This window comes from Pseudomonas sp. MAG002Y (genome assembly GCF_019400845.1).
GTDB lineage: Bacteria > Pseudomonadota > Gammaproteobacteria > Pseudomonadales > Pseudomonadaceae > Chryseomonas > Chryseomonas luteola.
This window is the reverse complement of the sequence record NZ_WOEJ01000005.1, coordinates 1-57,671: the sequence shown is the minus strand read 5'-3', so window position 1 is coordinate 57,671 and position 57,671 is coordinate 1. Positions and strand designations below refer to the sequence as shown.

The following is a 57,671-nucleotide window of genomic DNA, read 5'->3' as shown; positions in this document are numbered from 1 at the left end:
GGAACCAATCGGGCTGACCAAACAATGGCGTCAGCTCGCGGCCTTCCAGTGAATGAATCGTTCCCAAACATATCAGCGGCACAGCAAGGGTCAGCCCCGCCACGTCGAACAACAGACATTCAAACGGCTCTTCAGCCCATTCCGGCCTTCCGTCGTCGCTTACCTTGAAAGGCTGCACCTGCTGCTCGACAGCCTGAACAGTTCTTAACGGAATAACGGTATCGACAAATTTTTCCGGCTCTGCCACTACAGGCTTAACAACCGGCACCACAGGCAGGCTGTTCTGGGCAGGCGTTTCCCTGACCTGGGCATCGCGTGCCTTCTCCTCACGTACAGCCGCCTCGAACTCGTCCAAAGACACGCTTTGAACCGTAGGCGCAACAAGATCAGGCGCAGCCACGGACACCACTTCAACCAACGAGACGACAACCGCCTCATGCTGGAGGGCGGCAGGCGTCTCTACCGGCAGCTCGAGTGTCGCCTCCATCAGCAGCGCATCCAGATAGGACTGCAAAGCCAGCTGTGGACGAATTTCAGTGCTAGTAGAACGGTTCATGTCACGTATCACACTTCAAGATTGAAGAAACTATCGGCTGGATACCGCAAAAACTTGAGTACTGCATCACTATGTCTTCACGCGACGTTCAGTGAGGCAGGCTGCATATCAAGCAGATGCTTAAGCAACGCCCTATATGCAATGACACCACGACTATTCGCATCGTTCTGCGAGGGGGTTATCCCTGCACGGCTGGCATCCCGCAGCTTGGTATCAATGGGAACGAACGCTTGCCAAAGGTGCTCGACGTAATTGTCTCGGAGGTATTTGAGCGTCCCCAGCGAAGCCTGGGTACGCCGGTCGAACAGCGTCGGTACGATCGTGTAAGGAAGCGCCTGTTTTCTGGAGCGGTTGATCATGGCCAATGTATTGACCATGCGCTCCAATCCTTTGATCGCCAGAAATTCCGTTTGCACAGGAATGACCAACTGCTGGCTTGCCGCCAATGCATTGACCATCAGAATGCCCAACAAGGGCGGACTGTCGATCAGGGCATAATCAAAATCATTCCACAACTGCGCGAGGCTTTTGGAAATCACCAACCCCATGCCATTCTGCCCCGGCGATTGCCGCTCCAAGGTCGCCAGCGCCGTACTGGCCGGCAGCATTGAGATGCGCTCATGGCTGGTCGGTAGCAGAAGTTGCTTGGGTAGCCCGTCCGGAACCTGCCCCTGATGCAGGAACAGTTCGAAGGCGCTGCGTTCCAGTCGATCCGGGTCCTGTCCAAAATAACTCGTCAAGGAGCCATGGGGGTCAAGATCGACCATCAGGACACGCTTGCCCGAGTCAGCCAGAAGCCCTGCCAGCGAAACAGACGTTGTTGTCTTGCCTACTCCGCCCTTTTGATTGGCTATTGCCCAAACTCTCACGTTCTACCCTCCCCAGGCAGCGTACTGCATTGCCAAGGCCAAGCCGCTGGATATACCAGCGGCGAAGATTTGACAGCGATTGGTTCTATCGCTTACTTGGAGGGAGCAGTTGCACTTTGCGTGCCATTTCTACCAGAAGCGGAGCGCTCCTGAAAACCACTCACGCCACGGTGAATGTCGACATTCCGTGAAATGAGCAACACCACCCGACGGTTCCGCGCCCTGCCCTCAGGGGTGGAGTTATCTGCTATTGGTTGATAGCTGCCATACCCGACCACCGCGAGCCGTTCGGGTGTAACGCCATCACCAATCAGCAGCCGAGCAATACTGGCGGATCGCGCCGCTGAAAGCTCCCAGTTGGTGGGGTATTGAGGCGTACTGATGGGAATATTGTCAGTAAACCCTTCTACCTGAATCGGGTTCTTGTAAGGCGCCAGAATTTTGGCAACCTTCGCCATCAAGCCAAAGGCTGGATCGCCTGGAATGGCATCCCCGCTAGGAAAAAGCAGATTGGAATTCAGCTCGATTTCCAACCAGGTCTCGGTTGCCCTTAGAGTCATCTGATCTGAATTGATGAGATCGCCAAAGGCGTTCTGCATACTGGTTGCTATCTGCTCAAGCGGATCGACTGCTTGAGTAGTCGCCGGCGCGTTATCTGATGCAGGCGTATTCTGCTCGATAGTAGGCTGAACGCTGCGAGGCACCTGATCCCCAATGGGAATAGGTTTCATGGAGCGATCCGGCTCTGTAAAGATACCGGTCAGCGTCTCGGATAGAATCTTGTACTTACCCTCATTGATGGATGAGATGGAATACATCACAACAAAGAAGGCAAACAGCAAGGTGATGAAATCCGCGTAGGACACCAGCCAGCGTTCGTGATTTTCATGCTCCTCGTGTCGACGGCGACGCATCGGTTACTCCATGAAGCCTTGCAGCTTGAGTTCAATAGAACGAGGGTTTTCACCTTCGCCAATAGACAGCAAACCTTCCAGAAGCATCTCCCGATAGCGAGTTTGACGCAGCACCATGCCTTTGAGCTTGTTGGCAATCGGAAGTAAAAGCAGATTGGCGAATGCAACCCCATAAATTGTGGCTACGAATGCAACAGCAATCCCGTTACCCAGCTGGGAAGGGTTTGCCAAGTTCTGCATGACATGGATAAGCCCCATCACCGCACCGATAATCCCAATGGTAGGCGCATACCCACCCATGGCCTCGAACAGCTTGGCCGCCTGGATATCACGATCTTCCTGGCCATACATATCGACTTCCAAAATGCTGCGAATGGCTTCAGGCTCGGCACCATCGACCAGCAGCTGCAGGCCTTTGCGAGCGAATGGATCACGTTCGGCATCCACGAGCGGTTCAAGCCCCAGCAGACCTTCCTTACGGGCAGACATGCTCCAGCCAATGATGCGATTGATACCGGCTGGCATGTCGACTCTTGGCGGCAAGAAAACCCAACTGAGCATTGTCAGGGAGCGCTTGAGAACACGGATAGGCGTCTGCAGCATGGCCGCGCCGCATGTGCCGCCCAGTACGATCAGGGCAGCAGGCCCGTTGAGTAGAGCGGCGATGGTACCGCCCTCAAGAAAATTACCTCCAATGATGGCAATAAAGGCCAACAGGATGCCAATCAGGCTCAAGACATCCACACATCATCTCCCTAAGGCATGGCAGCAAGCCAAAACCTGTCAAATTCAAATCCGGCGCCGCTCCTGCCTAGCAAGAGCGGTACCATTACATGCACGCGTCAGTAATGTGTCGACCGATGTCGTCAAGACTGTAGACGGCATCTGCCAGATTTGCCTTGACCACGGCCATGGGCATGCCATAAATCACGCAGCTGGCCTCGTCCTGCGCCCAGATCTGGCTACCACCCTGCTTGAGCAGGCGAGCACCTTCACGGCCATCAGAGCCCATGCCGGTCAGCACCACTGCCAGTACCTTGTCCGGGAAAACCTTGGCCGCTGAGCCAAAGGTGATATCGACGCAGGGCTTGTAATTCAGTCGCTCATCGCCCGGCAATATCTTCACGCCGCCACGCCCGTCCAGCATCATCTGCTTGCCGCCAGGCGCCAGTAGCGCCAGCCCAGGACGAAGCTGATCGCCATCCTCAGCTTCCTTGACAGAAATCTTGCACAATTTGTCCAGACGCTCTGCAAACGCCTTGGTAAAGGCGGCAGGCATGTGCTGAATCAGCACGATTGGCGCTGGAAAGTTGGCAGGTAATTGGGTCAGTACCCGTTGCAACGCCACAGGACCACCGGTCGATGTACCGATAGCCACCAGCTTGTAATTCTTGCGCCGTGGCGCAGCACTGGTCACCGACGCTGAAGCCGAGGAGCCTGCCAGATGTGCCGAAGCAGTCCGCGCCGCCGGGCGAGGGGTTGTCGAGGTGGGTGCAGGCGCATGGGCCGACACACTTCCAGACGATAACCGGCGGTTGCTGCGCGCAATGGTATGGATCTTCTCGCACAACAAGCGCTTTACGCTCTCGGGATGGCGGGAAATATCCTCGAAATTCTTGGGTAGATAATCCACCGCACCCGCATCCAGTGCATCGAGCGTAACCCGAGCGCCTTCATGCGTCAGCGACGAAAACATCAGAACAGGCGTCGGGCACTTCTGCATGATGTGCCGAACGGCCGTAATGCCATCCATGAAGGGCATCTCATAATCCATGGTGACGACGTCGGGTTTCAACGCCATCACCTGATCAATCCCTTCACGCCCATTGGTCGCCGTACCGACGACCGTAATATTGGGATCACCCGCCAGGATTTCAGTCAAACGGCGGCGGAAGAAACCCGAATCATCCACCACCAACACTCTTACAGCCATATGACACTCCTAACGGCGGGGCTTCGACTCAAATACCGCGGCGCGCGTAGCGCTTGAGCATGCTCGGTACGTCAAGGATCAATGCGATCCGGCCATCACCTGTAATGGTGGCTCCCGACATACCCGGCGTTCCTTGCAACATCTTGCCTAATGGCTTGATGACTACTTCTTCCTGACCTACGAGTTGATCCACAACAAAACCGATGCGTTGCGTACCGACCGACAGGATAACAACGTGACCTTCCTGCTGTTGCTCATCGTAAGCCGCATCCTTGACCAGCCAGCGCTTGAGGTAGAACAGCGGCAGTGCTTTGTCGCGAACCACGACCACTTCCTGACCGTCGACCACATTGGTGCGCGAGAGGTCCAGGTGGAAGATCTCGTTCACGTTGACCAGTGGGAACGCAAAGGCCTGATCGCCCAGCATTACCATCAGGGTTGGCATGATCGCCAGGGTCAGCGGGACCTTGATCACAATCTTGGAGCCCTGCCCCTTGTTGGAGAAGACGTTTACCGTGCCGTTAAGCTGGGTAATCTTGGTCTTCACCACGTCCATGCCCACACCGCGACCGGAAATATCGGAGATTTCGGTCTTGGTTGAAAAGCCTGGTGCAAAGATCAGGTTGTAGCATTCAAGATCGGTCAGACGTTCCGCCGCATCCTTGTCGAGCAGGCCTTTTTCAACAGCCTTGGCGCGCAGAGCGTTGGGATCCATCCCTTTGCCATCGTCAGAAATGGCCAACAGGATATGATCGCCCTCCTGCTCCGCAGACAGAACGACACGGCCCGCACGGGCTTTGCCATTCTTCTCGCGCTCGGCAGGCTCCTCGATTCCATGGTCGACCGCGTTGCGCACCAAGTGCACCAGCGGGTCAGCCAAGGCCTCTACCAAGTTCTTGTCGAGATCGGTTTCTTCACCCACAAGCTCAAGGTTGATTTCTTTCTTCAGGTTGCGCGCCAAGTCACGAACCAGACGCGGGAAGCGTCCGAATACCTTCTTGATTGGCTGCATGCGCGTCTTCATGACCGAGGTCTGAAGATCCGCTGTCACAACGTCCAAGTTTGATACAGCCTTGGCCATGGCCTCATCGCCGCTGTTCAGCCCAAGACGAACCAGACGATTACGCACCAGCACCAGCTCACCGACCATGTTCATGATCTCGTCGAGACGGGCGGTGTCCACACGCACGGTTGTTTCAGCTTCGCTGGCCGGCTTCTCGCCTGCCGGGGCCGCCGCCGCACGCGGTTCAGCTTTGGGTGCTGCGCTGGCTGTCGGTGCAGGGGCCGCTGCAGGCTGGGGCTTCGCCACAGGAGCAGATGCTGCCTTGGCAACCGGAGCAGGTGCAGGCGCTACAGGAGCAGCCGCAACACCACCATCGAAACGGCCCTTTCCATGCAGTTCATCCAGCAGGGACTCGAACTCGTCATCCGTGATTTCATCACCTGACTTGGCTACCGGAGCAGCAGCCTTGGCAGGTTCGGACGGCGCTGCAACAGCAGCATCAAACTTACCTTTGCCGTGCAGCTGATCCAGCAGAGATTCAAACTCGTCATCCGTGATTTCATCACCTGACTTGGCTACCGGAGCAGCAGCCTTGGCAGGCTCGGACGGCGCTGCAACAGCAGCATCGAACTTGCCTTTGCCGTGCAGCTGATCCAGCAGAGATTCAAACTCGTCATCGGTGATTTCGTCGCCAGATGCAGGTACGGCTGAGCCAACGGCTGCCACAGGTGCAGGCTCATTCCCGATTGCATCGAGGAGTCGGTCAAACTCATCGTCGCTTACGTCACTGGCAGCAGGTGCCTGGACAGCAACCACAGGGACCTGAACCGGCTCCACAGCAGTGGGAGCAGGTTCGGCGCCTTCAGGCTCCGCCAGACGTGCCAAGGCAGCCAGCAGCTCAGGAGTAGCCGGTGTCGGCTCAGTACGCTCACGTACCTGGCCGAACATTTCGTTTACCGTATCCAGAGCTTGAAGGACAACGTCCATCAGCTCGGCATCAACGCGGCGCTCACCCTTACGCAGGATGTCGAACACGTTTTCGGCAATGTGGCAGCACTCAACAAGGGCGTGCAGCTGGAGGAAGCCTGCCCCTCCCTTTACCGTGTGGAATCCACGGAAGATGGCGTTGAGAAGATTCATATCATCCGGGCGGCTTTCGAGTTCCACCAATTGCTCGGACAACAATTCGAGAATCTCGCCGGCCTCTACCAGGAAATCTTGGAGGATTTCTTCATCGGCGTCGAAGCTCATTCATGCACTCTCCAAAAAGGCCAGGTTTAGAAACCAAGGCTGGACAGAAGGTCATCTACGTCATCCTGGCTGGATACGACGTCTTCTCTTTTATCGGCATGAATCTGCGGACCTTCACCCTTCGAAGACTTTTCTTTTTGAATTTCTTCGATGGCCTTGACGTGGTCGTGGCTAATTCCTGCATAACGATCCACCTGACCGGCCATACGGACCAGCTTGACGAGATCGCGCTCGACTTGTGTAACAAGGTTCGTCACACGCTTGATGACTTGACCGGTAAGATCCTGATAGTCCTGCGCCAACAGGATATCGTTCAGCAACGAAGACAGCTTGTGGGCGTCCTCATCGCTGCGCCCCAGAAACGCACCGACTCGCTTGGCCAGCTCGCGGAACTCCTCGGCACTGAGCTCGCGCCGCATAAAGCGGCCCCACTCGGCGTGGAGGTCATGAGCGTCCTTACCAAATGATTCGATAAGCGGTGTGCTGGCATCGACCAAGTCCATGGTACGGTTGGCAGCACGCTCCGTCATTTCCACAACGTAGCTTAGGCGATCGGTGGCGTCTGCAATGTTTGTTACTTCATTGGCATAGGACGCCTGGGGATCGATCTGGAAGTTGACGATCGCGTTGTGCAACTCACGCGTCAGCTTGCCGATTTCCTGATACAGACCACGATCTCGCACCTGATTGAGCTCATTGATGAGCTGCACTGCCTGGCTGAAATTGCCATCTTCAAGGCTGGCAACCAGCTCTTGGGCATGCTTTTTCAGGGTCGATTCCAGGTCTTCGAATGATTTACTGCCAAGGTCCATAACATCCTCGAGATGGTTATCAGCCGTTGACCCGCTCAAAGATCTTGTCGATCTTTTCTTTGAGCACCTGGGCAGTAAACGGCTTCACAACGTAACCATTCACACCCGCTTGAGCTGCCTCGACAATTTGTTCGCGCTTGGCTTCGGCCGTTACCATCAGAACAGGCAGGTTCTTCAGGCGTGCATCGGCACGGACTTCCCGTAGCAGGTCGATACCGGTCATACCCGGCATGTTCCAGTCCGTTACCAGGAAGTCGAAGTTGCCGCTTTGCAGCATCGGCAACGCCGTCAAGCCGTCGTCGGCCTCGGTAGTATTGGTGAACCCTAGATCTCGCAGCAGATTCTTGATGATGCGTCTCATGGTGGAAAAATCGTCCACGATGAGAATTTTCATATCTTTGTCCAAGTCGACCTCCATCCTTACCCCAGACATGCCTTTTCAAAGGCATGCCATACATGCTTAGTGTTTTGCCTTAGCGCGAACGCCATTCAGCCAGACGAGCCCGCAGACGTGCTGCGCACTGACTGTGCAGTTGACAGACTCGGGATTCACTTACCCCAAGCACCTCTCCGATTTCCTTTAGGTTCAACTCCTCGTCGTAATACAGCGACAAGACGAGACGCTCACGCTCTGGAAGATTGGCGATGGCTTCCGCCAGGGCCTGCTTGAAACGATCATCTTCCAGTCCTCGACCTGGCTCGAAATCATGGGCTCCGCTCTCTTCGAGACCGTGCTCACCCTCTTCCATCAAGTCATCGAAGCTGAACAGGCGACTTCCCAATGTGTCATTGAGAATGCCGTAATATTCTTCAAGGCTTACACCAAGTTCGGCAGCAACTTCAGGATCTTTAGCGTCACGACCCGTTCTTGCTTCAACAGCACGAATCGCATCGGCCACCATACGGCTGTTACGATGCACCGAACGAGGTGCCCAATCACCTTTGCGAACCTCGTCCAGCATGGCTCCGCGGATACGGATACCGGCATAGGTTTCAAAGCTTGCACCTTTGCCGGCATCGTACTTCTTGGAGGCCTCGAGCAGGCCGATCATGCCGGCCTGCATGAGATCTTCCACCTGTACATTGGCAGGCAGACGCGCCAACAGGTGATAGGCAATGCGCTTGACCAGCGGCGCATACTGATTGATCAGTTGCTCCTGCTGTGAATGGGTCTGAGATTTACTGTACATACGGAGACCGCTGGACGCTGTCATACATTTGGCCCTACAGTGGGTTGCACCAATCGTTCGACGAAAAACTCCAAGTGACCGCGTGGGTTGGCTGGCAAGGGCCAAGCATCCACCTTCTGGGCAATGGCCCGGAAAGCCAGAGCGGCTTTGGAGCGCGGGTATGCTTCGTATACGGACCGCTGCTTCTGGACGGCTTTCCGTACACATTCATCAAAAGGAACCGCACCCACATACTGCAGAGCCACATCCAAGAAACGGTCAGTTACCTTGGTCAGCTTAGCAAAGAGATTGCGACCTTCCTGGGGCGTCAATGCCATATTCGCCAGTACGCGAAACCGCGTGATTCCATGATCGCGGTTGAACATCTTGATAAGCGCATAAGCGTCCGTGATCGAAGTAGGCTCATCACAGACCACCAGAAGCACTTCCTGGGCAGCCCGTACAAAGCTCACGACCGAATCACCGATGCCAGCAGCCGTATCGACAACAAGCACATCGATATCGTTGCTGATGTCACTGAATGCCTGGATCAGACCGGCATGTTGAAGAGACGACAACTGCACCATGGCTTGCGCACCGGAAGCCGCCGGAACGACCCGGATACCGCCAGGGCCTTGCAAAATCACGTCGCGAAGATCACATTTGCCTTCGATCACATCGGCGAGCGTCTGCTTCGGAGTCAAACCGAGCAAAACGTCGACGTTTGCCAAGCCCAAGTCGGCATCGAGCAACATGACACGTCGGCCCAGTTCAGCCAACGCTAGCGAAAGGTTTACCGAAACGTTGGTTTTCCCAACGCCTCCCTTGCCGCCTGTCACTGCAATTACCTGTACGGGATGCATACCCATTGCTGTACACCTATGAAAAACCAGCCAGCCCGTAGAGGGCACTTATGGTGTAGCCAGATCGTTATGCTAACGAGCCAGCTGGCACTAAACCTGAAGCGTGTACTGCTTTCTGACACTACGACGCCTGTAAACCTTCTATTGCAAAAACCTTACCCAACTTGCAAAAAACTGTAACTTAACCGACGCGCTTGGCCGGCTTTTGATAGAGCTCGGCAAACATATCCGCCATGGTTTCCTCTGCAGGCTCCTCGGTCAGCTGACGATTGACTGCACGGCTAACCAGCTGATGCTTGCGCGCAATATGCAGGTCGTCAGGGATGCGAGGACCGTCGGAGAGATAGGCTACCGGGATATGATGGCTAATGGCTATACCGAGCGCTTCACCCAACGTCGCGGACTCATCCAGTTTGGTCAGAACACAACCAGCCAGACCGCACCCCTTGTAGTTGTGATAAGCCGCTTTTAGCACCTGGCTCTGGCTGGTTACTGCCATGACCAGATAGCTACGAATCTTCAGTTTCTCATTAGCCAGCGCTTCCAGTTGCAGACGCAGGGCGGGGTCATTGGCCGGGATACCTGCCGTATCGATCAGGACCATGCGCTTGCGAGCCAGTGGCTCAAGCGCCTGAGCCAGCGACTGACGTGGATCTACAACGGTAACCGGCACATCGAGAATATGACCCAACGTCTTGATTTGCTCTTGGGCGCCGATGCGATGGCTATCCATGGTGACCAGCGCAAGACTTTGCGCGCCATACTTCAGAACATAGCTCGCTGCCATTTTGGACAGCGTAGTGGTCTTACCCGATCCGGCGGGACCGACGAACGCGACGATACCGCCCTCTTCCAGCAGATCAACCTGGGGCGTGTCGATTGCCTGGGTCAGGTGGGCCAGCAGCATACGCCAGGCCTGACGGGGCTCGTTCACACTTGCCACACGCGCCATCAGGTCACGGCACAGATCAGCCGGAAGTCCCATGCGTTGCAGGCGGCGCCAGAAGTTTGCTTCGTCAGGACGCTTGTCCTGCATCTGGCCCCAGGCGATAGAGCCCAGCTGCACTTCAATCAATTCACGTAGCCCGGTGATCTCGGAGCGCATGGCATCCAGCGCACGGCGCTCTTCGGCAGAAGGCGCGGCGGCAACGGCAGGTGCTGGCTGGGCAACTTTGGGCTCGGAGATAACAGGTTCCTGGCGAGCGCTGATCTGCTCACTGCCAAAGAGTTGACTAGCGTTGGCTTGCGGCGCAGCGATACCCTGGTTAGGCGAGCGAATGGCCAGTTCAGCGTGGGCTTCGGCGATACGCACTTGGGTTTTACGCAGCTCGGCTTCCAGCGCAGCATTCGGCGCAGTGGGAGTCGGCGCTTGATAATCCAGGGCAGCGGTCAGCTCAATGCCACCGGCAACACGGCGATTGCTCAGGATCGCGGCATCTGCACCCAGTTCGTCACGAACCATTTTCATGGCTTGACGCATATCAGCAGCAAAAAAGCGTTTAACTTGCATGGTTCAAACCTCAGCCGTTCTGGCCAACCGTTGCGATAATGGTGACTTGTTTGTTATCCGGAATTTCCTGATAAGCCAGCACAGACATAGTGGGAACTGCCATTCGAGCGAAGCGGGACATCATCCCGCGAATCGCACCGGCTACCAGTAACACGACTGGCTTACCCATCATTTCTTGACGCTGTGCTGCATCTACCAGAGAGCGTTGCAATTTCTCGGCCATTCCTGGTTCCAGGAACATGCCATCTTCAACACCCTGTCCAGCCTTCTGCATACCATTAAGCAACATCTGTTCCAATCTCGGTTCTAGCGTAATAACAGGCAGCTCGGGCTCCAGTCCAATGATGTTCTGGACGATTGCACGGGACAGCGCCACACGAACCGACGAAACCATGACGGCGGGATCTTGACTACGCGGCGCCACATTCGCAATAGCCTCAGCAATCGTACGAACATCACGTACCGAGACCTGCTCCTGCAGCAATTGCTGCAATACCTTAAGAAGCGTAGACAAGGAAATCATGCCTGGCACCAGTTCTTCGGCCAACTTGGGCGAACTCTTGGCCAGAAGCTGCAGTAATTGCTGCACTTCTTCATGCCCCAACAGCTCGTGGGCATGCTTTTGGAGAACCTGGTTGAGGTGGGTCGCAACGACCGTGCTGGCATCGACCACGGTATAGCCCAGGGACTGCGCCTGATCACGCTGACTGACGTCAATCCAAACCGCATCAAGGCCAAACGCCGGATCTTTGGCAATCACACCATTTAACGTGCCGAATACCTGACCCGGGTTTATAGCCAGTTCGCGGTCCGGATAGATTTCGGCTTCCGCAACATTCACGCCCATCAACGTCAAACGATAAGCATTGGGCATAAGTTCCAGGTTGTCGCGAATATGTACAGCGGGCATAAGGAAGCCAAGATCCTGGGACAGCTTCTTGCGAACACCCTTGATACGCGTTAGCAGCTCACCGCCCTGGTTGCGATCTACCAAAGGAATCAGGCGATAACCTACTTCCAGGCCAACCATGTCGACAGGCGTTACGTCATCCCAGCCCAGCTCCTTGGTTTCAGCGGGGCGCTGTACGGGGGCCAACTCCTGCTGACGCTGAGCTTCCTGCTCGGCCACTTGCTTGACCTTGCGCTGGCGATCCCAGATGAAATAGGCACCGGCAGCAGCCATGAAGCCCAAACCCAAGAACGGCACGTGCGGCATGCCGGGTACCAGCCCCATAGCAATGATGATGGCCGCAGAGACAGCAAGCGCCTTTGGCGAGGCGAACATTTGACGGTTGACCTGCTGCCCCATGTCTTCGGAAGAAGACACACGGGTTACCATGATGGCAGCCGCAACGGACAGCAACAGCGAAGGCACCTGGGCAACCAGGCCGTCACCAATAGTCAGCAGTGCATAGATACGGCCTGCATCGGCAATGCTCAAGTTATGCTGCATCATCCCGATCGCGATACCACCGAGCAGGTTAATGAACAGTACTAGTAGACCGGCAACCGCGTCACCGCGAACGAATTTGCTGGCACCATCCATCGAACCGTAGAAGTCAGCTTCCTGACCTACCTCGGCGCGACGCTTCTTTGCTTCAGCCTGATCGATAACACCAGCGTTCAGGTCGGCGTCGATGGCCATCTGCTTACCAGGCATGGCATCCAGGGTGAAGCGCGCAGATACCTCGGAGATACGACCAGCACCCTTGGTCACTACCACGAAGTTGATGATCATCAGGATGGCGAACACGACCGCACCGACAACGTAGTTACCACCCACCACTACGTCACCAAAGGCCTGAATCACCTTACCGGCAGCGGCATGGCCATCATGACCATGCAAAAGAACGACACGTGTAGACGCCACGTTCAACGCCAGGCGCAGCAACGTGGCCACGAGCAGGATCGTCGGGAACACGGCAAAGTCCAAAGGCCGTAGCGCATAAACGCTTACCAGCAACACCACGATCGACAGCGCGATATTGAAGGTAAACAGCACGTCCAGCAGAAACGGCGGGATCGGCAATGTCATCATGCCGAGCATGGCCAGAACCAATATCGGTACAGCCAGGTTACCGCGGCTCAGGCTGCGAACATTGGTCAACATTTGCCCGTGATTAACTTTCACAGTCGTTCCTCTTGAATGCCTTGCATATCAATCTTTTGACGTCAGAGCGTCTTGATACAGGCTATTCAGCAAGCAACGGGCCAAGTTCCTCTTTTGTTTGAATTTGTTGCGTTTGCGCCTGTTATATCGGCCTGCCAGGCTGTTTTCTTGAGGCTGGCCTTTAGCCATCGTTGATACGAGCACTGTAATAAGGAAACCTGAACACGCATATGAGGTCCCTTCACAAGACGCGCATAAAGTGGATAACAGGAGAACCCGATGAAAAAATGGATTGCCGTAACGCTGATGTCAGCAGGACTCGCTGGTATGGCCCAGGCGGATGACGCCGTGACTGTTCCATTAAATATCGCAACAGAGAAAGGTCCGGGCGAAAGTGTAGGCAGCGTCACCATCGTAAAGACTGACTACGGCTTGGTATTTACACCTGAGCTAAAAGGTCTGGAGCCAGGGACACATGGATTCCATATTCATGCCAAACCCAGCTGTGATGCTGCAGAAGTCGATGGCAAGAACACACCGGCAGGCGCCGCAGGCGGTCACTGGGACCCTGAGAATACCGGCAAGCATGACGCTCCCTGGGGCGACGGCCATAAAGGTGATCTGCCCGCCCTTTATGTCACAAGCGACGGAACAGCCTCACAGCCCGTGCTGGCGCCGCGCCTCAAGGACTTGAATGAAATCAAAGGTCACGCCCTCATGGTTCACGTAGGCGGCGATAACCACTCGGATCATCCCAAGCCGCTAGGCGGTGGTGGAGCCCGGATGGCGTGCGGGGTTATCAAGTAATAAAAAGGCCCCGTTCAGCGGGGCCTTTCTTATCTACTCGTCACGCTGTAAATCTGGCGGGATAGGCGGCTCATGCGGTTGCTCTGGACGCCGGCCCTGACCAGCTTTGTACTGCTTGAGCTGATAAACGTAGGCCAGCACTTGCGCCACAGCGATGTAAAGCCCTGCCGGAATCTCTCTATCGATATCAGTGGAATAGTACACCGCTCGCGCCAGGGCGGGTGATTCAAGCGTCGTAACGGCATGCTCCTGAGCAAGCTCACGAATCTTCAACGCCACAAAGTCGCTACCTTTGGCTACTAGGATTGGCGCGCCTCCGGTTGCAGCGTCATACTTTAGCGCCACAGCATAATGTGTTGGGTTGGTGATAATGACGTCGGCCTCTGGCACAGCGGTCATCATGCGACGTTGCGCCATTTCGCGCTGCATCTGGCGCATCCGCCCTTTTACTTCGGGCTTGCCTTCGCTGTCCTTGTATTCATCCTTGATCTGCTGCTTGGTCATCATCAGCTTTTTCTTGTTGCTATACCATTGGAACGGTACGTCAATAGCTGCGATAAGTAATAGCCCTAAAGACACCATCAACGCTGCATGTCCCGCCACTTTTATACTATGGATAATGGCACTGCCTAAAGGCTCCTTTGCAATGGACAGCAACGCATCGCGCTCAGACAAGAGAACCATGATAGCGATGGTTAGCAGCAGAACGAACTTGGCCAGCGCCTTGCCCAACTCCATCAGCGCATGGGTCGAAAACATGCGCTTGAGTCCTGAAAGAGGGTTCATTCGACTGAACTTGGGCTGAAGGGATTTGCTGGAAAACAAGAAGCCTCCCAGTGCAATCGGGCCAATAACGGCAGCCAGCACAAGGACGAGAAAAACCGGCATCATGCCCAGCATGGCGGCCTTGCCGGATGTTAGCAGCATGATCCCCATGTTCCGCTCATCCAGAACGGCCTCACGGTTCAGTGAAAAACTGCCGCGCATCAGGTCGAGTAAAGCGTCCCCAAGTACTGAACCAAACGCCAGAAGCGCTATCAGCCCACCCATCACAACCGTCAGCGTGCCAAGCTCACGGGATCGGGGTAACTGCCCCTCTTCGCGCGCTTCCCGCTTACGTTTGTCGGTAGGTTCCTCTGTACGGTCTTCACTGCTGGATTCGTCCGACATGGCGACCTCCTGCCTATCGCGCTCGCACCAGCTCTCGGAGCCATTGCAGCGCTTCAGTGACTAATGATTCGTAGTGCGAAAAGATATCCGCTGTGCCAATCCAGATAATGACCAGACCCAGCGTTACGGTTAAGGGCATACCGATTGAAAAAATGTTGAGCTGAGGCGCTGCGCGAGTCATTACGCCAAAAGCAAGGTTCACGACCAGCAGTGCCGTAATAGCAGGCAAGACCAGTAATACGCCGGCACCAAGCACCCAACTCAATTTACCGGCCAGCTCCCAAAAATGATCAACAGACAGCAACTGACCAACCGGTAGCGTGGTAAAGCTTTCTGCCAGGATTTCCATGACGATCAGGTGTCCGTTCATGGACAGGAACAGCAGCGTCACCAGTACGTTGAAGAACTGCCCCAGCACCGGCACCGAAATGCCATTGGCCGGATCGACCATTGATGCAAAGCTAAGTCCTGCCTGGGTGGAGAGTAGCTGCCCAGCAATCACGAAGACGTGAAAGAACAGCTGGAGGCTAAAACCCATCAGAGCGCCAATCAGGATCTGCTCTGCAATCAGCGGCAAGGCCTGTACGCTCACGGCATCGACCTGCGGCATGGGGGGCAGCGTAGGCACCAGCAGAGCGGTAAAGGCCAACGCCATATAGAGCTTTACGCGCGCGGGAACCATATTGGTCCCGATGATAGGCATCGTCATAAAGACAGCAGCAATACGGAACAGAGGCAGCAGGAACGTACCGACCCAGCCACCAATCTGCGCATCACTCAGCTCAAGCATGACTTAACCAATCAACATCGGAACATTGGTGATCATGTTGCGCATGAACTCCATCAGCTCACGGGTGAGCCAAGGCCCTAGGACAATCAGCGTCAACAACGTGACAATCAGTCGAGGCAGAAAACTCAAGGTCTGCTCGTTGATCTGTGTAGCAGCCTGGAACATTGAAACCACCAGGCCCACCAGCAAGCTCGGCACGATCAGAATGCCTACAAGCAATGCCGTCAACCAGAGCGCTTGCCGAAACAGATCTACGGCTACTTCAGGCGTCATGGGGTATCTCCTCTTAGACAGTACCGAAGCTGCCAGCCAGCGTACCCATGATCAACGACCAACCGTCAACCAGCACGAACAGCATCAGCTTGAACGGTAACGAGATGATCATCGGTGAAAGCATCATCATGCCCATCCCCATCAGCACGCTGGCCACCACCAAGTCAATTACCAGGAATGGAATAAAGATCATGAAGCCGATCTGGAAGGCTGTTTTCAATTCGGATGTCACAAAGGCTGGAACCACGATCGTCAGCGGCGCCTGATCAGGTGTGGCGATGTCCGTACGCTTGGATAGCCGCATGAACATGTCCAGATCGGATTGCCGGGTCTGCGCCAACATGAAGTCCTTGATTGGCCCCTCTGCCCGCGCAATTGCATCCTGGGCCGTCAGCTGCTCGTTCATATAGGGCTGCAAGGCATCGTTATTAATGCGGTCAAAGACCGGCGCCATGATGAACAATGTCAGGAACAGTGCCAGTCCGATCAACACCTGGTTTGACGGCGTTGTCTGCAAGCCCAGGGCTTGGCGGAGAATGGCGAATACAATGATGATCCGTGTAAAACTGGTCATCAGCATGACAAACGCTGGAATGAAACTCAGCGCCGTCATGATCAGCAGGATCTGCAGGCTTACGGAGTACTCCTGCTGGCCGTTGGCGTTTGTACTCATGGTAATAGCGGAAATGGACAACGGATTATTAGCCCCATTTTCCTGCCCAAACGCCAAAGGTGCCGCCAGTGCTACCAGCACAAGCAGGCAATTACGAAGCAAACGAAGATTGGATTTCAACAACGTCGTAAACACACCGCTTGTACCAGTCAGCACCAGTTCATTCTCCGCACCACTCGCGCGAAAGACTTCAATGAGTCGAATCTCATGACTTATCCTTTGGGTCGCGGCTGATCAGCTCGAAAAGCCGTTGAGCAAACTCTGGCGAAGCCGGTTGCTCATCGGCCAGGCGAACCGGTTCCTTCATCACATGCAAAGGAGTAATACGCCCAGCCGTAAGTCCTACAAGTATCTGCTCCTGCCCTACCTGCACCAGCACCAGTCTCTCTCGCGGTCCCAGATGCTGGGTGGCTACCAATTTGATAGCATTATTGCCACGCGGCCCCACCTGCTGTACCCGACGGATAAGCCAGGCCAGCCCGAAAATCAGGCCAATGATCAGCAGCAGACCCAACACGAGTTGTGTCAGCTGCGATCCCATATTGGTCGACGGTGCAGCTGTTTCAGCCGCTTGAGAGACAAGCGGCAACGTAGCCAGTAGAGCAATGAGCATTCGCATAAGGTCAGCGTAGTTTCTTGATACGTTCACTGGGGCTGATGACATCGGTCAGCCGGATACCGAACTTCTCGTTAACCACCACCACCTCGCCGTGAGCAATCAAGGTACCGTTGACCAGTACATCGAGCGGCTCTCCCGCCAGGCGATCCAGCTCGATAACCGAGCCCTGATTCAGTTGTAGCAGGTTCCGGATGGAAATGTCGGTATGGCCGACTTCCATCGAAATCATGACAGGAATGTCCAGAATCACATCCAGGTTCGGACCTTCCATACCGGTAATCTGCTGATTGTTACCCTGGATTCCGGCAAACTCTTCTACAGGCGCGCGTGAGGCGGGACTAGCGCCCTGAGCCATCATCGCATCGATTTCATCCTGATTGGATTCGCCTGCCTCTGCCATCGCCGCGGCCCACTCATCAGCCAGAGCCTGTTCTTCGCTGTTGGTGTTTTGATCTGCCATCTTAACCTCAATCTAAAACGGTGAGCCTATGGCTCGAAAGAAATAAAAGCATTCAGTCAAAATCGCATCAGCGAGAGCTCTTGACCGGTTCAATAATTTGCAAGGCCAGGTTTCCTTTACGAGCCCCCATTTTTACCTTGAACGTTGGCATACCATTGGCGCGCATCAGCATTTCCTCCGGCATCTCAACTGGAATTACATCGCCAGGCTGCATATGCAGGATGTCACGTAGCCTGAGCTGACGACGCACCACCGTCGCTTCCAGCGGTACACGGATATCCAGAAGATCTTCGCGCATAGCCTTGACCCAGCGCTCGTCCTGATCATCCACATCCGACTGGAAGCCGGCGTCCAGCATTTCACGGATAGGCTCGATCATCGAATATGGCATGGCGATATGCAGCTCACCGCCGCCGCCGTCCAACTCGATGCTGAAAGAGCTGACCACTACCACCTCGTTCGGACTGACAATGTTTGCCATGGCCGGGTTGACTTCGGAGTTGATGTACTCGAACTGACACGCGAGCATTGCGCCCCAGGCCTCTTTAAGGTCAACGAAGCACTGGTCAAGCACCATGCGTACAACACGCAGCTCGGTCGGCGTAAACTCACGACCTTCAATCTTGGCGTGACGGCCATCGCCACCAAAGAAGTTGTCTACCAGCTTGAACACCAACTTGGCATCCAGAATAAACAGTGCCGTACCACGCAAAGGCTTGATCTTCACCATGTTCAAGCTGGTCGGTACATACAGCGAGCGAACATACTCACCGAACTTCAAGACCTGCACACCCCCTACGGACACGTCAGCCGAGCGACGAAGCAGGTTAAACATGCTGACCCGGGTATAGCGGGCAAAGCGCTCGTTGATCATCTCCAATGTCGGCATCCGCCCACGGACGATACGATCCTGGCTAGTCAGGTCATACCCTCTGACCGAGCCTGTAGGCGCTATAGGATCCGTTTCGACAAGACCATCATCGACGCCGTGAAGAAGCGCGTCGATTTCATCCTGAGACAGTAAATCTTGTACAGACATGGCAATCCCTATTGCAGGACGAAGTTAGTAAACAAAACCTGCTCGACCGTAGGTTGACCCACCTGCTTCTGAGCAAGCTCCTGAATCTTGGAAGTTGCCTGTTGACGCAGCAATTCCTTGCCGACCGGCGTCAATAAGGCGTCATAACTCTGGGCAGAAAGCAACATGACCAGTTGATTGCGTACCTGGGGCAAATGAGCCTTGAGTTCATCCATCTTTGCCTGATCGCGTCCCATCAGCGCCACACCCACCTGCATATAACGCTGCCTGCCGTTCACATTGAAGTTGACCACAAAAGACGGCGTTAATTTTTCGTAGATGGCAGGCAGCCGGACAGGAGTGGTGGGCTCCGCCTTTGCGGCCTCGGCATCATGAACCTTCTTGTTCATGATGAACCATGTTGCACCTACCGAAGCCCCTATCGTCAACAACAATGCGACCACGATAATGATGATGAGCTTGAGCTTGCCTTTGCCAGCGGGTTTGGCCGCGTCATCAGCCGCTTGTTCTTTCTTGGCCATGCTTACATCCGTAATTGAGTGAACCGCCTACAACCCTAAAACGCAGAGGGAATAACAGCAGTCTTGTTGATACATTCATCTTTAGCCAATCGCTTGAGGCGTGGCCATTAGATTCGCCCTTGGTAAGACGGACCTCGTCACGTGCGGGAAGCGTCCCGGTCAGGCGTAAAAGTCCACTACTCCGTCGTTTCTCTTTATCGTCTGCGCGACCGTCTCACTTGAGACACCCGCTACTTCATCAATCGCACGGTCTTCGCTACCTAAGCCAGTATTCGAAGACCGTCGTCCTCCAGTTCCTGTGTCCTGCTGCGCGGCCTGCCAGTTACGATGCGCTGACTGATCCGAGACGTTTACATCAAGCGTCATCCCCTGCTGCACGAACATGTCTCGCAAGCGATGAGACTGGCTGTCTAGCGCATCACGAACGTCCGCATGCGGACTGGCAAAGGTGACCTGAGCCTGGTCGTTAGTCATATCGATACGAACCTCAAGACGCCCTAGCCCCGCTGGTTCGAGACGAATGTCAGCACTTTTGAGGTTCTGACTCGACATCCACATGACTCGATCAATCACACCTTCATGCCAGTCGGACTGATTCATTGCCAGCGGCTGACCCGGCACCGTAGGAGCAACGGGACGAGCTGTCTGTACAGGCGTTCCCATTGTCTGGGACAAGCTATTCAGCTTGTCTGCAAAGGTCTCGTTTCGATCCTCAGGCAAGGTCTTGTCATCGATATCCTTCAACCCCTGTAATACCTCAAGGGAAGCTTCACCCTCGGCAGGCTGGCTTTCAGCTGTCGCCGCCAGGATAGTACTCATGACCTCGGCCTGCTTGGGAGCACCCTGACCTGTGGTTGTATTGGTCTGAACAGTATTGGCAGCCGTATCGGTAGTCTGAAGCAGCTTACTGCCGGCCTGGGCCAGTAGCTGGCCAGCAGTCTCATCAGAAGAAGCTGCCTGACCATTCAAAGGATCGGTCTCGGAAGCCAGCTGCCCCACCCCCTGTGGAAACGCTGACTCCATGCCCGATGTCAATGTATCGTCCGTCAGGGACGTCAAAGAGCCGACAGCGTTTGGAACTGGCAAAGGCGCTACTTCCGCAGGCAGGGTTCCGGTCATGCCAAGCAGTAACAACGGGTCCAGCTGCGCCTCAGGAACGGAGGCATGCTCATCGGCCACCGGCAAGGTCTTGCCGCTATCGGCAGTCCCAGCAACCTCTTTCTGCTTTACGCCTGAAGAAACAGACTCGTCAGTCTTGCTGTCGCTAGCCTTGCTATCGTGACGCGATGCAGAAGCCTCGCGCTTCACGGACTTTGCATCCGCATCGCGAGTACGCACCTCATTACGAGCAGGTTGCTGCTCTTTGGCGTAAACATCCGAAAAACGTGGGGTATCGCTGCGAGTTGAATCAGCAGGCTTGGACGGCGCTTTGAGCGCGGTCTTGGCCGAGCTGATGTCAGGCGTCGACGACAAGATGAAGTCAGAGGCGACAGCCATAAAATTGCTCCAGTTAAGGTATCTGGAGCTAGAGAAGCAAACGCTGGGCCAGCTTTAAGAAAAACGGTTGAAAATCACGCGTGCCGTTGCCGTTCCGACTTGAACAGAATGCGCACAATGGCAAACTCGCGCTGAACGCTTTCGATCTTTTCATTTATAACGGACAAGGGAGCGTTTCGACGGGCAGCTTCCTCCAAGTCCCGGCAAAGATTTGTCAGAACGACGGCGCCCATGTTACTGGAACTTCCCTTGAAGCTGTGAGCCACATGCCGAAGCTGTACCAGCTCCTGTTCGGCATAGGCCTCCTTGAGCGCACGGATACGCTCTTCCGAGTCGGAAATATAGGTGTCGAGCAGATTACCGTACTCGTCCTCCATAATTTCCTGCAGGGCAAGCAGAGTATCGGTATCTAAGTGTGGCAATGACATGGTAGGACTCACTCATCAGGCCAAAGATGCCAGACGAAATGGCAAAGTAACATGAGGATGAAACGTAAGAGCTCTACTACACAACGCTGACATATCAAGCCCTCCGTTAGGAGTTAGGTTAAACAAACCTTCTGTCAGTGCGATTTTGGCAAAGCTGGCACTTTAATGGCACCCCTGGAACATAATAATTTGTTCTAAAGCGCTCATTACTACCGTTTATATCAGTGGACTTACGCTGGAAGGCGCTCTGGTAATTGCTCTTTTACCAGACTTTGGAAGGTAAACATAAGCCTGACGTCAAAATTCCAGCGAATGAGCAACAGAGGATCTATGTTGCTGGAAAATTGGCTGCCAATCGTCAGGACCTCTTTTAGAAGGTTTGGCAGGAAATAAAGAGGGCCAGCAAAACGGCTGGACCTTTTTCCTTACATCCGAACCCGTTGCAAAAGCCGTTGGGAAAACTCATCCATCTGCTTCTGCTCTCGCTTGTCCTCAACCAGCCGCTGTTCCTGGCGATATTTCTCTACCAGTTTTTTCAAACCTTCCAAGCGTGCGTAGCGTTGCTGCCAGGATTGACGTGCCTTTTCGACAACATCGCGGTGCCAGTTAGTGCTCCGCTCCTGTTGCGCAATAGCATCCTCCAACTGACTGAGGAAACGCTGATAACCGATCATCCACTGGCCTGACACACCCTGACTTCCCGCATTCAGCCATTGTTTGTGGTAATCGTCCCGGTAGCGCTGCAGGTCAGCAAGTTTTTGCTCTGCCTGCATCAATTGTGTCTGACACTTACCTAATTGCCGAGCAGCGTCCCGCTCCTCCTGCTCACTCATATCTATCACTGGGGTCAACCGCTCAGCACGACCTTTCATGATTCATCAGCTCTCCAGCAATACGCCTAGATTTTGCCCGCTCTGCTCGAGCGACTCGCTTTCATTCAGTCCTTGGCGCAAGTACTGCTGCATCGCAGGGTAGCGCTTGATTGCCTGGTCAGTTTCAGGATCGCCGCCTGGTACATAGGCGCCTACACTGATCAAATCGCGGCTTTGCTGGAAGCGAGACCACAACTGTTTCATACGCTGGGCATTACGCAAATGCTCAGGACTTACGACCTGCGGCATCACTCGGCTGATCGACGCTTCAATGTCAATGGCAGGGTAATGGCCTTCTTCCGCCAGACGGCGGGACAAAACAAAGTGACCATCCAGCACTCCTCGCGCCGCATCAGCGATCGGGTCCTGCTGATCATCACCCTCTGACAGTACAGTGTAGAACGCCGTGATAGAACCACCGCCCTTTTCAGCATTACCCGCGCGCTCCACCAAGCTGGGCAGCTTGGCAAACACGGATGGCGGATAACCCTTTGTCGCTGGCGGCTCACCAATAGCCAGTGCGATTTCACGCTGAGCCTGCGCGTACCGGGTCAGAGAGTCCATCAGCAACAGAACGTTTTTACCCTTGTCACGAAAATACTCTGCAATACGTGTGCAATACATGGCTGCACGCAGACGCAGCAGAGGCGCATCATCCGCTGGCGAGGCAACAACGACGGAACGCTTGATGCCCTCCTCGCCCAGGATGTGCTCGATAAATTCCTTAACCTCACGACCCCGCTCACCGATCAGCCCGACAACGATGATGTCCGCCTTGGTAAAGCGGGTCATCATGCCGAGCAGCACGCTCTTACCAACACCAGTACCGGCAAACAGTCCAAGGCGCTGACCGCGTCCTACCGTCAACAAACCATTGATACTGCGTACACCAACATCAAGCGGCTCATGAATAGGCTCGCGCTTGAGCGGGTTGATGGTCGGACCGTCGATCGGCACCCAATCCTCGGCGCGCATCCGCCCTTTGCCATCGAGGGCATTACCCAACCCATCGAGCACACGCCCTAACATCGACATTCCCATAGGCAGGCGTCCGGTATCAGGCAGAGGCACGACACGCGCCCCAGGAGCAATACCTGCCAGACTGCCAATCGGCATCAAAAAGGTTCTATCACCTGAAAACCCCATGACCTCGGCTTCTACCTGAGCATGTTGGTAGGTACCGCCATTGATGACCCGGCAGCGACTTCCGACTGCAGCACGCAAGCCTTCTGCCTCAAGCGTCAAACCCACCATGCGCAGCAGACGCCCTTCGATTACGGGCTCACCCGGGAGGCTTACCGCGTCAATATAACCACCCAGTCGACGTTGGAAACTCAGGCGATCAAGATGCATTAGCAGCATCCTCCAAAGGAATATGCAGGTCAGGGTCGGCAGGCTGTGTAGCCTGATGGCGTTGCTGTTCCATAATCTGCGTCAGTGCCTGAGCCAGTCGCGTTTCGATACTTGCATCGATTACGCTGTTCTCGCTTTCGATACGGCAACCACCCGGCAGCAGATTTTCATCTTCCAGCAACTTCCAACGCTCATCGTGCCGATCACGCAGGGCCTTCACCAAATCGAAGTCCTGCGGGTTGAGATGAATGCGGATATTCTCAGCCCCCATGGGCAGAAGCTTCAGCGCCTCACGCAGGATACGTTGCAGCTGCGTAGAATCGTCTTTTAACTCACGCTGGATCACTTGTTTGGTGACATGCTCAACCAGACGAACCAACGCCTGCTCCAGCTCGCGATCTTGCTGAGCGATTGGCTCGAGTAGCTGCTCCATAACGATTTCCAGACTTCGCAGCTTGGCTGTCAATGCTACTTCAGCCTCTTGCCGAGCTCTTACCTGCCCGGAGTGAAAACCATCGCGCTCACCGGCGGTGAAGCCTTCGTTATAAGCCTCTTGCCGAATAGCCTCCAGCTCTTCCAGCGTCAACGGCTTGACTTCCTCTACCGGAACGTCTTCAACGGTGACGGTTTCCTCTTCCGCTACTTCCGGCTCTGGATCAGGCTCAACGGCCACGTCTTCAACATGGTTGCTATCCAGATCAGGCAAAAGCCATCGCTCGAAGATACTGACTTCCTTCGCGCGAATCAGATCGCTAGCGCCCTCTTTGTTCATGACTCACCTGACAGAAAAGCTACGGTATACCAGGTAGGTAGCAAAGCTTGGGCCAACTCAGAATAAAAAAAGCCCGACCACTGCAAATATACAGTGACCGGGCTCGAAACCCACTTGGTGATTTACACCATTTCTTCTCCGCCCTTGGCACCCAGGACGATCTCGCCAGCCTCAGCCATACGGCGGGCCACTGCGATAACCTCTTTCTGCGCCCCCTCTACCTCGGAGATACGAACCGGGCCGCGGGACTCCAAATCATCACGCAGCAACTCGCCTGCACGCTTGGACATGTTACGGAAGAACTTGTCCTTGATCCCGTCATCTGCGCCCTTGAGCGCCAGGACCAAGATATCGGACGAGACTTCACGCAGCAGCGCCTGAATACCACGATCATCCACATCGACCAGGTTGCCGAAGACAAACATAAGGTCTTCGATCTGAGCAGACAGCGCATCGTCCACTTCGCGGATAGCGTCCATGAGCGGAGCCTCAACCGCGCTATCCAGGTAGTTCATGATGTCGGCTGCACGCTTCACGCCACCCAGCGTCGTACGGGCGGAGCTTGCACTACCCGAGAACTGCTTCTCCAGAATCATATTCAATTCTTTCAGTGCTGCTGGCTGGACCGTATTCAGCGAAGACACCCGCAGGATAATGTCCAATCGAATCTTCTGATCAAAATGCGCCAGAACTTCGGCAGCCTGATCCGCATCCAGGTAAGCCACTACAATCGCCTGGATTTGTGGGTGCTCGTAACGGATGACATCCGCGACCGCACGAGGCTCCATCCACTTGAGGCTATCCAGGCCACTCGTATTACCACCCAGCAGGATCCGGTCGATCAGACCGTTAGCCTTGTCTTCGCCCAGGGCCTGGGTCAGCATCTTGCGGATATAACCGTCAGTGCCTACACCCAGGCTGGTCTGCTCACCTACCACTTCGATAAAGTTGCCCAGTACATGCTCGGCCTGGTCACGACTGATGTTACGCACTTGAGCCATCGCAGTACCGACGCGCTGTACTTCTTTCGGGCCCAGGTGACGCAGGATCTGGGCAGCGTCTGCCTCACCCAGGGAGAGCAGCAGAACAGCGGCTTTATCGACATTGCTCATGCTGTTGAATTCACTCGTCGGCATTGATCCAGTCCCTCACAACTTGGGCAACTAGGCCCGGGTCTTCAGTCACCAATTGCTTGATGGCATTGAGTTGTACTTCGTAGTTTTCGCTAGGTCCAGGCAACATCAGCGCTGCAGGACTTGCCAGACTTACCTTGTCATCGGCCAGATCACCACCACTCAGGCCGCCCGCTCCACTACCCGCCAGATCTCCAGCACCACCCATACCATCAGCCAGTGCCAAGTCCTTACTCTTGTTGGTGCCTGCCAGGTTGTTCAGAACAGGGCGCAGGACACCAAACACCAGGACCAGGATAAACAGCACACCCAGACCTTGCTTAACGACATCCCAGAACCAGGGCTGCGAGTAGAAGGGGATACTTTCCACATCATCAGCAGCGATCGGAGCAAAGGGAGCGTTGATCACGCTAACACTATCACCACGACTTGCATCGAAACCTACCGCGTCTTGCACCAGGCGAGTAAAGCGAGCCAGGTCATCCGCACTCCAGGGCGTATGACTTACCTGCCCTGTCGCTGCATCCAATTTCACTTGATCATCCAACACTACCGCTACAGAGAGACGACGTACTCGACCTTGCTGCTGGCGGGTGTAGCTGATACTGCGATCCAACTCATAATTACGTGTGCTTTGGTCACGCTTGTCTGTCGGATAAGGCACTGTCGCCGGCAGACCTGTCTTCGGATCAGTAATGAACTGATCATTAGGGTCACGAATCAGCTGACCCGGCGCCGTGAAGTTGGCACCCGCTGCCGCTGTTGCGTTCTCAGGTGCAGTGGCTGGTCCAGGCGGCTGGTTCGACAAGGCTCCCGGCACACCCTGCGGCCCACCGCCGGCAGTTTGACGCTGTTCGGTATTGATCTGCTCGCTGCGCAGCGCAGGCTGATCAGGGTTAAACTGCTCGGACGTTGACTCAACCGCATTGAAATCTACATCTGCCGATACTTCTGCCTTGAAGCGACCGTTTCCTACGATTGGCTGCATCATGTTTTGCACACGTTGAGTCAATGTGCTTTCGATGCGGTTCGTATAATCTAGCTGCTTACCTGCAACACTGAACTCAGACTGGTTCAGCTGATCCGACAGGAGCTGTCCCTTCTGATCGACTACCGTTACCTGAGACTTCGTCAACTCTGGAACACTGGTAGCAACCAGATTAACGATCGCCATTACTTGCCCAGTTTCCAAGGTACGGCCTGGATACAACTCGACCAGAACCGAAGCCGTCGGCTTACGCTCATCCCGTACGAATACAGAACTCTTCGGAATCGCCAAATGAACACGTGCACTTTTAATGCCATTTAGACTGGCAATCGTACGAGACAGTTCACCCTCAAGGCCGCGACGGTAATTTGCCGCTTCCATGAATTGGCTGGTTCCCAGAGGCTGCTCCTTGTCCAACAGCTCGAAACCAACGATACCGTCAGTAGGCGCTACGCCAGCGCTGGCCATTTTCAAGCGAGCACGGCCCAGATCGTCCGCCTTTACCAACAAGGCACCGGTATTAGGATCAACCTTGTAGTTGATATCGGCTGAAGTCAGCGCTTCAACTACCTGATTGGCATCCAGGCCTGACATACTGCCATACAAGGGGCGGTAATCAGGCTGCTGTGACCACAGCACTACTGCAAACCCTAAGGCAACGCTGGCAGCCAAGCCAACCATAAGGCCTACTTGACGCAAGATCGGCATTTCAGAAAGGTTGTCTAGAAAGCCCAGGCCCGGAAAAGGCTTCTTGGATGCGCCAGAGGCGTCTACCTTAGCGGGAACCTGATTATTGAGGGCGGTGTCGGCCATTCAATCTATCCTCAGATAGGCATCTGCATAATGTCTTGGTAGGCCTGGACCATCTTGTTACGGACTTGGGTCATGGCCTGGAAGGAAACGCTAGCTTTCTGCGAGGCAATCATGACTTCCGTCAGATCAACGCCGCCTTGACCAAGCTCGAACGCTGTGGCCATCTCATTGGAAACCTTTTGCGTCTCGTTGACTTTACGGACAGCCTGTCCAAGTAAATCCGGAAAGCTGGGAACATTTGCAGCACCCTCAACACCGACAGGGCTCGCAACGGGCTTTCGCGCCATTGCCTCTGTCTGCATGGAGCGCATCTCCAGCATTAAACGATTGAACTCAACACCTTGAACCATTTCACCCTCCAACCAGCGCGGATTTTTGACGCCGCGCTTTTAGCTATACCTTGATGTAGCAATGGCGATGCCAAGTTTTGTCTGTCAGCTGAAATTGGCTAACTGAACCGGCTTGGCGCCAGGTTTCAATCACTATCAAGGTCAGAGCAATTAACAGGCCAGAAAGGGGTTTGGGCGAAAGCAGCCTAGCGTTGAACTAAGTAAGGCTAGGCGCTTAAGCGAAGAAAATGGTTTAGATACCTTGGGGAAACGCAATCAGTAAAATTTGGCTCAATAACTACCGTGTGCCAAAAGAATAACTCTGGCTAGTTGGCTACCAGCACCGCTTTTGTCAATTGATTGTCAGGACGTCAGAATTCTTTTCCAGGATTGCAGGGCCGATGCCATTAACTTCTATCAACTCGTCAATCGCCTGAAACGGGCCATGCGCATTCCGATAATCAACAATCGCTTTTGCTTTGGCAGCTCCAACACCTTTAAGTCTTTTGTCCAGCGTAGCGGCATCTGCCGTGTTGATATTGACCTTACTGGAAGAAACAGGTCCAGAGGATCTGGACACCTCTGTAGGGGTCCGCGCGATAGGTACAGGTTTGGGTAACTGATAATGCAGCGGATCACCGTACGTCTCAGCATAGGCAACAGAAGTGAGCGTAAAATGAGTAAAACAGACGGCAATACGAAATAATAGAAGTGCGCGCATAAATAGACATCCTTTTCCAAGCGCATAATTGACGTTCAACTACAGGAGAGTTTGAGCCTGTATCCTTGGCCTCACTCGAAATTAAATGCATATGCTACCAACCACTCACGCCTTATCAGAAAGGCCAACTACTGGCAGCATCACATTATTAACGTTACGCACTTACCTGATTGGGTGCATTCTTTGCGTGAGCAGCGGTTGCAGCTATTAATGCATCAAGGGAGTCATTAACCCCTGTCTTCCAATCGCTCGGGTCAACACCAAACCGTTTCTTGAGTAGCGTGCTGTCCAGTACCGAATAGGAGGGACGACGCGCTGGTGTAGGAAAGTCAGCAGTCGTAATCCCGTTTACCTTGGGAAGCTTATTGATAATTCCCTTCTCAAGCGCAACATCAAGAATATACCGCGCGAACCCACACCAGGTAACAGCATCGCTGCCCCCATAGTGATAGAGACCAAATAACTGGGAGTCATCAATAGTAGCGATACGATGAGCCACCAACAGTAAAGCATCGGCAATATGCCCTGCGTAAGTGGGCGTCCCTTGCTGGTCGTCCACCACCTGTAGCTTGTCTCGCTCCGAGGCCAGGCGGAGCATGGTTTTCATGAAGTTATTTCCATGCTCGCTAAACACCCAAGCCGTTCTCATGATGACATGATTCGGGCAGGCATCCTGAATACGGTACTCACCTTCCAACTTGGTCGCCCCGTATACACCTGACGGCCCCACGGGGTCATCAGGTGTATGTGGAACAGAAGCATCACCCGAAAATACATAGTCGGTAGAAATATGTAATATTGAACAGCCGTGCTCATGGCAAAGCTTGGCTAACGTAGCAGGACCCTTGATATTAGCGCGTGCCGCTACATCAGGCTCCATTTCCGCCTTGTCCACTGAGGTATAAGCTGCAGCGTTTATCAGCACAGATGGCTTGAAACGCTGCAGGTGCTCGGCCACAGAGCGCTCATCTGCAATGTCCAACGTGGCACGACCATGCGCTTCCCACGCCAAGTCACTGCGCTTCAAGCGATCAATCAGGCATTGTCCTACCTGACCATTTCCCCCTGCGACCATGACTCTCATTTATAAAGCTCCACCAAGCGTAGGCCTTGAGCATCCTTGGCTGACAACTGAGGATCAGAGATCTTCCAGTCAATACCCAGATCAGGATCATTCCAGATCAAGCATCCCTCGGCGGAAGGATCATAATAGTCAGTACATTTGTATTCAAAATCCGCTGTCTCAGAAAGTACAACGAAACCATGAGCAAGCCCTGGCGGGATCCAAAGCTGCCGCTTGTTGTCCTCAGAAAGGATTTCCGCAACCCAGCGACCAAACGTAGGCGAGTCTTGACGGATATCAACAGCCACATCCAACACTTCGCCCTTTACGCAACGAACGAGCTTGCCTTGCGGACGGCTGCGCTGAAAATGCAGGCCACGTAATACACCTCTCGTTGAGCGTGAATGATTGTCCTGCACAAAAGGCAGTGTTATACCTGCCAGCTCTGCATAGCGATCGGCTTGAAACGTTTCTAGAAAGAATCCCCGCGAGTCGCCAAAGACTCGCGGTTGAATGATCTTTACGTCTGCAATGATCGTATCGATCACTTCCATCATCGATCTCCTGCAATCAAGCGGGCCAGATATTGACCATAGCCTGTCTTGCTCAAGGCCTCGGCCTGCAGTGCTACCTGCTCGCGAGTAACCCACCCCTTCTGAAAGGCAATCTCCTCAAGGCAGGCAACCTTGAGACCCTGACGCTTTTCAATGGTCTGGACAAAATGCCCAGCCTCTAGCAACGCATCATGAGTCCCGGTATCAAGCCAAGCGAAGCCGCGGCCAAGAACGGAAACATTCAGATCGCCGCGACGCAAATACTCATTATTGACATCGGTAATTTCAAGCTCACCGCGCGGTGACGGCTTGATATTGGCTGCAATCTCAAGTACGTCGTTATCGTAGAAGTAAAGACCAGTCACTGCATAGTTGGACTTAGGCTTTTTAGGCTTCTCTTCGATGCTGATGGCTTTGCCATTTTCATCGAATTCAACGACACCGAAACGCTCTGGATCAGCAGTGTAATAACCAAATACCGTTGCGCCCTGTTCACGTGTCGAGGCACTTACCAATGTCTGAGTAAAGCTTTGACCATAGAAGATGTTATCGCCGAGGACCAAACAAACATTATCGTCACCCACAAAATCAGCACCGATAATGAACGCCTGAGCCAATCCATCAGGGCTTGGCTGCTCGGCGTAACTCAGCTTGATGCCAAACTGGCTGCCATCGCCAAGCATACGCTGAAAACCTGGCAAGTCCGTTGGTGTGGAAATAATTAGTATTTCCTGAATACCTGCCAGCATCAGTACAGACAATGGGTAGTAAATCATCGGCTTGTCATAAACAGGCAGAGACTGCTTAGAAACACCTAGTGTGATGGGATGCAAACGGGTACCCGAACCGCCCGCCAATAATATCCCTTTATACTTTTTCATTACGCGTCCCTCTCAATCGATAGGCTTAAGGATCTAAATACAAATTAACCCTGGCTGAAAATTAAACAGCTTCACCCAATCGCTCGAGACGGTAAGCACCAGAAAGAACGCGCTGCCACCAGGAACGGTTGTTGAGGTACCACTGGACTGTCTTGCGAAGCCCTGTTTCAAAGCTTTCCTGCGGAACCCAACCAAGCTCCGACTCAATCTTGCTGGCATCAATTGCATAGCGCAGGTCATGGCCTGGGCGATCTTTCACGAAGGTAATCAAGTCGCGGTAGGCTGTGATACCAGCTGGCTTCTCAGGCGCCAACTCTTCGAGCAAATCACAAATAGCTTCTACCACTTCCAGGTTACGCTTTTCGTTATGTCCGCCAATATTATAGGTCTCACCTACAACACCTTTGGTTACAACGGTGTAGAGCGCACGGGCATGGTCTTCAACGAATAGCCAATCGCGGATCTGCGAGCCGTCACCATATACGGGTAACTGCTTGCCATGCATGGCGTTCAGAATAACGTGGGGAATCAACTTCTCCGGGAAGTGGAACGGTCCATAGTTATTCGAGCAATTAGTGATCAGCACCGGCAATCCATAGGTGCGTCCCCATGCGCGTACCAGATGATCACTGCCCGCCTTGCTGGCTGAATAGGGAGAGCTTGGCGCATAAGGTGTCGTTTCGGTAAACAAGTCATCCGTACCGTGCAGGTCACCAAATACCTCATCGGTAGAGATATGATGGAAACGGAATGCTTGCTTGGCTCCGCCCTCAAGACCAGACCAATAGGCACGAGCTACCTCAAGCAATGTGCCCGTACCAAGTACATTGGTACGAATGAACTCAGCTGGCCCCTCAATGGAGCGATCAACGTGAGATTCAGCAGCCAAATGCATTACTGCATCTGGTTTAAAAGAGGTAAATACTTTTTCTAGAGCAGTCTTATCGCAGATGTCGACCTGATGAAATTCGTACCGATCGGACGTTGAGACTTCGCTCAAAGACTCCACATTGCCTGCATAAGTCAGCTTATCAATGTTAGCAACGTGACAATCGGTTTCATTGATTAGAAAGCGGACCACTGCAGACCCAATGAATCCCGCACCACCTGTTACCAGAACTTTCATCCTGAACCTGCCTGATAGTTAAACTTCCCGCACGATAGATCCCATAGAGAACTAGCTGCAGAAAAACACATGGAAAACTTACCGACCCGAGCTTTTCGCAGCCTGCAAGCGGCATCATTACACAGCAACAACGTACTGCATGACTCGTCACTGCTTTGTGTTGCGACGAAGACTCGAGTTAAACAGCTTTCCCTTTGAAAAGTTCAACCGTACACAGGGCCGTCGAGATTTTGTGTGGAGAAGATCAAATTACAGCGATCAAGATCTCTTGGGGCAATTTTATGAAAAGCTTTCAGCGTCTCTGGATCAGGCATCACGACGACGCTGCAGGTGAAGCCAATCGACAATTTCCCCTTCTGGAGCGTAACCATCCACCGTCTCCCGTAGAAGCTGTCGCAGCCGGGAATAGTCTTCGCTATGAATGCAGGCCATCAATTCCATAAGCACTTTGCTGTAACGATCCCACGGCAGATATTTTTCATTGGCACGCATAATCATGGCATGCTCGGTTGGGCTTACGTTATCGCCGATCAAAAGCTCCTCATAGAGTTTTTCACCAGGCCTTAAACCAGTAAAAATGATCTCTATATCACCATAGGGATTGCTTTCCGAACGTACTGTCATTCCAGAGAGGTTGATCATTTTTTCTGCCAGTTCAACAATTTTGACCGGCTCCCCCATATCCAGAACGAATACATCGCCTCCTTCCCCCATTGAGCCGGCCTGTATAACAAGCTGTGCCGCCTCAGGTATCGTCATGAAGAAACGAGTTATGTTGGGATGAGTCACCGTAACAGGACCGCCCTGTTTGATCTGACTTCTAAACAGCGGAATGACCGAGCCAGAGGATCCCAGTACGTTTCCAAACCTCACCATTGTAAAGCGAGTTTTGTTAACATGATGAACTGCGTTTTTATCACCGATAAAGACAGGCGCCTGCTCACGACTCAATGCTTGCAAGATCATTTCCGATAGACGTTTCGTGCTACCCATAATATTAGTAGGACGAACGGCCTTGTCAGTAGAAATGAGGACAAAGTTCTGCACCCCTGCCTGAATACTGGCCTGCGCGGCATACAAGGTACCGATGACATTATTAAGGAAGCCCTCGGCAATATTATGCTCCACCATAGGCACATGCTTATAGGCTGCAGCATGATAGATTGTATTGACATCCCACGTACGTAACACATGCAGCATATGCTCGGCATTACGCACTGTCCCCAATATAGGGATTAAAACAATCGGCAATGATTCTCGCTGTATACGCTGCTCCAACTCGGAATGAATCGTATAAAGGTTGAACTCTGACTGCTCAAACAGAAGAAGTGTTTGCGGTAATGTTTTAATAATTTGTCGGCAAAGTTCGGAGCCGATCGACCCGCCTGCACCTGTTACCAGAACAACTTGCCCTCTAATGCATCGATCGAATAATTCTTGTCTGGGCGCTACGGAATCACGTCCGAGTAGATCAGCAATATCTACTTCCTGAATATCCTCGACCTTTACCCTTCCATTAGCTAGATCAGCAACACTGGGTACGCTACGAACATGTAATGGAAAAGCTTTTAATAACTCCAAAATCTCTTTCCGTCGCCCTCGGCTAGCGGATGGGATAGCCAGTAGGATTTCCTCGGCACCAGTATCATCGATCATTTGTTGAATATGTTTAGGCGAGTAAACCTGGATACCTGCAATAACCCGATTGGCAATCGTTTTATCGTCGTCAACAAAGGCCACCGGGCGCATCACGCGCCCCATACGCAGCGCAGCTACTAATTGATTTCCAGCAGAACCTGCGCCATAGATGGCTACGCGAACGAGGCTGTCCTGCTGTTTAATAAACGGCACGGCAGCATACCAATCTCCCAAGAAGTACTGACGGAGAGCTAGGCGTAGTCCGCCCACGAATAAAAGACTCAATATCCAATAGTTGAAGATCATGGAACGCGGCACTATCTCGGGAAGATCGCGATACCAATAAATCACCAGTGAAAGAATCAAGACTGAAAGCGTAACAGCCTTGGTAATCGCTAATAGTGCGTCATTACCCAAATACCGCATGACCGCTCGGTACATACCAAAGCGAATAAATAAAGGAATAGAGATAATAGGCGTCACAACAAAGAGCCAAGCGTGCCCGCCAAAAGGCTCTATCATTCCGGCCGACCCAAGCCGAATATAAAAAGCTAACCAAAGCGCAAGCCAGATAAGCAGCAGATCTACGCTGACCTGTATCAGACGCTTCGTACGGCGATTCAGCTTAACCAGTCGCTCACGCATGCCTACCTCTATCTTAACTACAATCGCAAACGATCAGCTACGACCGCGCTTCTTTTTCGCCGGCTCTAAAGCGTATAGCCAAAACCAGCAAGGGGACGTAAGCAATAACAAGCCCCCAAAAACCTGTTATGTATTCAAAGGTTACCAATAGCGCACATGGTAATAACCATAAGACGTTGATGATTATGACACTCAACGTTACCACTTTATGACTGGCAAAGTGACGTGAAGCCCATTGATAAGCATGACTTCTATGAGCTTCATAGACCTTATCTCCCCGAAACAGACGTCGAAGCAAGGTCCAAGTAGCATCAACGATAAAGACACCAAGCAAAATCAACCAAGCCCATAGCAGCTCGGACTTAAACCATCCAGCTTGAATTGACATCAGTCCAAGTGTGATGCCTAGGAACCCGCTGCCTGCATCCCCCATAAATATACGAGCAGGAGGCATATTCCAGAATAAGAACCCTAGCACCGCACAACAAAGCAATCCGGGTAACCAGGCTGCATCCATGTGGCCTGTCAAGATATATAAAAGCACACCACCCAAGGTGACACATATCGCCTCAGCACCAGCAATGCCATCAATACCGTCCATAAAGTTGTACAAGTTAAGCAACCAGACTAGGTAAAACACTGCAATAGCTTGAGTCATGATACCCGCTGCTAAATACAGTGATCCCAGCTCCAGGGGAGACAGACCGTTAAGCCAGAAAGCACCCCAGCATCCAGCAGCAAAATGTCCTAAAAGCCTCCATCGAGCAGGAATGTGCCTGTGGTCATCAATAAAACCAAGTAACGCAACCAGAAAGCCACTACCCAAAAAACCAATAAGTTCATCGGTAGAAATTAGACCTTGCTTTGCAAGTAAGGGGAGCGCGAACAGAAATATCAGAACGATAGCGACCCCTCCCCCACGTGGAGTAGGCGTAGTATGAGAACTTCGTGCATTGGGTATATCTATTACTTGACGAGCTAATGCATAGCGGCGCAATGCGGCCGTTCCCAACAAGGCAACTATGATAGCAGCCGGAAAAATCCACAAAACCATCTTAGCTCTTTGATTCCAGATAAGCTTTTGCAACTTTAATTAAAGCATCACGGGTCCTATATCGTGGCACCCAGTTTAATATTTCAGACGTTTTAGAAATATCAACCTGCAACGAACCACATAACCGGACAACCAGATCCCTACGACCAATACAGCGCGCAACGCCACTTAACCAACTTGAAGGAATAGGAATGAGCCTTGGAGAGCGAGACATGCCCTGAGCCAAAATACGAAGCAGTTCCGCTGTAGAGATATCCTCGCCATCGCTAACAAGGAAAACCTTACCCGCTGCGGCAGGATGCTTTATACACAGAAAAATCAGGTCAGTTAAATTATCGAGCGATACAAGGCTGCGCTGATTGTGTATAGCACCAAGAGGTAAAGGCACCCCAGAGGCGGTCCACTTCAGCATGCTTCTGAAATTTGCCTTGACACCAGGCCCATAAATCAATGGAGGACGAATGATGACAACTTCCAGACCGGTACGCCCCCCTAATTGCAGGAGCCCTTTCTCCGCCTGTAGTTTAGTACGCGCATAAGCATCAGAAGGACTGGGAATATCGTTCGCCTTGAATGGCACTCCTGGATGCGTAAAGTCGCCGTTTACCTTGATACTACTTAAGAAAATGAAGCGCCTGACACCGGCACTATGTGCTTGTCGAGCCAAATTTAGCGTACCTGCCACATTGATACGATAAAACTCATCATCAGACTTACCTGCTGACTCTCGCATAATATGGACACGTGCGGCAGCATGAATAACAGTATCGATTCCTTCGAAGGCATCAGCCCAACAGGTATCGCCATCAATGACGCGGACTAGCTCATTCGGATATGAATCCCTTCGAGATTGGCGTACAACAGTGCGAACGAAAACACCTTGCTCCCTTAGCCGTTGGGCAATTGCACGCCCAACAAATCCATTCGCCCCTGTAACGAGTACCCCAGAACGCTCTATTATCGTCGCACTATCTTGCACTGCCCGCTTCTCTTGACTGTTTTCCCCTACAGTCATCTTACACGAGTCACAAAAATATCAGTCAGTATGTTTACCAGCGCTCATGGCCTACCACCTACAATACTTGTATAACAGGCACAAAAAAGCCCAACCTTAGGCTGGGCTTTTTTAGAGTACGTATTTAGGCGCTTTTAATGTTGGATGTAATGGATGATTCAACTTTAATCAAGGCATCACTCATATACATAGATGAAAACGTATCACGCTGAACAGAAGGTTTAACAAACAGCGCCACCACCCAGCTAGCCATAAGACTCAATACGGCAAGCATCGCGTGGTCAATTTGTATAAAGGCAAAACAGGCAGCGATACCGAACCAAATAAACAGGTAATGACGCATGATGACATCCTCACTAGCGTGGACTTCGAGGCCATGAGCGACCAGATGTGAGGATTCTTGCTTAAAGCGAGAGATATGTCCAATAAAAAAATAAAAAAAGACTTGATTTTTTTAAAAGTGTCAATTTTATGCTTCAGCACAAGCAAAAGTCAAAATACAGGCAGACATCTTTTCCAAACAAACTCTGACATTGCTGTATCAATTACGAGTTTTTCAAAAACGAGCATAAAAGCCGCTCGCTAATACATCAGCAATAAACCATGCCTTAAACCTAGAAACCGAATAATGCCAAGCTTTACCTAAAGCTCATTAACCCTGTCTCTAAGCTCTTTACCCGGCTTAAAATGCGGAACGTATTTTCCATCCAACGTTACAGATTCCCCTGTTTTAGGGTTTCGCCCTGTACGAGGTGAACGATAATGCAAAGAGAAGCTGCCGAAGCCTCGTATTTCAATACGATCTCCGGTTGAGAGCGCTTGGGCCATTTGCTCAAGCATTGTCTTGATAGCCAGCTCAACATCGCGAGCTGACAGCTGCCCTTGCTCCGAAACGATACGTTCGATCAACTCCGACTTGGTCATGGAATTTTCCTTCTTTTTCAAGCGGCTAGATCATTTTTTAACTCTTTTAGCATGACCGCTTGGCTTTGAAAAGCATATACCCAGCAAAAGGCTGTAAATTTATTTGACGCTAAACATATAACCCCTTAGATCTGAGAAGCTTTTTTTAGGCAATAAAAAAGGGTGGCCTAAGCCACCCCTTTCTTAGAAAACCTAAGGTGATTAACCCTGGTTTTCCATCTGCGCCTTGATCAGGTCACCGATAGTAGTCGGGCCTGCGCTCGGCTCCTGCTTGTTACGCAGGGACGTCATCGCTTCCTTCTCATCGTCAACATCCTTAGACTTGACGGAAAGGCTGATCACGCGGCTCTTACGATCGATGCTGATGATCTTGGCTTCAACTTCGTCGCCTTCCTTCAGAACGTTACGCGCATCTTCAACGCGATCACGGCTGATTTCAGAAGCCTTCAGAACGCCTTCGATCTCATGGCCTAGAGTGATGATGGCGCCCTTGGCGTCAACTTCCTTCACAGTACCACGAACGATGGTGCCCTTCTCGTTCAAAGCAGCGTAGCTGGAGAACGGATCGTCTTCCAACTGCTTGATGCCCAGAGAAATGCGCTCACGCTCAGGATCAACGGACAGGATAACGGTATCCAGCTCATCACCCTTCTTGAAGCGGCGTACGGCTTCTTCGCCCGGCTCGTTCCAAGAAATATCGGACAGGTGAACCAGACCGTCTATGCCACCATCCAGACCAATGAAGATACCGAAGTCAGTGATGGACTTGATAGTACCGGAGATACGATCGCCCTTGTTGAACTGACCGGAGAACTCTTCCCATGGGTTCGGACGGCACTGCTTGATACCCAAAGAGATACGACGACGTTCTTCGTCGATATCCAGAACCATAACTTCCACTTCGTCGCCAACCTGTACGACTTTGGACGGGTGGATGTTTTTGTTGGTCCAATCCATTTCGGATACGTGTACCAGACCTTCAACGCCTTCTTCCAGCTCAGCGAAGCAGCCGTAATCAGTCAGGTTAGTAACACGAGCCTGAACACGTGTACCTTCTGGGTAACGCGCCTTGATAGCAACCCATGGGTCTTCGCCCAGCTGCTTCAGGCCCAGGGATACGCGGTTACGCTCGCGATCAAACTTCAGAACCTTAACGTCGATCTCGTCACCAACATTAACGATTTCGGAAGGATGCTTGATACGCTTCCATGCCATGTCAGTGATGTGGAGCAGGCCATCTACGCCGCCCAGATCAACGAACGCACCGTAGTCGGTGAGGTTCTTGACGATACCGCGAACCTGCTGACCTTCCTGCAAGGACTCCAACAGCGCTTCACGCTCGGCACTGTTCTCAGCCTCAAGAACGCTACGGCGAGAAACAACAACGTTGTTGCGCTTCTGGTCAAGCTTGATGACCTTGAACTCTAGCTCTTTGCCTTCCAGGTGGGCAGTGTCACGCACAGGACGGACATCAACCAGGGAGCCTGGTAGGAAAGCACGGATGCCGCTAACGTCAACAGTGAAACCACCTTTGACCTTACCGTTGATAACACCCTTGACCACTTCGTCAGCGTTGAACGCAGCTTCCAGGACCAGCCAGGACTCAGCGCGCTTGGCTTTCTCGCGAGACACTTTGGTTTCGCCGAAACCGTCTTCCACGGCATCGAGAGCCACATGGACTTCATCGCCCACGTTGATGGTCAGCTCGCCTTGTTCGTTGTAGAACTGCTCGAGCGGAACAAGACCCTCAGATTTCAGGCCAGTGTCGACAACTACCCAGTCACCATCGATGGAAACCACAGTACCTGTGATGATGGCACCCGGTTGCATGTCGAGGGATTTCAGACTTTCTTCAAAGAGTTCTGCGAAGCTTTCGCTCATGTTTATACCTGTAATGTTGGGTACACGATGCACCCGATCTACCGCATCACCAGCCAATGCGGGGTTCGTTATCAATATCCAGCAGACAGGTTGAGACTGGTTCCTGCCTGCCTTCACCAAATATCCCAGGATAGGATAATCTGGCTGTCATCCTGCCAGGTCACGCTCGGCGGCCAATGCAAGGATGTGGTCGAGCACTTGTTCAATCGAGAGATTCGTCGAATCCAGGACAATGGCATCATCTGCCGGCTTGAGTGGAGCGACGGTGCGCTGAGTATCACGCTCGTCGCGCTCACGAATCTCTTCGAGGAGACCCGGCAAAGTAACACTTTCGCCCTTTTTCTTCAACTGAAGATAGCGCCGTCTGGCGCGTTCTTCGGCGCTAGCGGTCAGAAATATCTTTAATTCCGCATCTGGGAAAACCACGGTTCCCATATCCCGACCATCCGCAACAAGGCCAGGCGCCTCGCGAAAGGCTTTCTGTCGCTGCAACAACGCTTCACGTACAGCCGGCAGGATCGCCACCTGTGAAGCGCCTGCCCCAATATCTTCGGTTCGAATGAAGTCGGTAACATCCTCCCCCTCTAAGACAATGCGCTGACCATGCTCATGCCCAGCCTGGAATTGCACGTCCAGATACGCTGCCAACGCCTTGAGTGACTCCTCATTCGTCAGATCAACGCCATGGTTGCGCGCTGCGAAGGCCAGCAGGCGATAAAGCGCTCCGGAGTCCAGTAGATTCCAGCCCAGACGGCGGGAAAGAAGTGCCGCGATAGTGCCCTTCCCAGAGCCTCCAGGCCCATCGACTGTAATAACCGGAGCGGTACTCATCATACGGAAGCCTCTTCTTTCACACGAATCCCAGCTTTAGCTGCCAGTTCAAGAAAGCCGGGAAAGGAAGTTGCAACATTTGCACAATCACGGATTCGTATCGGTGCGCTCGCTCGCAGCGAGGCCACACTAAACGCCATTGCGATGCGATGATCACCATGACTTTCCACTTCTCCGCCACCCATGGAGCCGCCCTCGATCACGATTCCATCAGGCGTAGGAGTAGCACTTACACCCAGTACTTTCAAACCATCGGCCATGACCTGAATACGGTCAGACTCCTTGACACGCAACTCTTCCGCACCTCGCAGAACGGTACGCCCCTGAGCACAACTGGCGGCAACAAACAGAACCGGGAACTCATCAATTGCCAGCGGCACCAACGCTTCCGGTATTTCGATTCCCTTCAACGTAGCTGAACGGACGCGCAGATCAGCTACAGGTTCTCCCCCTACCTCACGCTGATTCTCAAGCGTAATATCGCCACCCATCAGGCGCAGGATATCGATGACCCCGGTACGAGTAGGATTGATACCCACGTGTTCAAGAACCAACTCGGAGTTTTCCGCAATGCTTCCGGCCACCAGGAAAAAAGCTGCCGAGGAAATATCTGCAGGTACTTCGATACGATTGGCAGTGAGCGTGGAGCCCGAGCGCACTCTTGCCACATTACCTTCTACCGTCACCGGATAACCAAACCCCTGCAACATTCGCTCGGTGTGATCACGCGTCGGAGCAGGCTCAGTAACCGATGTCTCCCCTTCGGCATACAGGCCTGCCAGCAATAGGCAGGACTTAACCTGGGCGCTGGCCATGGGCATGTCGTAATGGATACCTTTGAGCTTCTGTCCGCCGCGAATGGTCATCGGTGGCCGTCCCTGCTCTGCTGTTTCGATAACAGCCCCCATCTCCCGCAACGGATCGGCAACCCGGTTCATGGGTCGCTTGGAGAGCGAGGCATCACCGGTCAGGGTGGTATCAAATGCCTGAGCGGAAAGGATCCCGGACAACAGTCGCATTGAGGTGCCTGAATTTCCTAGGTATAGCGGACCTGCAGGCGCCTTGAGGCCATGCAATCCCACACCATGAATAGTTACACGACCATTGGTGGGCCCCTCGATGACGACCCCCATATCACGGAACGCCTGCAGCGTAGCGAGGGCATCCTCACCCTCAAGGAACCCTTCCACCTCTGTCGTTCCATCCGCCAGGGAGCCCAGCATGATTGATCGATGCGAAATGGACTTATCTCCGGGCACTCGAACGCGTCCGGACAACGAGCCGCCAGGATTGGCGATATAGGTAAGATCTTTAGTTTGCATAGCGTCCACATAGGCCCGGCGGGCCAGTATTTTGCCGAAATGCTCGCGGGCAACCCGGGCGCGGGTAAAGACACCCAGCAGCTGATGCCCATCCTGTGTAATGACAGCCTGACGCAATGCATCCAGGTCGTCACGAAATGTATCCAGTGTCCGCAGTACGGCTTCCCGGTTGGCTAGAAAAATATCGTGCCACATGACCGGATCACTGCCAGCGATACGGGTGAAGTCTCGAAAGCCACCAGCGGCATAACGAAATATCTCAAGGTTCTCACTACGCTGGGCGAGCGAATCAACCAGGGTAAAAGCCAGCAGATGCGGCAAGTGACTGGTTGCAGCCAACACCTCATCATGGTGGTCAACCGTCATGTATTCAACGTCAGCACCCAGTGCCCGCCAAAGTAGATCAATATTTGCAAGCGCCTCAGCATCCGCCTCATCAAGGGGTGTAAGAATGACTTTGTGCCGCTTGAATAGCTGACCATTAGCCGCCGTAACACCACTCTTTTCAGAACCAGCGATTGGATGCCCTGGGACGAAGCGGAACGCTTTGCCGGCAAAGGCCTTTCTGGCTGCCCGGGCAACGCTGCCTTTTGCACTCCCAACATCGGTCAGCACAGCCTGGCCGATGTCGAGAGCCGCAAGCTCTGCAAGGACTCGTTCCATGGCAAGAATGGGAACCGCCAACTGGATAACGTCTGCATTCTGACAAGCAACGGCCAGCTCTGCCTCAGCGCTATCAACAACCTCTAACTCAACCGCTAGACGCCGTGTTTCTCTATCCCGATCTACGCCGACCACTTCATGAAACAGGCCGCTCTCCTTCATGCCCTTGGCAAACGAGCCGCCAATCAGTCCAAGTCCTACTACGACGAGACGACCAAACATGGGGACCTTTTGCGATTCAACCACGAGCCAGCACCTTGGCAAGCGCCTCAAGGAAACGACTGTTTTCCTCTTTCGTACCAATAGAAACACGAAGGAATGTTGGCATGCCGTATCCAGCGACCGGACGGACAATCACACCCTCTTGCAGCAATGCCTGATAAACAGGCGCGGCCGGCTGCCCGAGATCAACGGCGATAAAGTTTCCCTTAGAAGGAATCCAGGAAAGTCCCAACTGCTGAAAACTCTGCTCAAACTGAGCCATTCCCTCGTCATTGACCTGACGACTTTTGGCCAAGTAATCAGCGTCATCCATAGCCGCGCATGCTGCAACCAAGGCAAGGCTGTTGACATTGAAAGGCTGTCGTACGCGATTTAGTACATCCGCAATCTCCGCTGAGGAAATGGCATACCCCACCCGTAACGAGGCCAAGCCATAAGCCTTGGAGAATGTACGTGAAACCAGGAGATTGGAGTGGCCCGCCAGATAGCTCAAACCATCCGGCAACTCGTCTCCCTCGGCATACTCAATATAGGCTTCATCAAGCACCACCAACACATTCTCGGGTACCGCCTTCAGAAAGGCCGCCAAAGCGCGTGGACCAAACCAGGTACCTGTTGGGTTATTGGGATTAGCCAAAAAGACGATTCGCGTATGCTCGTCGATAGCCTTGAGCATCGCATCCAGATCATGCCCCCAATTCACGGCGGGAACTGCACGACCTTCGGCACCAATTGCCTGCGTCACCAGGGGATATACGGCAAATGCATGCTCGCTAAATACTGCATTAAGACCAGGAGCCAGGTAAGCGCGTGCAACCAGCTCGAGAATATCGTTAGAACCGTTGCCCAAGGTTATCTGATCGATATTGACGCCGCATCGACTGGCAATTTTCTGCTTGAGCTCAAACCCATTGCCATCCGGGTAACGTGTCAGCTCAGCCAGCTCGGCTCTTATCGCCTCAGTTGCCTTGGGACTCGGGCCTAATGGATTTTCATTGCTCGCCAACTTGACGATACGCTGAGGATCCAGTCCCAATTCGCGCGCCAACTCATCGACTGGCTTGCCTGGAACATAAGGTGAAAGTTTCTGCACGCCTGGCAGGGCTTGCGCTAGAAAATCGCAGCTCATTGTAACCTCATAATGGCCGGACTCCCGGCACCCATTAAACGAATGGGCGCCATGGTAGACCATGCAGCCGCGGGAACCCAGCCCAAGGCGCTGGATTACTCAACAACAACCGATCTACATGAGTAATGCTCATCACCTTGATGCAAGGTAATCAGCCACTTCAAAAGGCCAGAAAAAAGGGCGCCGTAATTGCTCACGTCGCCCTTTTCAATTACCCCAAGGTAGCCAGGAGCTTTTCCCACTCCTTGTTTTCTTTCTTGGATACCCCCCCGAGCAGCTCTATGGCCTGACGCAAGCGGAAGCGTGTGAGGTCGGGACCAAGAATTTCCATAGCATCAAGGACCGAGACGGAGCTGGCCTGTCCAGTGATAGCTGCAAACATCAATGGCATCACGTCTCGCAGTTTGAGCTCAAGTCCCTCGGCTACACCTTGAATACATGCCGTAATATTATCCTTGGTCCACTGCCGTAGCGATTCCAACTTCCAGAGAGTCAGCTGCATTACCTGGCGCACCTGATCTGGAGAAAGCTTCTTGTGAGCAAACAACCCCGCATCCAGCGGCAAAGCGCCGGCAAAAAAGAAACTGGCCAGCGGTGCAATCTGACTGAAGGTTTCAACACGCCCCTGTACGTGAGGCGCGATCTTCATCAGGTAGTCAGGGTTGAGCGCCCATTTCTGAACCTCGGCAGCAAATGCCTCCACGCTCAGCTCACGGATCCACTGTCCGTTTAACCAAGACAGTTTTTCAATGTCGAAAATGGGGCCGCCAAGCGAGATACGATTGATATCGAAGTGCTCGATCATCTCAGCCAACGTGAACTTTTCACGCTCGTCCGGCATTGACCAACCCATCCGGCCCAAGTAGTTCAGCATGGCCTGGGGCAAATATCCCATACGCTCATAGAACGTTACGGACGTCGGGTTCTTGCGCTTGGAAAGCTTGCTCTTGTCTGGATTACGCAGCAGCGGCATATAGCACAGTGCGGGTTGCTCCCAGCCAAAGTATTCGTACAGCTTGATGAGCTTGGGTGCGGAAGGCAGCCACTCTTCGCCACGCAAAACGTGAGTAATGCCCATCAGGTGGTCATCGACCACGTTAGCCAGGAAGTATGTCGGCAAGCCGTCTGCCTTCATTAGAACCTGCATGTCCATGCGGTCCCACGGAATTTCGACATTGCCGCGCAGCATATCCGGCACGACGCAGATGCCTTCTGTTGGTACCTTCATTCGTATGACATGGGATTCACCCTCAGCAATACGACGCTGCGCCTCGGCAGGATCGATATGCATGCAGCGTCCGTCATAACGGGGCGTTTCCTTGCGGGCCGTCTGCTCGGCACGCACCTGATCCAGACGCTCGGCCGAGCAGAAGCATGGGAACGCATGTCCCTTGGAGACAAGCTCGTCGGAGTACTTCTTATAAATCTCACCCCGCTCACTCTGGCGATAAGGCCCATGTGGACCTCCTACGTCAGGACCCTCGTCCCATTCGATACCCAGCCAACGTAGCGCATCATAGATCTGCTGTTCAGACTCACGCGTAGAGCGAAGCTGATCGGTATCCTCGATACGCAGGATGAACTGACCGCCATGCTGACGAGCAAAGCAGAGATTGAACAAGGCGATGTAAGCGGTACCGACATGGGGATCGCCAGTAGGCGACGGTGCGATACGCGTGCGAACAGTGGTCATGGGAGGTCTCGACACAGAACAATACAAAAGGAGATGGTAGCAGCGGGCAAGCCTTGGCTTCCAGCGCCGAAAACACAAAGGCCCGGCTTTAGGACCGGGCCTTTGTGTCTGACACTCACTCAAGCCGCCATGAGGCGCTCACGCAGTTGCTGGATTTCATCACGCAGTTTGGCTGCGGCTTCAAATTCCAGATCACGCGCCAGCTTGAGCATACGCTCTTCAAGCTGAGCGATCCGCTTGGTGATATCTGCCGGTGAACGCAGCTCGGCCTCATAACGACCGCTGTCCTCGGCTGCCTTGGCGGCACGACGCTTACCGCGGGCACCCGGAACAGCCGCACCCTCCATGATATCGCGGATATCCTTCTTGATTCCCTTGGGCACAATGCCGTTAGCCTCGTTAAAGGCCAATTGCTTGGCTCGGCGCCGCTCTGTTTCATCAATGGCACGCTGCATGGAGCCTGTCATCGAATCGGCATAGAGAATCGCCTTGCCGCTCAGGTTACGTGCTGCACGACCAATCGTCTGGATAAGAGAACGCTCTGAACGCAAGAAGCCTTCCTTGTCAGCATCCAAGATTGCAACCAGCGAAACCTCCGGCATATCCAGTCCCTCACGGAGCAGGTTGATACCGACGAGCACATCGAACGTTCCCATTCGGAGATCGCGAATGATTTCTACCCGCTCTACCGTATCGATGTCAGAGTGCAAATAGCGAACCCGAACATCATGATCGGCCAGATAGTCCGTCAGGTCTTCAGCCATACGCTTGGTAAGGGTTGTCACCAGAACGCGCTCATCCTTGGCTACTCGCAAGCGGATTTCAGAAAGTAGATCATCTACCTGTGTCGTTGCCGGGCGGATTTCAATCTCCGGATCAACCAGGCCTGTCGGGCGCACCACCTGTTCAATAACACGGCCGGCATGCTCTGCTTCATAAGGCCCTGGCGTTGCTGATACAAATATGGTTTGCGGACTCCCCGCTTCCCACTCCTCGAATCGCAGCGGGCGATTATCCAGAGCCGAAGGCAGTCGGAAGCCATACTCGACCAGCGTCTCTTTGCGTGAGCGATCGCCTTTGAACATTGCCCCTATCTGCGGCACGGTTACGTGAGATTCGTCGATCACCAGCAGCGCATCAGGAGGTAGATAGTCATACAGGGTTGGCGGCGGCTCACCCGGAGCACGCCCGGACAGATACCGTGAGTAGTTTTCGATGCCATTGCAGTAACCCAACTCCATGATCATTTCCAGATCAAAGCGGGTTCGCTGTTCAAGTCGCTGCGCCTCAAGCAGGCGGTTTTGCGTACGCAGGAATTCCAGCCGATCCTTGAGCTCCGCCTTGATATGCTCAATGGCCTCAAGCAGCGTATCGCGTGGCGTGGCGTAATGCGTCTTGGGATAGAAGGTAAAACGCGGCAGCTTTCTGATGACCTCCCCCGTCAAGGGATCGAAGGCAGAAAGATTTTCCACCTCGTCATCAAATAGCTCTACGCGAATAGCCTCAAGGTCAGACTCAGCCGGGTAAATATCGATCACATCACCACGCACCCGAAACGTTGCACGGGAGAACTCCATATCGTTGCGCGAATACTGCAATTCAGTCAGACGCCGTAGCAGCGTGCGCTGGTCGATACGGTCTCCGCGATCCAGATGCAGCACCATCTTGAGGTAAGCCTTGGGATCGCCCAGGCCGTAAATGGAGGATACTGACGCTACGATGATTGCATCACGGCGCTCCAATAATGCCTTGGTTGCCGACAGTCGCATCTGCTCGATGTGATCGTTGATAGACGAATCCTTCTCGATAAAGGTATCCGAGGAAGGCACATAGGCTTCTGGCTGATAGTAGTCATAGTAAGAGACGAAGTACTCGACGGCATTGTCAGGAAAAAAGGCCTTGAATTCGCCGTACAGCTGAGCCGCCAATGTTTTATTGGGCGCCAGCACGATCGTGGGTCGCTGAATCTGAGCGATGACGTTGGCGATACTGAAGGTTTTGCCCGAACCGGTCACACCCAGCAAGGTTTGATGTGACAGACCAGCATTGATCCCTTCGACCATCTGGCGAATCGCTTCCGGCTGATCACCAGCCGGGGTATAACGTGTAGATAATTGAAATGCAGACATGAGCTTCCTCAAGAGGAGGTGCAGAGAGCCATCCTGCCCGAGATGCACCCCAAATAACCAACACGAACCCAGCGTTTCGTTGTCTGTACTCCTGGAATGACATTGCTATCCAGAATCTTTTAGATGCGTCCTGACAGCATATTTTTCAAGCATTGAACATTAGTCTAGTTACTGCCAGGCGGGACCTGTTTTTTGTCGCCCCGACAGACGATGCCCGCTATACTGTCTCCCCGCTTGCGCACAACGGCAATCGGGTCTTGTGCGTATTTTCATTCTTCTAAATCGAGCTTGCGCACAATGAGTTTGTTCTCTGCCGTCGAAATGGCTGCCCGCGATCCAATCCTGGGCCTAAACGAAGCCTTTAATGCCGATGCCCGCCCTACCAAGGTCAACCTGGGCGTTGGTGTCTATTACGACGAGCAGGGCCGCATCCCCCTGCTACGCGCCGTGGAAGAAGCGGAAAAGAAACGCGTTATAGCCCGCGCGCCGCGTGGATACCTGCCCATTGACGGTATTGCCGCTTATGACGAAGCAGTGCAAACCCTGCTGTTCGGTCAGGGCTCTTCACTGATCAGTGAAGGCCGTGTTGCTACCATTCAGGCATTAGGTGGAACCGGTGCATTAAAGGTTGGCGCTGATTTTCTCAAGCGCCTCCTGCCTGATGCCACGGTAGCCATCAGTGATCCGAGCTGGGAGAACCATCGCGCCTTGTTCGAAGCGGCAGGCTTTCCCGTACAAAACTATCGCTACTACCATGCCGCCACGAATGGTCTGAACCGCGGCGGCCTGCTGGAAGACCTTAACGCCCTTCCTCCGCATTCCATTGTGGTATTGCATGCATGCTGCCATAACCCGACCGGTGTCGATCTGCAGTTGGACGACTGGAAGGAAGTGCTGGAAGTCATCAAGACGCGCGAGCACGTGCCCTTCCTGGATATCGCTTATCAGGGATTTGGCGATGGCATCGAGGAAGATGCTGCAGCTGTCCGCCTGTTTGCCGAATCAGGTCTGACCTTTTTCGTTTCTAGCTCGTTCTCAAAATCATTTTCTCTCTATGGCGAGCGCGTCGGCGCACTTTCGATCGTAACGGCCGATCGCGAGGAAACCGCTCGAGTGCTGTCGCAAGTCAAGCGTGTGGTACGCACCAATTACTCCAATCCGCCGACGCACGGTGCCACGATCGTTGCGACTGTTCTGCGCGATCCAGAGCTACGTGCAATGTGGGAGGCCGAACTGGCAGAAATGCGTGATCGCATTCGTAGCATGCGCCACGCCCTGGTGGAAGGGCTCAGTGCAGCCGGTGCCAAACGCGATTTCAGCTTCGTCAATGAACAGCGCGGCATGTTCTCTTATTCAGGGCTGACGACCGACCAAGTTGATCGCCTGAAAGCTGAGTTTGGTATCTACGCGGTAGGAACTGGCAGAATCTGTGTAGCGGCACTGAACAGGAACAATCTGGACGCGGTTATCAAGGCTATCGCCGAAGTTCTCTAAGCGTGTTTTTTGTCTAAGGAGAAGTGTTGACTTCTCCTTAGCAATCAGTAAGATACGTTTCGTTGTTCCGCGATAGCTCAGTCGGTAGAGCAAATGACTGTTAATCATTGGGTCCCTGGTTCGAGTCCAGGTCGCGGAGCCAAATTCAAAACCCAGCCAGTGGCTGGGTTTTTTTATGGGCGCAGCCAGGCTTCATGCGGTAGCGTTCATGCAGAAATTCAATGGCGATCAAGCGCCCCGTGTTTTCCTTTTGCTGTACACTCCCGCCCTTTTTGCAAACTCTGCTTTGCAATCAGGTGCTGCCATAGGCAGTTGCCTGCACTGTAAGAACCCTTTCACTGGCAATACCGGTGAGCACTATCCGAGTCTGGAGCCTATCACCAGATCCTTGCTGCCCTAGTTGGACCTTTTGTTTATGACTGCCGTCTCCCTCCCTCCGGAACAACCGACCGCCTCGCAGGGGCAATCTACAGCAGAGCAAGCCACCACGGCGGAAAAGCCCCACCTGAACCGGGTACTGAAACCCAGGCATCTGAACATGATTGCCATTGGGGGCTCGATCGGCACAGGACTTTTCGTTGCGTCAGGCGCGACCATCGCCTCAGCAGGGCCTGGTGGTGCCCTGCTCGCCTATGCCCTGATTGGTCTGATGGTGTATTTCCTCATGACGAGCCTCGGCGAGATGGCGGCCTATATGCCCGTTTCAGGCTCCTTTAGCACCTATGGAAGCCGCTTCGTTGAGGATGGTTTTGGCTTCGCCCTGGGTTGGAACTATTGGTATAACTGGGCGGTGACGATTGCAGCCGAACTTGTCGCTGCGCAGTTGATCATGAGCTTCTGGTTTCCGGATGTTCCCGGAATCATCTGGAGCGCGGGCTTTCTTGCCTTGATGTTCCTGCTCAATGTCTTTTCAGCGCGCGGATTTGGAGAAAGCGAATTCTGGTTTGCCCTGATCAAGGTCCTGACAGTAGTCATCTTTATTGGCATTGGTCTAGCCAGCATCTTTGGCATCATGCACGGCGTTGAAGCCCCGGGTTTCTCCAATTTCACGCTTGGTGAGGCGCCTTTCGTGGGTGGTCTTCAGGCAATGGTAGGCGTGGCCATGATTGCGGGCTTCTCTTTCCAGGGAACCGAGCTGATTGGCGTGGCAGCAGGTGAGTCCGAAAATCCGAAAAAGAACATTCCGATCGCTATCCGCCAGGTTTTCTGGCGCATCCTGATGTTCTACATTCTGGCGATTTTTGTAATTGCCATGCTGATCCCTTATACCGACCCACGCTTGCTGCAAAACGAAGCCAGTGACATTAGCGTTTCCCCGTTTACGCTGCTGTTTGAACGTGCAGGCTTCGCTGCTGCAGCTGGCGTCATGAATGCTGTTATTCTTTCTGCCATTCTGTCTGCCGGAACTTCTGGCATGTACGCCTCGACGCGCATGCTGTTTAGCCTGGCCGAGCAGGGTAAAGCCCCCCGTCTGTTTGCCAAGGTCTCGCGAAACGGCATTCCACGTAATGCCTTGTACGCAACCACACTGGTAGGCGCCCTGTGCTTTTTGACTTCGATTGTTGGCGATAAGGTGCTTTATACTTGGCTTCTGAATACCTCAGGCATGTGTGGCTTCATTGCCTGGCTGGGTATTGCCATTTCCCATTATCGATTCCGCAAAGGCTATGTCGCTCAGGGCGGAAGGCTCGAGGACCTGCCCTACCGGGCTAAACTCTTCCCTTTCGGGCCGCTACTTGCATTCGCCCTGTGCCTATTCATTACCATGGGGCAGAACTACACAGCGCTTATTGGCGAGCAGATCGACTGGGCAGGTCTGGCAGCAACCTACATCAGCATTCCTCTGTTCCTGCTGATCTGGCTGGGCTACCGCTTCAAGCACCGCAGCCGACTGGTTCGGTACAAAGAGATGGACCTGAGCTCTAGTGATTGACGCCTTTGACCCCGGCTCATGGCCGGGGTCTAGCTGGCATAGAGATAGGCTTCGATATCAATACCGGCCTCACGCATCTGTGCAAGCTTGTAACGCAGGGTGCGTGCACTGATACCCAGCCGATCAGCCGCTTCCTTACGCCTTCCTCGCTCAGCACGTAACGTTTCCATGATGACCTCGAATTCACGGCGACGCAGGTCATCTCCCAACGCTCCTGCAGTTAGTGATTCATCAAGAGCGGTAGGACTTAAAGGCGCTTTGACTGCAGCCACTGGCGGAGCGATATCACGCGCAAAAAATCCGGGAGCACCGTCAAGGCATAGGTCTTCAGGCTCAATGGTACCCGCCTGCTGCAGAATCAAGGCTCGCTGAACCGCATTATCCAATTCGCGAACATTTCCCGGCCAACCGTAGTGCTGAAGCAGCCTGGCAGCTCCTTCCGAAAACACAATACCGCTCTGCCCTGCCCTGGCGGCATGCTTTTTCAAAAGCTGATCTGCAAGCGGCAGAATATCCGCAGGGCGCTCACGAAGCGGTCTCCATGCCAAGGGAAAAACAGACAGCCGATAATACAAGTCTTCTCGAAAGCGTCCGGCGGCCACTTCAGACGAAAGGTCCCGGTTGGTGGTTGCCAACACTCGAATATCCACCTGCTTGGGTTTGCGCGCACCAACACGCTCTACTTCTCGCTCTTGAAGCACCCGCAGAAGTTTGGCCTGTAACCCTAGCGGCATCTCGGATACTTCATCCAGCAGGATAGTGCCACCATCAGCCAACTCGAACTTGCCTGGCTGTGAGGCGATGGCACCGGTAAAAGCGCCCTTCTCATGACCAAACAAGGTGGCTTCAAGCATGTTATCCGGGATGGCTGCGCAGTTGATGGCTACAAAAGGTCCATCTGCGCGCATTGATTGCAGATGGATATAACGAGCCAATACCTCTTTCCCTGTACCGGATTCGCCGGAAATCAGCACGGTTGAATTACTTTTTGCAACCCGGGCCGCCAAGGCCAGGAGCTGACGACTTGCCGGCTCTTGGGCAACAGGACTGTCTTGTTCATCAGCGGCTGAATGACTTACATAACGCTCGACTCGCTCCAGCAGCACCCGAGGGTCGAATGGCTTGACCAGATAATCCACAGCACCTTGCCGCATAGCGTCCACAGCACGCTGAATGGAGCCAAACGCGGTCATCAGCAGGACCGGTACATGCCATTGTCTCTGCTGAATACATGCCATGAGCTGATGACCATCCATGCCGCCCATGTTCACATCGCTGATGACCAGCCCATAGGCGCTCTGACCCAGTGCTACCAGTGCAGACTCTGCACTGTCGACCGAGTCGAAATCGAAGCCACCGACCTCTAGCGTATCCTCCAGTGCTTCGCGCAGGGCTGCATCGTCTTCTACCAGCAGAATACGAGCGCTCATAGGGGATTCTCCATCAGCACCAATCGCGGTCCATGAAGCGGCAAGACAAATGTCATACAGGTTCCCCTGCCTGGCCTGGAGCGAATCAACAGGTCGCCGTGGTGAGCCTTGGCTACGGTCCTGGCTACAGTCATGCCAAGGCCGGTTCCCATGGGTTTGGTGGTGAAAAATGGCTCGCCAAGCCGCCTTACCGTTTCAACGGTCATACCGGGGCCGCTGTCACTGATGGACAATCTCAGGGTGTCCTGCCTAGCGTACGCGTGAATCTTGTACCGCGCGGTCTTGCCTGCGGCCTGCACAGCGTTATGGACAACATTCATGACTGCACCTACAAACGTGTCCCGGTTACAAAGCACTTCTCCTACAAATGCATCGCATTGCCATCGCAATTGCAGATCTTCCAGGTAGGGATTGGCAATTGACTGGATGGCAGCGAACAACTGAACGGGAGAAACTCGATCATTGAGCGGCAGCTCACCGCGCGCAAAGATCAACATATCCTGAACCTGGTTCTCAAGCTCATGGAGGCGATCTTGGAGTCGGTCGGCAAATCGTTGCTGCTGCTCGAATGGCAGGGATCGCTCAGACAGGTGACCTGCATACAACATGGCGGCAGATAAGGGTGTACGAATCTGATGTGCAAGCGAAGCAACCATGCGCCCCATGGAGGATAAGCGCTCATGGCGAGCCAACTGCTCCTGAAGGCGGCGCGTTTCAGTCATATCGCTCAGCATGATGAGCTGACCGGGTTCACCGTCCAGCGAGCGTGTCGCCAATGACACCCGACGACCACTTTTGAGTGATACCTCATGCCCATCATCTTTGCGAGGCGCGAAGCAGCGACCGATAACGTCCCGCCAAAGCGTTCCTACCAGCGGCTCGCCTAGTAGACCGACTGCAATAGGATTGGCCTCGCAGACAACGCCCTGCCCATCCAGAACGATGATGCCGGCCGGAAGAATATCGAGAAGACTTTGCAGTCGGTTAGCCAGCCGCTCCTTCTCTGCCAACTCCTGAACACGTTGGGCGGTTTCGCGTGCAAGCTCACCTTTCAGATCCGATAGACGATTTTCAAGCCAGCCATAGGGCTCATTGAACAGATCGGAGATGGGCTCAAACAGAACACTAGCCTGCTCAAGTGTTCGTCTGACGTCATCCGTAGAAGGCGTATTAGAAGGAACCGGCGTTACAGATAAACTCATGCAGTACTCTCTGTTTAATGACAGGAAGTCGTCACCAGACAGAGAGTGTGCAAGCTGCGTGCCGTTAGTAGAGCCGCCTCAGAGGCAAGCGTTACTCCTCATCCGCCAGTTCGTCCTCACGACGACCCATACCATACTTACGCATCTTTTCGACCAGGGTAGTACGCCTGATACGCAAGCGCTCGGCCGCCCGAGCGACCACACCGCCAGCATCATCAAGGGCTTGCTGGATAAGGCTTTGCTCAAGATTCGCCAGATAATCCTTGAGATCCAGCCCTTCTGACGGCAGTAGCGCAGAAGATGCTGCCGGACCCGGAAGACTGGCTAGCGCTACCGCTTCCCGCTCTTCAAGTTCTTCACGCAAGGACGTGGTCATTGCGTCGTTTTCATCTTCTACGTAACGGAATTTCTGTGGCAGCTCAGCTACACCGATAACGCCATAGGGATGCATGATCGCCAGTCGCTCAACCAGGTTGGCAAGCTCACGCACGTTACCCGGCCAGCTGTGCCGGCACAGCGACATGATAGCCGCCGAGTTAAAGCGGATGGAGCCGCGCTTTTCATGCTCCATACGGGAAATCAACTCATTGATGAGCAGCGGAATATCTTCTGCACGATCCCGCAGGGGCGGCATATCGATTGGAAAAACGTTAAGGCGATAGAACAAGTCCTCACGGAAGGACCCATCCTCAATCATCTTCTCGAGATTCTTGTGAGTTGCTGCAATGATGCGCACATCGACTGTTTGAGTCTTGTTACTGCCCACACGCTCGTAGGTACGCTCCTGCAACACACGCAACAATTTGACCTGCATGTTGAGTGGCATATCGCCGATCTCGTCCAGGAAAAGCGTACCGGTATTGGCCAGCTCGAACCGCCCGGCGCGGTTAGTAATGGCCCCGGTAAACGCACCCTTCTCATGACCGAACAGCTCACTTTCCAGCAATTCAGCTGGAATAGCGCCGCAGTTCACCGGAACAAAAGGGCCGTCTTTACGTTTTGAATGGAAATGCAGGTTGCGCGCAACAACCTCCTTACCTGTACCTGACTCACCGAGAATCAAGACACTGGCTTCGGTATCTGCGACCTGCTGCATCATCTTCCGCACACCCTGAATGGCGCGGCTGGTGCCGACCAGGCTACGGAAAAGATTGGGCTCACGCTGGCGTCCGCGGTCTCGCGCTTGGTCATACATATCCCGATAGACCTGAGCGCGATGGAGCGAGTCGAGCAGCTGGTTGTATTTAACCGGAACCTCTAAGGTCGCCAGGATGCGCCGCCGGACATCATCCGGCCAGTCGCTGTACGTGACGGCACCCAGCAATAGAATAGGGAGGACCTCGTCAAACGCTGCCAGCTTTTTTAGCAGCTCGACGCTCCCCCCCTGCGCGTCGATCTGGCCCAGCAAAACACACAGTACTGCTCGACTACTTTCAAACGACTCGACAGCCTGCTCCCAATCAGCACTCGTACAGGCGACATGCTCTTCGCCTAGAAAGGCCAGAATGACGGCAAGATCGTGGCGACGCTTCGCGTCATCTTCTATCAGGAGGATTTTAGTTTCACGCCACATCTTCAATTATTCCCTTTCCGCCAAAGACCACTAACAGGCATAGCCCTAGTAAAGTCAAAAGTGGGAACAGAGTCAATTTTATGACGTGTTTTTCTTACTTTAAATTTATTCCGCTGGTCGTATTCTTAGCCAAATAACTTGTAAACATTGGCTGCTTTTTGGGATCGCTTTACTCGGGTTGCTTTTTTTGCAAGCTCGTTACGCTGCATCCGACTAGCGTAGATCAGCTTCCCGTAAAAAGAGAGCAATTCCTCTAAACTTAAACGCAAAGCATAATCATTACGTGGCTGCTCTTGCATAGCTTCGTCTATGTATAAACGGCAAGCTATATCCAAGGGCCCTATTGCGTCCCAGTCTTGATTATCGAGTGCGGTAGCCATAGCTTCCCGCGCCTCATCTATTCGCTGAATAGCCAGTGACATAACGCGATCTCCGATTTTCTTAGGCTGTAGGCGCTATGCCATCCCAACCTTCTTTGACGGTGCGTAACAGCTTGGCAACCTCATCTATTTTTGTTTCATCGTTATGCTGGTTCGCCTCGATCAAACGTTGTGTCATATAGACATACAGATCATTAAGATTAAGGGCTATCTTCCCCCCTTTCTCAGGATCCAATGCTTCACGCAAGCCACCGATGATATCAATTGCCTTACCAATCAGAACGCCTTTTTCAGCAACCTGACCGCGAGCCATAGCTCCTTTTGCTTGAGCAAGCCTCGTTAAACCCGTCTCCATTAGCAACTGAACCAGTCGATGAGGACTGGCTTCCAATACTTGAGCGTGCGTGTTTACCTGCTGGTAATGACGCATAGCTGATTTGGCATACATGAATGAGCTCCTCACGTACTCGGTTTCGATGTCTTTATATCGGCCTGACGAATGAAAGCTTTAAAACAAAAAAGCCCGCACAAGGCGGGCTTTTTTCACATCAAGAAATCATTCTTTCCTGTTGTTTAACGCGTTTAGCGTCGTCATCAAGCTTGTACTGGTAGCATTTAACTGAGCTACCAAACTATCCATCGCGTTATACTTGGCGTTCAAAGTCTCTTCAAGCTTCTCAATTCGAAGATCAAGCGCTGACTGCTGGTCAGTCAAACTATCCAAGGTAGTTTGAAGACTGATTTTCCTACTATCAAGAATACCCTTCGACTGAGTATAGCTATCAACTCTGCTATCAAGTCTTTTTAGAAGTCCTGAGTCGCCAGTGAAAAAGCCTGCAACAGCGGAATAGTTTTCAGTCAGAGCCTTATCCAGCTTGGTACTGTTAACTTCAAGCGTACCGTCCTGCTTGGTCATGATACCTAACTGGGACAGCATACTAATTCCACCCGTGCTAGAGTTCTGTACGTTCGTAAGTTCATTACGAATATCACTTAGAAGACTCCGCACAGTAGCATCGCCTGTAAGCGCAGCTGCTGTAGTGCTTGAAGAGTCCGAAGCTACGGTAGAAGAGACTTTAGTCAGGGAGCTGGTAGTCTGCATCAATGCGTTGTAAGCATCAACAAACGTTTGAACAGACTTTTTAAGACCATCCTTATCAGTGGAAACAGATACGGTAGAAGTACCTACTCCACTTAACGTTAGGGTAAGCCCACTGATAGTCTTGTCCAGTGTATTACTTGGACTGGTCATCTCCAAACCATCAACCGTAAAGCTGGCATCCACCGGACGCGCCTCTACGAAACCACTAACGAGCTTACCGTTAGCATCCTTCACCTGAGTCGTGCCATCAACTGCGAAAGCAGTAAGCGCACTATCGCCTGTAGTGATCGAAAGATCAGTACCCGCTCCAGTTGTCGTTGAACTCAAGACAAGCCGGCTGCCTGATGAGTCAGTCAAGATGTTAGCGGTGATACCCTTACTTTGCAGCTGCTGGTTAATCGCATCGCGCACTTCAGATAGAGATGATCCAGCCGGAATATCGACGTCATAAGAACTGCCTGTGCCCGAGGCGGAACCCTGAGTAATAGTCAGCTTACCGGCATCAGCAGTCGTTACGCCAGCCGCCATGACTTGAGTAGCCACTTTAGAACTGGTTGCAAGATTTTTAACATCAAGGGAATAACTGCCATTTACAGAACCAGTGCTGGAAGTGACAGTGACAGTCTTTTCGTTGGATGACTTGGCAGTTAACCCAACAAAAGCAGACTCGCTGTTAAGTTTTTTTACCGCACTCTGGAACGTTTCCAAAGCACTTTTCAGACTACCAATTGCCGAAAGTGTAGTATTGGCTTTTTTGGTCTGAGTATCGATCTGATTCTGCTTGGGTGCTTTTTCAGCATTAACTAGCGCTGAAACGATAGATTTTGTATCGACACTTGACCCAAGACCACTAAACGAAATACCTGCCATGATTTTCGCCTCAATAAAATTTTGACTATCTAGTCATCATGGTTTTAAGTAAGCATTATCCAGGCCAGTTTTAAACCTTATCCTGAAGAAGCGCGATATTGTCACCCTTTAAGCTTTGAGCCAGTTTGAGTGCTTCCTCTGAAGGAATCTGCCGGATTAACTCACCACTGGCTTTGGCAATAACCTTGACGACGACATCTCCGGTGCTTTCGTCAATAGAAAACTTGAGATTGCGCTGCACCGAGTCGACAAAATCCTGGATACTTTTAACGGCTTGCTCTACTTCTTTGGCATCCGGCTTAGGTGTTTTTGCTTTTGCCAAAGCAGAATCATTTAAAGACTGACGGTCGCCGGCACTTGTTTCCGCCTTGGCGGAGTTTCCGCTGTGGGCGTAAACCGTATTCAGCTTGACATTCATGTCCATGTCATCACCTCACAAACAAGAAAACGAGGAGGTGCTTTCGCACCCCCTCGTTGCTAGCGACTAAACGCTCATTACTGGAGCAGCTTGAGTACAGCGTTCGGCAGCTGGTTGGCCTGAGCCAGGATCGCAGTCGAAGCCTGCTGCAGGGTCTGCTGCTTGGTCATTTCTGATGTTTCGGCAGCAAAGTCAGCATCCTGAGTACGGCTGCGAGCGGCAGTAGCGTTCTCGCTGATGTTCTGCAGGTT

55 protein-coding genes and 1 tRNA gene (1 of these 56 running past the window's edge) are annotated in these 57,671 nt (G+C 53.1%); 4 read left to right on the top strand and 52 right to left on the bottom strand.

Annotation, left to right across the window (positions count from 1 at the left end; translation table 11 throughout):
• The 12 genes from GM154_RS08730 to flhA all read right to left on the bottom strand — a co-directional run.
• Positions 1-556 carry the 5' portion of a CheW domain-containing protein gene (locus GM154_RS08730; protein ID WP_219651912.1) on the bottom strand. The gene continues 317 nt to the left of window position 1, outside the view, so 556 of the gene's 873 nt are visible here — the first part of the coding sequence; its start codon is at positions 554-556; its stop codon lies off the left edge, out of view.
• Positions 557-633: 77 nt separating this feature from the next.
• Positions 634-1,425, bottom strand: coding sequence for a ParA family protein (locus GM154_RS08725; RefSeq protein ID WP_219651910.1), 792 nt, complete (start codon positions 1,423-1,425; stop codon positions 634-636).
• A gap of 92 nt (positions 1,426-1,517) precedes the next feature.
• The gene (gene motD, locus GM154_RS08720) at positions 1,518-2,339 is read right to left on the bottom strand and encodes a flagellar motor protein MotD (RefSeq protein ID WP_219651908.1); all 822 of its coding nucleotides are present in this window, start codon (positions 2,337-2,339) and stop codon (positions 1,518-1,520) included.
• 3 nt (positions 2,340-2,342) lie between these two features.
• Positions 2,343-3,083, bottom strand: a complete 741-nt coding sequence (locus tag GM154_RS08715) for a flagellar motor protein (RefSeq protein WP_010797943.1) — start codon at positions 3,081-3,083, stop codon at positions 2,343-2,345.
• Positions 3,084-3,168: 85 nt separating this feature from the next.
• Positions 3,169-4,272, bottom strand: a complete 1,104-nt coding sequence (locus GM154_RS08710) for a chemotaxis response regulator protein-glutamate methylesterase (protein WP_219651906.1) — start codon at positions 4,270-4,272, stop codon at positions 3,169-3,171.
• Positions 4,273-4,300: 28 nt separating this feature from the next.
• Positions 4,301-6,526, bottom strand: a complete 2,226-nt coding sequence (locus tag GM154_RS08705) for a chemotaxis protein CheA (RefSeq protein ID WP_073449639.1) — start codon at positions 6,524-6,526, stop codon at positions 4,301-4,303.
• 26 nt (positions 6,527-6,552) lie between these two features.
• Positions 6,553-7,338: a protein phosphatase CheZ gene (locus GM154_RS08700; protein ID WP_010797940.1), complete on the bottom strand. Its 786-nt coding sequence runs from the start codon at positions 7,336-7,338 to the stop codon at positions 6,553-6,555.
• 19 nt (positions 7,339-7,357) lie between these two features.
• Entirely contained in the window at positions 7,358-7,732 is a 375-nt protein-coding gene (locus GM154_RS08695; protein WP_173869067.1) for a chemotaxis response regulator CheY, read from the bottom strand.
• A 79-nt stretch (positions 7,733-7,811) separates the two neighbouring features.
• Positions 7,812-8,552 carry an RNA polymerase sigma factor FliA gene (fliA, locus tag GM154_RS08690; RefSeq protein ID WP_010797938.1) on the bottom strand — a complete coding sequence of 247 codons (741 nt, stop codon included), beginning with the start codon at positions 8,550-8,552 and terminating at the stop codon, positions 7,812-7,814.
• Positions 8,549-9,376 carry a flagellar synthesis regulator FleN gene (gene fleN / locus GM154_RS08685; RefSeq protein ID WP_010797937.1) on the bottom strand — a complete coding sequence of 276 codons (828 nt, stop codon included), beginning with the start codon at positions 9,374-9,376 and terminating at the stop codon, positions 8,549-8,551. Before fleN ends, fliA begins: the two co-directional genes overlap by 4 nt.
• A gap of 175 nt (positions 9,377-9,551) precedes the next feature.
• Entirely contained in the window at positions 9,552-10,880 is a 1,329-nt protein-coding gene (gene flhF, locus GM154_RS08680) for a flagellar biosynthesis protein FlhF (RefSeq protein WP_219651904.1), read from the bottom strand.
• Positions 10,881-10,890: 10 nt separating this feature from the next.
• Positions 10,891-12,990, bottom strand: coding sequence for a flagellar biosynthesis protein FlhA (gene flhA / locus GM154_RS08675; RefSeq protein WP_074825259.1), 2,100 nt, complete (start codon positions 12,988-12,990; stop codon positions 10,891-10,893).
• Positions 12,991-13,269: 279 nt separating this feature from the next.
• Between flhA and sodC the strand changes: the two genes are divergently transcribed.
• Positions 13,270-13,797: a superoxide dismutase family protein gene (gene sodC, locus GM154_RS08670; protein ID WP_074825257.1), complete on the top strand. Its 528-nt coding sequence runs from the start codon at positions 13,270-13,272 to the stop codon at positions 13,795-13,797.
• Positions 13,798-13,830: 33 nt separating this feature from the next.
• Here the strand turns inward: sodC and flhB are convergent, their stop codons facing one another.
• The 32 genes from flhB to uvrB form a co-directional block, all read right to left on the bottom strand.
• Entirely contained in the window at positions 13,831-14,967 is a 1,137-nt protein-coding gene (gene flhB / locus GM154_RS08665; protein ID WP_074825255.1) for a flagellar biosynthesis protein FlhB, read from the bottom strand.
• A gap of 13 nt (positions 14,968-14,980) precedes the next feature.
• A complete protein-coding gene (gene fliR, locus GM154_RS08660; RefSeq protein ID WP_074825253.1) occupies positions 14,981-15,757 on the bottom strand; it encodes a flagellar biosynthetic protein FliR in 777 nt (258 codons plus the stop codon).
• Between the two features lie 3 nt (positions 15,758-15,760).
• Positions 15,761-16,030 (bottom strand): flagellar biosynthesis protein FliQ, encoded by a 270-nt coding sequence (gene fliQ, locus GM154_RS08655; protein ID WP_010797931.1) that lies wholly within the window; start codon positions 16,028-16,030, stop codon positions 15,761-15,763.
• Between the two features lie 13 nt (positions 16,031-16,043).
• Positions 16,044-16,826, bottom strand: coding sequence for a flagellar type III secretion system pore protein FliP (gene fliP / locus GM154_RS08650; protein ID WP_026003850.1), 783 nt, complete (start codon positions 16,824-16,826; stop codon positions 16,044-16,046).
• An 82-nt stretch (positions 16,827-16,908) separates the two neighbouring features.
• The gene (gene fliO / locus GM154_RS08645; RefSeq protein WP_010797929.1) at positions 16,909-17,322 is read right to left on the bottom strand and encodes a flagellar biosynthetic protein FliO; all 414 of its coding nucleotides are present in this window, start codon (positions 17,320-17,322) and stop codon (positions 16,909-16,911) included.
• Positions 17,323-17,326: 4 nt separating this feature from the next.
• Positions 17,327-17,782, bottom strand: coding sequence for a flagellar motor switch protein FliN (fliN, locus tag GM154_RS08640; RefSeq protein ID WP_074825251.1), 456 nt, complete (start codon positions 17,780-17,782; stop codon positions 17,327-17,329).
• 67 nt (positions 17,783-17,849) lie between these two features.
• A complete protein-coding gene (fliM, locus tag GM154_RS08635; RefSeq protein ID WP_074825249.1) occupies positions 17,850-18,821 on the bottom strand; it encodes a flagellar motor switch protein FliM in 972 nt (323 codons plus the stop codon).
• A gap of 8 nt (positions 18,822-18,829) precedes the next feature.
• Positions 18,830-19,342: a flagellar basal body-associated protein FliL gene (gene fliL, locus GM154_RS08630; protein WP_010797926.1), complete on the bottom strand. Its 513-nt coding sequence runs from the start codon at positions 19,340-19,342 to the stop codon at positions 18,830-18,832.
• 159 nt (positions 19,343-19,501) lie between these two features.
• Positions 19,502-20,839, bottom strand: a complete 1,338-nt coding sequence (locus GM154_RS08625) for a flagellar hook-length control protein FliK (protein WP_219651902.1) — start codon at positions 20,837-20,839, stop codon at positions 19,502-19,504.
• A gap of 74 nt (positions 20,840-20,913) precedes the next feature.
• Complete coding sequence (locus tag GM154_RS08620; protein ID WP_181123580.1) at positions 20,914-21,267, bottom strand: Hpt domain-containing protein; 354 nt, start codon at positions 21,265-21,267, stop codon at positions 20,914-20,916.
• 425 nt (positions 21,268-21,692) lie between these two features.
• Complete coding sequence (fliJ, locus tag GM154_RS08615) at positions 21,693-22,139, bottom strand: flagellar export protein FliJ (RefSeq protein ID WP_010797923.1); 447 nt, start codon at positions 22,137-22,139, stop codon at positions 21,693-21,695.
• A gap of 6 nt (positions 22,140-22,145) precedes the next feature.
• Entirely contained in the window at positions 22,146-23,492 is a 1,347-nt protein-coding gene (gene fliI / locus GM154_RS08610; RefSeq protein WP_010797922.1) for a flagellar protein export ATPase FliI, read from the bottom strand.
• A complete protein-coding gene (gene fliH / locus GM154_RS08605) occupies positions 23,482-24,264 on the bottom strand; it encodes a flagellar assembly protein FliH (RefSeq protein WP_074825241.1) in 783 nt (260 codons plus the stop codon). Before fliH ends, fliI begins: the two co-directional genes overlap by 11 nt.
• A 122-nt stretch (positions 24,265-24,386) precedes the next feature.
• A complete protein-coding gene (gene fliG, locus GM154_RS08600) occupies positions 24,387-25,400 on the bottom strand; it encodes a flagellar motor switch protein FliG (RefSeq protein ID WP_010797920.1) in 1,014 nt (337 codons plus the stop codon).
• On the bottom strand, positions 25,387-27,198 hold the full coding sequence (fliF, locus tag GM154_RS08595) for a flagellar basal-body MS-ring/collar protein FliF (protein WP_219651900.1): 1,812 nt from the start codon (positions 27,196-27,198) through the stop codon (positions 25,387-25,389). The genes fliG and fliF overlap by 14 nt, the downstream gene beginning before the upstream one ends.
• A gap of 11 nt (positions 27,199-27,209) precedes the next feature.
• Entirely contained in the window at positions 27,210-27,548 is a 339-nt protein-coding gene (gene fliE / locus GM154_RS08590; RefSeq protein WP_010797918.1) for a flagellar hook-basal body complex protein FliE, read from the bottom strand.
• 331 nt (positions 27,549-27,879) lie between these two features.
• Complete coding sequence (locus tag GM154_RS08585; protein WP_219651898.1) at positions 27,880-28,248, bottom strand: ComEA family DNA-binding protein; 369 nt, start codon at positions 28,246-28,248, stop codon at positions 27,880-27,882.
• A 154-nt stretch (positions 28,249-28,402) separates the two neighbouring features.
• Positions 28,403-29,332 (bottom strand): dTDP-4-dehydrorhamnose reductase, encoded by a 930-nt coding sequence (gene rfbD / locus GM154_RS08580; protein WP_219651896.1) that lies wholly within the window; start codon positions 29,330-29,332, stop codon positions 28,403-28,405.
• Positions 29,329-29,865: a dTDP-4-dehydrorhamnose 3,5-epimerase gene (rfbC, locus tag GM154_RS08575; RefSeq protein ID WP_010797915.1), complete on the bottom strand. Its 537-nt coding sequence runs from the start codon at positions 29,863-29,865 to the stop codon at positions 29,329-29,331. Before rfbC ends, rfbD begins: the two co-directional genes overlap by 4 nt.
• Complete coding sequence (gene rfbA, locus GM154_RS08570) at positions 29,865-30,746, bottom strand: glucose-1-phosphate thymidylyltransferase RfbA (RefSeq protein WP_019365157.1); 882 nt, start codon at positions 30,744-30,746, stop codon at positions 29,865-29,867. Before rfbA ends, rfbC begins: the two co-directional genes overlap by 1 nt.
• Positions 30,747-30,807: 61 nt before the next feature.
• Entirely contained in the window at positions 30,808-31,872 is a 1,065-nt protein-coding gene (gene rfbB, locus GM154_RS08565; RefSeq protein WP_219651894.1) for a dTDP-glucose 4,6-dehydratase, read from the bottom strand.
• A 306-nt stretch (positions 31,873-32,178) separates the two neighbouring features.
• A complete protein-coding gene (locus GM154_RS08560) occupies positions 32,179-34,155 on the bottom strand; it encodes a nucleoside-diphosphate sugar epimerase/dehydratase (RefSeq protein WP_019365159.1) in 1,977 nt (658 codons plus the stop codon).
• A gap of 37 nt (positions 34,156-34,192) precedes the next feature.
• Positions 34,193-35,209 (bottom strand): glycosyltransferase family 4 protein, encoded by a 1,017-nt coding sequence (locus GM154_RS08555; RefSeq protein ID WP_219651892.1) that lies wholly within the window; start codon positions 35,207-35,209, stop codon positions 34,193-34,195.
• Between the two features lies 1 nt (position 35,210).
• On the bottom strand, positions 35,211-36,224 hold the full coding sequence (locus GM154_RS08550) for an SDR family oxidoreductase (RefSeq protein ID WP_258019777.1): 1,014 nt from the start codon (positions 36,222-36,224) through the stop codon (positions 35,211-35,213).
• A 124-nt stretch (positions 36,225-36,348) separates the two neighbouring features.
• Positions 36,349-36,567, bottom strand: coding sequence for a hypothetical protein (locus GM154_RS08545; RefSeq protein ID WP_219651890.1), 219 nt, complete (start codon positions 36,565-36,567; stop codon positions 36,349-36,351).
• A gap of 299 nt (positions 36,568-36,866) precedes the next feature.
• Positions 36,867-37,148, bottom strand: coding sequence for an integration host factor subunit beta (ihfB, locus tag GM154_RS08540; RefSeq protein WP_219652114.1), 282 nt, complete (start codon positions 37,146-37,148; stop codon positions 36,867-36,869).
• A gap of 201 nt (positions 37,149-37,349) precedes the next feature.
• Positions 37,350-39,029, bottom strand: coding sequence for a 30S ribosomal protein S1 (rpsA, locus tag GM154_RS08535; protein WP_010797902.1), 1,680 nt, complete (start codon positions 39,027-39,029; stop codon positions 37,350-37,352).
• 147 nt (positions 39,030-39,176) lie between these two features.
• Positions 39,177-39,863, bottom strand: a complete 687-nt coding sequence (gene cmk / locus GM154_RS08530) for a (d)CMP kinase (protein ID WP_219651888.1) — start codon at positions 39,861-39,863, stop codon at positions 39,177-39,179.
• The gene (locus GM154_RS08525) at positions 39,860-42,067 is read right to left on the bottom strand and encodes a bifunctional prephenate dehydrogenase/3-phosphoshikimate 1-carboxyvinyltransferase (protein WP_239380992.1); all 2,208 of its coding nucleotides are present in this window, start codon (positions 42,065-42,067) and stop codon (positions 39,860-39,862) included. Before GM154_RS08525 ends, cmk begins: the two co-directional genes overlap by 4 nt.
• A gap of 16 nt (positions 42,068-42,083) precedes the next feature.
• The gene (hisC, locus tag GM154_RS08520) at positions 42,084-43,196 is read right to left on the bottom strand and encodes a histidinol-phosphate transaminase (protein ID WP_219651885.1); all 1,113 of its coding nucleotides are present in this window, start codon (positions 43,194-43,196) and stop codon (positions 42,084-42,086) included.
• A 211-nt stretch (positions 43,197-43,407) separates the two neighbouring features.
• Complete coding sequence (gene gltX, locus GM154_RS08515; protein WP_219651884.1) at positions 43,408-44,889, bottom strand: glutamate--tRNA ligase; 1,482 nt, start codon at positions 44,887-44,889, stop codon at positions 43,408-43,410.
• 119 nt (positions 44,890-45,008) lie between these two features.
• Positions 45,009-47,018, bottom strand: a complete 2,010-nt coding sequence (gene uvrB / locus GM154_RS08510) for an excinuclease ABC subunit UvrB (RefSeq protein ID WP_010797897.1) — start codon at positions 47,016-47,018, stop codon at positions 45,009-45,011.
• A gap of 297 nt (positions 47,019-47,315) precedes the next feature.
• Here uvrB and GM154_RS08505 point away from each other — a divergent pair, with 297 nt between their 5' ends.
• The 3 genes from GM154_RS08505 to GM154_RS08495 all read left to right on the top strand — a co-directional run bounded on the left by GM154_RS08505 (position 47,316) and on the right by GM154_RS08495 (position 50,445).
• Positions 47,316-48,512 (top strand): amino acid aminotransferase, encoded by a 1,197-nt coding sequence (locus tag GM154_RS08505; RefSeq protein WP_219651882.1) that lies wholly within the window; start codon positions 47,316-47,318, stop codon positions 48,510-48,512.
• Between the two features lie 66 nt (positions 48,513-48,578).
• Positions 48,579-48,654: transfer RNA gene (locus tag GM154_RS08500), tRNA-Asn, on the top strand.
• Between the two features lie 273 nt (positions 48,655-48,927).
• Positions 48,928-50,445, top strand: a complete 1,518-nt coding sequence (locus GM154_RS08495) for an amino acid permease (protein ID WP_010797895.1) — start codon at positions 48,928-48,930, stop codon at positions 50,443-50,445.
• Between the two features lie 29 nt (positions 50,446-50,474).
• Here the strand turns inward: GM154_RS08495 and GM154_RS08490 are convergent, their stop codons facing one another.
• The 8 genes from GM154_RS08490 to GM154_RS08455 all read right to left on the bottom strand — a co-directional run.
• Positions 50,475-51,875 carry a sigma-54 dependent transcriptional regulator gene (locus GM154_RS08490; protein WP_219651880.1) on the bottom strand — a complete coding sequence of 467 codons (1,401 nt, stop codon included), beginning with the start codon at positions 51,873-51,875 and terminating at the stop codon, positions 50,475-50,477.
• Positions 51,872-53,077 carry a PAS domain-containing sensor histidine kinase gene (locus tag GM154_RS08485; RefSeq protein ID WP_219651878.1) on the bottom strand — a complete coding sequence of 402 codons (1,206 nt, stop codon included), beginning with the start codon at positions 53,075-53,077 and terminating at the stop codon, positions 51,872-51,874. The genes GM154_RS08490 and GM154_RS08485 overlap by 4 nt, the downstream gene beginning before the upstream one ends.
• Positions 53,078-53,168: 91 nt before the next feature.
• Complete coding sequence (locus GM154_RS08480) at positions 53,169-54,650, bottom strand: sigma-54 dependent transcriptional regulator (RefSeq protein WP_010797892.1); 1,482 nt, start codon at positions 54,648-54,650, stop codon at positions 53,169-53,171.
• A gap of 125 nt (positions 54,651-54,775) precedes the next feature.
• Entirely contained in the window at positions 54,776-55,072 is a 297-nt protein-coding gene (locus GM154_RS08475) for a hypothetical protein (protein WP_010797891.1), read from the bottom strand.
• Positions 55,073-55,091: 19 nt separating this feature from the next.
• The gene (fliS, locus tag GM154_RS08470) at positions 55,092-55,478 is read right to left on the bottom strand and encodes a flagellar export chaperone FliS (RefSeq protein ID WP_010797890.1); all 387 of its coding nucleotides are present in this window, start codon (positions 55,476-55,478) and stop codon (positions 55,092-55,094) included.
• Positions 55,479-55,586: 108 nt separating this feature from the next.
• The gene (gene fliD, locus GM154_RS08465; RefSeq protein ID WP_219651876.1) at positions 55,587-57,002 is read right to left on the bottom strand and encodes a flagellar filament capping protein FliD; all 1,416 of its coding nucleotides are present in this window, start codon (positions 57,000-57,002) and stop codon (positions 55,587-55,589) included.
• A gap of 70 nt (positions 57,003-57,072) precedes the next feature.
• A complete protein-coding gene (locus GM154_RS08460; RefSeq protein ID WP_010797888.1) occupies positions 57,073-57,426 on the bottom strand; it encodes a flagellar protein FlaG in 354 nt (117 codons plus the stop codon).
• A gap of 71 nt (positions 57,427-57,497) precedes the next feature.
• Positions 57,498-57,671, bottom strand: a 174-nt coding sequence (locus GM154_RS08455) for a flagellin (RefSeq protein WP_258019788.1), incomplete at its 5' end; no start/stop codon positions are given.

Bases quoted from the DNA above. Each gene is read 5' to 3' on its own strand.
- GM154_RS08585 (WP_219651898.1), bottom strand. From the start codon at position 28,248: ATGCGCGCACTTCTATTATTTCGTATTGCCGTCTGTTTTACTCATTTT.
- GM154_RS08695 (WP_173869067.1), bottom strand. From the start codon at position 7,732: ATGAAAATTCTCATCGTGGACGATTTTTCCACCATGAGACGCATCATC.
- GM154_RS08620 (WP_181123580.1), bottom strand. From the start codon at position 21,267: ATGTCATTGCCACACTTAGATACCGATACTCTGCTTGCCCTGCAGGAA.
- GM154_RS08625 (WP_219651902.1), bottom strand. From the start codon at position 20,839: ATGGCTGTCGCCTCTGACTTCATCTTGTCGTCGACGCCTGACATCAGC.
- fliN (WP_074825251.1), bottom strand. From the start codon at position 17,782: ATGGCAGATCAAAACACCAACAGCGAAGAACAGGCTCTGGCTGATGAG.
- fliS (WP_010797890.1), bottom strand. From the start codon at position 55,478: ATGTATGCCAAATCAGCTATGCGTCATTACCAGCAGGTAAACACGCAC.
- ihfB (WP_219652114.1), bottom strand. From the start codon at position 37,148: ATGACCAAGTCGGAGTTGATCGAACGTATCGTTTCGGAGCAAGGGCAG.
- GM154_RS08475 (WP_010797891.1), bottom strand. From the start codon at position 55,072: ATGTCACTGGCTATTCAGCGAATAGATGAGGCGCGGGAAGCTATGGCT.
- uvrB (WP_010797897.1), bottom strand. From the start codon at position 47,018: ATGTCTGCATTTCAATTATCTACACGTTATACCCCGGCTGGTGATCAG.
- gltX (WP_219651884.1), bottom strand. From the start codon at position 44,889: ATGACCACTGTTCGCACGCGTATCGCACCGTCGCCTACTGGCGATCCC.
- fliA (WP_010797938.1), bottom strand. From the start codon at position 8,552: ATGACAGCGTCCAGCGGTCTCCGTATGTACAGTAAATCTCAGACCCAT.
- fliD (WP_219651876.1), bottom strand. From the start codon at position 57,002: ATGGCAGGTATTTCGTTTAGTGGTCTTGGGTCAAGTGTCGATACAAAA.
- GM154_RS08710 (WP_219651906.1), bottom strand. From the start codon at position 4,272: ATGGCTGTAAGAGTGTTGGTGGTGGATGATTCGGGTTTCTTCCGCCGC.
- GM154_RS08550 (WP_258019777.1), bottom strand. From the start codon at position 36,224: ATGACTGTAGGGGAAAACAGTCAAGAGAAGCGGGCAGTGCAAGATAGT.
- flhF (WP_219651904.1), bottom strand. From the start codon at position 10,880: ATGCAAGTTAAACGCTTTTTTGCTGCTGATATGCGTCAAGCCATGAAA.
- rfbD (WP_219651896.1), bottom strand. From the start codon at position 29,332: ATGAGAGTCATGGTCGCAGGGGGAAATGGTCAGGTAGGACAATGCCTG.
- fliR (WP_074825253.1), bottom strand. From the start codon at position 15,757: ATGCTTGAGCTGAGTGATGCGCAGATTGGTGGCTGGGTCGGTACGTTC.
- sodC (WP_074825257.1), top strand. From the start codon at position 13,270: ATGAAAAAATGGATTGCCGTAACGCTGATGTCAGCAGGACTCGCTGGT.
- GM154_RS08545 (WP_219651890.1), bottom strand. From the start codon at position 36,567: ATGCGTCATTACCTGTTTATTTGGTTCGGTATCGCTGCCTGTTTTGCC.
- flhB (WP_074825255.1), bottom strand. From the start codon at position 14,967: ATGTCGGACGAATCCAGCAGTGAAGACCGTACAGAGGAACCTACCGAC.
- fliG (WP_010797920.1), bottom strand. From the start codon at position 25,400: ATGCCGACGAGTGAATTCAACAGCATGAGCAATGTCGATAAAGCCGCT.
- GM154_RS08525 (WP_239380992.1), bottom strand. From the start codon at position 42,067: ATGTTTGGTCGTCTCGTCGTAGTAGGACTTGGACTGATTGGCGGCTCG.
- GM154_RS08555 (WP_219651892.1), bottom strand. From the start codon at position 35,209: ATGGTTTTGTGGATTTTTCCGGCTGCTATCATAGTTGCCTTGTTGGGA.
- GM154_RS08495 (WP_010797895.1), top strand. From the start codon at position 48,928: ATGACTGCCGTCTCCCTCCCTCCGGAACAACCGACCGCCTCGCAGGGG.
- GM154_RS08490 (WP_219651880.1), bottom strand. From the start codon at position 51,875: ATGAGCGCTCGTATTCTGCTGGTAGAAGACGATGCAGCCCTGCGCGAA.
- rfbB (WP_219651894.1), bottom strand. From the start codon at position 31,872: ATGAAAGTTCTGGTAACAGGTGGTGCGGGATTCATTGGGTCTGCAGTG.
- fliE (WP_010797918.1), bottom strand. From the start codon at position 27,548: ATGGTTCAAGGTGTTGAGTTCAATCGTTTAATGCTGGAGATGCGCTCC.
- GM154_RS08460 (WP_010797888.1), bottom strand. From the start codon at position 57,426: ATGGACATGAATGTCAAGCTGAATACGGTTTACGCCCACAGCGGAAAC.
- rpsA (WP_010797902.1), bottom strand. From the start codon at position 39,029: ATGAGCGAAAGCTTCGCAGAACTCTTTGAAGAAAGTCTGAAATCCCTC.
- hisC (WP_219651885.1), bottom strand. From the start codon at position 43,196: ATGAGCTGCGATTTTCTAGCGCAAGCCCTGCCAGGCGTGCAGAAACTT.
- motD (WP_219651908.1), bottom strand. From the start codon at position 2,339: ATGCGTCGCCGTCGACACGAGGAGCATGAAAATCACGAACGCTGGCTG.
- fliM (WP_074825249.1), bottom strand. From the start codon at position 18,821: ATGTCTGTACAAGATTTACTGTCTCAGGATGAAATCGACGCGCTTCTT.
- rfbC (WP_010797915.1), bottom strand. From the start codon at position 29,865: ATGGAAGTGATCGATACGATCATTGCAGACGTAAAGATCATTCAACCG.
- GM154_RS08485 (WP_219651878.1), bottom strand. From the start codon at position 53,077: ATGAGTTTATCTGTAACGCCGGTTCCTTCTAATACGCCTTCTACGGAT.
- fliH (WP_074825241.1), bottom strand. From the start codon at position 24,264: ATGAACAAAGAGGGCGCTAGCGATCTGATTCGCGCGAAGGAAGTCAGT.
- GM154_RS08560 (WP_019365159.1), bottom strand. From the start codon at position 34,155: ATGCGTGAGCGACTGGTTAAGCTGAATCGCCGTACGAAGCGTCTGATA.
- fleN (WP_010797937.1), bottom strand. From the start codon at position 9,376: ATGGGTATGCATCCCGTACAGGTAATTGCAGTGACAGGCGGCAAGGGA.
- GM154_RS08700 (WP_010797940.1), bottom strand. From the start codon at position 7,338: ATGGACCTTGGCAGTAAATCATTCGAAGACCTGGAATCGACCCTGAAA.
- flhA (WP_074825259.1), bottom strand. From the start codon at position 12,990: ATGTTGACCAATGTTCGCAGCCTGAGCCGCGGTAACCTGGCTGTACCG.
- fliF (WP_219651900.1), bottom strand. From the start codon at position 27,198: ATGGCCGACACCGCCCTCAATAATCAGGTTCCCGCTAAGGTAGACGCC.
- fliJ (WP_010797923.1), bottom strand. From the start codon at position 22,139: ATGAAAGGTCGTGCTGAGCGGTTGACCCCAGTGATAGATATGAGTGAG.
- fliO (WP_010797929.1), bottom strand. From the start codon at position 17,322: ATGCGAATGCTCATTGCTCTACTGGCTACGTTGCCGCTTGTCTCTCAA.
- rfbA (WP_019365157.1), bottom strand. From the start codon at position 30,746: ATGAAAAAGTATAAAGGGATATTATTGGCGGGCGGTTCGGGTACCCGT.
- GM154_RS08705 (WP_073449639.1), bottom strand. From the start codon at position 6,526: ATGAGCTTCGACGCCGATGAAGAAATCCTCCAAGATTTCCTGGTAGAG.
- fliQ (WP_010797931.1), bottom strand. From the start codon at position 16,030: ATGACGCCTGAAGTAGCCGTAGATCTGTTTCGGCAAGCGCTCTGGTTG.
- cmk (WP_219651888.1), bottom strand. From the start codon at position 39,863: ATGATGAGTACCGCTCCGGTTATTACAGTCGATGGGCCTGGAGGCTCT.
- fliI (WP_010797922.1), bottom strand. From the start codon at position 23,492: ATGCATCTTGATCGCCTGAGTTTCCAACGTCGACTGGGTGGTTATATT.
- GM154_RS08505 (WP_219651882.1), top strand. From the start codon at position 47,316: ATGAGTTTGTTCTCTGCCGTCGAAATGGCTGCCCGCGATCCAATCCTG.
- fliL (WP_010797926.1), bottom strand. From the start codon at position 19,342: ATGGCCAAGAAAGAACAAGCGGCTGATGACGCGGCCAAACCCGCTGGC.
- GM154_RS08480 (WP_010797892.1), bottom strand. From the start codon at position 54,650: ATGTGGCGTGAAACTAAAATCCTCCTGATAGAAGATGACGCGAAGCGT.